Source organism: Paraburkholderia rhizosphaerae, assembly GCF_004366595.1.
GTDB lineage: Bacteria > Pseudomonadota > Gammaproteobacteria > Burkholderiales > Burkholderiaceae > Paraburkholderia > Paraburkholderia rhizosphaerae.
On sequence record NZ_SORE01000013.1, the window covers coordinates 1 to 57,671 of the forward strand.

Consider the following 57,671-nt stretch of genomic DNA (forward strand, 5'->3'; position numbering starts at 1 on the left):
GTCGCGACGCCCGCTTCCTTCAGCCGCACCGCTTCTTCCACCGCGATTTCGTCGAACGGGTTCATCGACATCTTTACGTTCGCAATGTCCACGCCCGTGTTGTCCGATTTCACGCGCACCTTCACGTTGTAATCGACCACCCTTTTGACTGGCACCAGAATTTTCATGCACACGCTCCAAAGTTACGAATACGTCAAGCTGACGGACATTATAACGACAGCCCCCACGCGACTCGCCGGCGCCTCCGGCAAGACCGCACCACACGCAGTGAAGTTCAAGGGAACCACGTTCACCGACAGCGTGACGACAATAGCGAACGATCGTACTATTTAATCTCAAAAATGGTCGGCGCGCCACCGTCGCGTTTGACTGGCGCCTCTAGCCTGCCCGTCGATGTCTCGACGGGGCCGCCGCCGCTCACTACCGCAGCACCGCATTGCGCGTCGTGTCGGATGAGTTGCCCGACCCACGCGACCGCTATTTATGGCTCAACCGCCACGCAAGCCAGTCGCCGAACGACTGCACGAGCTGCACGAAGACGATCAATATCACAACCACCGCCAGCATCACTTCGGGCAAAAACCGCCGATACCCGTAGCGAATGCCAAGAACGCCGAGCCCGCCGCCGCCGATCGCACCCGCCATCGCCGAGTAGCCGGCCAGCGACACGAGGGTGATCGTCAACCCCGCGGCGACGCCCGGCAGCGACTCAGGCAGCAGCACCTTGAGCACGATCTGACCGGTGGTCGCGCCCATCGTCCACGCGGCTTCGATCAGGCCGTGGTCGACTTCGCGCAGTGCGATTTCGACGAGTCGCGCGATAAACGGCGCGGTGGCAATCGCCAGCGGCAGTTCCTGCGCGATCACATCGCCGATCAACGCGCGCATCACGTCGTGATGCGGCTGAAGCAACACGTCGATCACCTTGCCCTGTTCGACGACGCGTCCGGCATCGAGCACCGCGACGCGATCGCACACCTGCTTGATCACGTCCATCTGATGCATGATCAGCACGACGGTCAGCCCGAGGTCGCATTGATGCGCTTAAGCAGATCGAGAATCGCGCCCGTGGTTTCCGGGTCGAGCGCCGACGTGGCCTCGTCGGACAGCAACACCTTCCGCTTGCTCGCAAGCGCGCGTGCAATGCCGACGCGCTGCTTGTGGCCGCGGCTGATCCGCGACGGGTAGCGGTCTATTGCGCACGAGCGTCGCGCGCTCCGGCAATCGCCCACGCGGCTCTTATTCGGATTTGGTCTGCAATGTTACTGGACGCGGGTCATGCGCTTTAATAATCGTTTTTGATTTTTTCATAACCGCATGGAATTAGCGCAGCGCTAGCGCGGCCAATCCGGCGGTCGCTTGTCGACAAATGCCTGCACGCCTTCAAGTGCGGATTCTTTCATCATGTTGCACGCCATCGTCTGGCCGGCGAGTTGATACGCAGCCTCGACGCCCATGTCGAGTTGACGATAGAACAGCGTCTTACCCGCGCTGACCGCGTCGCGCGGCTTCGCGCAAATGCTCGCGGCCAGTGCGGCGATTTCCGCATCGAGCCCATCCAGCGGCACCACGCGATTGACCAGCCCTTGATGCTTTGCGGCCAACGCGTCGATAAATTCTCCGGTCAGCAGCATTTCAAGCGCGGGCTTTGCCAACAGATTGCGCGACAGCGGCACCGACGGCGTCGAACAGAACAGACCAAGGTTGACGCCCGAGGTCGCAAAACGCGCGGTATCGGCAGCCACCGCGAGATCGCACATCGCGACCAGCTGACAGCCCGCCGCGGTTGCGACGCCATGCACGCGCGCGATCACCGGTTGCGGCAGCCGCCGGATCGTCAGCATCATCTTCGTGCAGCGCGCGAAAAGGGCCTGGTAGTAGTCAAGTGAAGGCGCGGCACGCATTTCCTTCAGATCATGTCCGGCGCAAAATGCGCGGCCCGCGCCCGCGAGCACGACGACGCGCGCATCGGACGTTTCGAGCGCGGCAAGTTCGGTATGGAGCGCATCGAGCAGCGCCTCGGACAGCGCATTGAACGCGGCGGGCCGGTTCAGCATCAAGCGCACGACGCCGGGCGTGCCGAATGCATCGTAGGTCACGTTGACGAGCGGGCCGGAATCGGGCGCGATCGCGCGTTCCGGGTGAGCATGCGATTGCGGTTGGAACGGCGCGCCCATGTCGGTCTCCGTGGTATGCGTGCGCCCGGATGCGCACGCATCCGCGGCTCACAGTCCGGCGAGCGCCTTCACATGCGCGACAACGCTGCGCCCCAATGCCGACAGGTTATACCCGCCTTCGAGACAACTGACGATCCGCCCCTTCGCGTACCGGTCCGCGATATGGCGAATCTGTTCGGTGAGCCACGTGTAGTCGTCCTCCACGAGCCCGAGATTGCCGAGGTCGTCTTCGCGGTGCGCATCGAACCCCGCCGACACGAACACCATTTGCGGTTTGAACTCGTGTAGCCGCGGCAGCCACAGCAGATCGACCGCTTCGCGCACCGCAATGCCTTTTGAGCGAGCCGGGATCGGCACGTTGACCATGTTCTTCGCCTGGTTCTCGGTGCCGCTGTACGGATAGAACGGATGTTGAAAGATGCTGCACATCAGCACGCGCGGGTCACCCGAAAAGGCGGCTTCGGTTCCGTTGCCGTGATGCACATCGAAGTCGACGACCGCGACGCGCTCGAGCCCATGCACGTCGAGTGCATGACGCGCGGCAATCGCGACGTTGTTGAAAAAGCAGAAGCCCATCGCGCGCGCCGGCTCCGCATGGTGTCCGGGCGGCCGCACGCTGCAGAACGCATTGTCGAACCGGCCGGCGATCACCGCGTCGGTAGCCGCGACCGCCGCGCCTGCCGCGCGCAACGCAGCCTGCAGCGAATGCGGGTTCATCGATGTGTCGGGGTCGATCGCCGCGTAGCCTTCGATTGGCGCGGTGCGGCGGATATGGTCGATATGCGCCTGCGTATGCACGCGCAGCAAGTCCGCTTCATCGACAAGCGGTGGCGACTCGCGCTCGATGAGCGCGTCGATGCGGCCGGCAATCAACTGATCTTCGATCGCCTGCAGACGCGCCGGACATTCGGGATGCCAGTGTCCCATCTCGTGCTTCAGACAGTCCGCATGGGTATAGAAACCGGTTGCCATCAGTCGTTGCCTTGTGTTGCCGTGGAATGCGCCGCGGCGCCACACGCGGCATATTGCCAACTTACCACAGCATGCGTTCTGGCCGCTTGTTGCAATGCTCTTGCATGATTTCGCCTGACCATCGTCGGGTATACTGCGCCGGATCGCTTTTGCACACATTCGTGCATCCACGCATGCTTCGTCACTGATCTGTCAAATCCGCATCGCACCTCACGACCTTATGACCGATAAGCCTGCCTTGCCCGCTCTGCCCGCACGATACCGGCTACGCACCGCATCTCTCGCTGCCGCACTATCCATCGTCGCATCGTGCATGTTCGCGGCAGCCGGCCCGGCCGAAGCGCAGACGCCCGCCGCAAGCCCGTTGCGGAAACCGCGCATCGTGATCGCGCAAGGTCAGCCGCAAGCGCCGGTGCAACAGGGCCAGACGTTCGAGGAAGAGATCATCCCGCAGCGCTACGCGAACAACGGCGACGTCGATGCGTTTATCGACGATATGGTCGCGCGCTTCGACTTCGACCCGGCGGTGCTGCACGACCTGTTTTCACGCGTCAGCTATTCGGCTACCGCGGTCAAGCTGGTAACGCCCGCACCGACGCCGGCGGTCAAGAACTGGCGCGCGTACCAGGGGCGCTTTCTCGACGCGGTGCGCATCAATGCGGGCGTCAAATTCTGGCGCAACAATCAGGCGACGCTGCAGCGCGCGTACGAGCAGTTCGGGGTGCCGCCGGAAGTAATCGTCGGGATCATCGGCGTCGAGACGATTTACGGCCGCTATATGGGCAACTTCCGCGTGCTCGATGCGCTGACCACGCTCACGTTCGACTACCCGAACACGCCGAATCGCGCGGAACGCGAAGCGACGTTTCGCAAGAACCTCGCAGACTTTCTCGTCTGGACGCGCGACTCGCAAGTCGACCCGACCTCGGTGCTCGGCTCGTACACCGGCGCGATCGGCATTCCGCAGTTCCTGCCGAGCAGCATCGTCCAGTATGCGGTCGACTACGATGGCGACGGCTCGATCGATCTGCGCACCAGCCAGGCCGACGCAATCGGCAGTGTCGCGAACTATCTGAAGCAGAACGGCTGGGAAACGGGACGGCCCGTGGTGTGGAATATCGCGACTGACGTCGGCAGCCTCGGTATCGCGCAGGCAGCGGCGAACGGCCAGCCCGAGCCGCATTGGTCGCTCGAGCAACTGCTGCGCGCCGGCATGCTGATGAACGAGCCGTCGCTCGATACCGCGGCCGAAGCGGGAACGCCGGTGACGGTGGTCGATCTGCCGTCGCCGGGACTGCCGACCCAGTATGTGCTGGGACTCAAGAACTTCTACGTGCTGACACGTTATAACCGCAGCTTTTTCTATGCGCTTGCGGTGTATCAGCTGGGTCAGCGGATCAAGTCGCAGCTTGCGGCGACCAGCGATCTGAATTCGAACGGCGTCGGCGCGTCAGCGCCTGCGCCTGCTCCAGGCGTTGCGCCGGCGCCCGCGATGCAGTGACGGTCGAACACGGCGCGCACGCACGCAACGGTTAGTGCCCGGATAACAAAAAGCGCAAAAGCGCCTGCAACGAGCTTCCGTTGCAGGCGCTTTTTGCTGATTTAAACCACGGACCCGAGTCAAAGACTCAAGTCAACGGATCAAGCGGGAAACACGCCGGTCGACAGATAACGGTCGCCGCGATCGCAGACGATAAATACGATCGTTGCGTTTTCAACCTGCCGCGCGATACGCAGCGCGACTTCACACGCGCCGCCTGACGAGATCCCGCAAAAGATACCTTCGACCGCCGCCATCCGGCGCGCGGTCGATTCAGACGCGGCCTGGCTCACGTTCTCAACGCGATCAACGCGGCTGCGATCGAATATTTTCGGCAGATAGGCTTCCGGCCATTTGCGGATACCCGGAATGCGCGAGCCCTCCTCAGGTTGCGCGCCGACAATTTCGATGTTCGGATTCTGTTCCTTCAGATACTGCGACACGCCCATGATCGTGCCTGTCGTACCCATCGCGGAGACGAAGTGCGTAATGCGCCCCTCGGTATCGCGCCAGATTTCCGGGCCGGTCGCTTCGTAGTGGGCGAGCGGATTGTCCGGGTTGCCGAACTGGTCGAGGATGATGCCCTTGCCTTCGCGCTGCATCTGTTCGGCGAGATCGCGTGCGTACTCCATGCCACCGGTCTGCGGTGTCAGCACAATTTTCGCGCCGTACGCGGCCATGCTTTGCCTGCGCTCGAGCGACAGGTCTTCCGGCATCACGAGCACCATCTTGTAGCCACGCATCGCCGCGGCCATCGCCAGCGCGATACCGGTGTTGCCGCTCGTTGCTTCGATCAGCGTGTCGCCCTGCTTGATGCGGCCGCGCGCTTCCGCTTTCTTGATCATCGATAGCGCCGGCCTGTCTTTCACCGAACCCGCCGGATTGTTGCCTTCGAGCTTGCCGAGCACGACATTGTTGCGGCCGCGGATCTCGTCGTCGACAAGGCGCACGAGTTGCACGAGCGGCGTGTTGCCGATCGTGTCTTCAATCGTTTTGTAAGTCATGTCGGTTGCGTACGGATGGTGCACGTAGGGTCTCTGATGCACCGATTCTAAACCACGCTGCGCGAGCCTGCCCGCGATGCGGTGCGTCGAAAGTTTCGCGGCTGGCTCTATCGATGTGGGAGGCGGCGCGAACGGTCGACGCAAAAAGCCCGCGACCAAAGCCGCGGGAGCCAGTCATCCGAAATGACAGCTGAAGGAGTCAACGTATCGGCTCCAGCCGGAATAAGCAGATTTGTTCAGGCAATCGGGCACGCGTGCGACTCAGACATACACGTGTGCCCGCACGGCTATTTCTTCACGACCACCGCCGTTTCGGCCTTTCCAACCGGCGCGGCCTTCGTGTTTGCAGAAGCCGCATTCTGCGCGCCAGAAGCAGCGACAGCCGGTGCGCTAGCGCCGATCGCGAGTCCCTCCGCCTGCAGGCGCTCGACCGTGTGGCCGCCCATGCCCTTGACGCGCTTCGCGAGATCCGGCCCATCCTTGAACGGCCCATGCGCTTCACGCTCATCGAGGATCGACTTGGCCTTCGCCGGGCCGATACCTTTGATCGTGCGCAGCGCTTCCTCATTCGCGGTGTTAACGTCGACCACCGCGTACGCTTGACCGAATGCGGCCAGCATCGCCGCGGTAACCAGAATTTTTCGAAGCATGTGAAACCTCCCTAACTCAACTTGCTCAACTGACGCAATCAACCTTAACCGCGCCGATTTCAACTGCGGGCCGGCGAAGATCACCGACCGCAGGAGCTAGTTTAGAGAGGTATGCGAACGATTTACACCTGGCCGAATAGCCAGCGCACGTAACGATCGACACCTTCCTGCACCGTCAGGAAAGGCGCGTCGTAGCCTGCCGCGCGCAGCTTCGTGAGGTCCGCCTGCGTGAAACACTGGTATTTGCCGCGCAACGCATCCGGAAACGGCACGTACTCAATTAGCCCACGCTGCACCAGTTCCGCGAGCGACACGGCCGGCTCATGATTGAGCGCACGCAGCGTATTGACCACCGTCGACGCGATATCGTTGAACGGCTGTGCACGGCCGGTGCCGAGGTTGAAGATGCCAGACTTTTCAGGGTGATCGAAGAAGAACAGATTCACTTTCGCGACGTCTTCGACCGAGACAAAGTCGCGCGTTTGCTGGCCGGCTGCATAGCCGTTGTACTCGCCGAACAGCTTGACCTTGCCCTCGGCACGGAACTGATTGAAGTTGTGGAACGCGACCGACGCCATCCGCTCCTTGTGCGATTCGCGCGGCCCGTACACGTTGAAATAGCGAAAGCCCGCAATCTGCGACTTCGCGGTGGGCAGCACGCGGCGGATTACCTGATCGAACAGGAATTTCGAGTAGCCGTACACGTTGAGCGGCCGCTCGAACTCGCGCTCTTCGACGAAACGGTCCGAGCCGCCGTAGGTCGCCGCCGACGATGCATACAGGAACTGCACACCCTGTGCGAGACACGCATCGAGCACCGCACGGCTGTAGCGGAAGTTGTTGTCCATCATGTAGCGGCCGTTGTGCTCCATCGTGTCGGAGCAAGCGCCTTCATGGAACACCGCGCGCACCTTGCCGAAATCGCCGCGCGCGAAGCGTTCGACGAACTCGGTCTTGTCAAGGTAATCGTCGATCTCACAGTCGATCAGATTCCTGAACTTGTCCGCGCGCGTCAGGTTATCGACCGCGATGATCCGGTGTTCGCCGCGTTCGTTGAGCGCCTTGACGAGATTGCTGCCGATAAAGCCGGCCGCGCCGGTGACGATGAGAGTCATGGTCGTCCCTGCCAGATGGGAGTAAATGGGCAAATATGATGAGCGGATCGGCGCCGCCGCGCGCCGCATCGTGTTCGACGCAGCGTCGCGGTTGGCGGCGCACGCGATCAATGTGGCTGAAAGAGTTCGTCGTAGTCGACCGTCGCGGTGCCGAGTTTGCCGACCACGATGCCCGCTGCGCGATTCGCAAGCGACACGGCTTCGACGAGCGGCAGGCCCGCGCCGAGCATCACCGCGAGCGTGGCAATCACGGTGTCGCCCGCGCCCGACACATCATACACTTCGCGTGCCACCGCCGAAGCGTGCAGCACGCCTTCATTCGCGAACAGCGTCATGCCCTCTTCGGAACGCGTGAGCAGCAACGCGGCGATATCGAGGTCAGCGCGCAGTTTCGTCACGCGTGCAAGCAGGTCCGCCTCCGATTTCCACTGACCGACCACCTCGCGCAGCTCCGCGCGGTTCGGTGTGATCAGCGTTGCACCGCGATAGCGTTCCCATTCGTCGCCCTTCGGGTCGACCAGCACCGGCTTGCCGACCGCGCGCGCTTTTTCCATCATCTTCGTCACGTGCGTCAAGCCGCCCTTCGCGTAATCGGACATCAGGATCACGTCGTGCGCGGGAAGCAGCGCATCGAAGCGCGCGAGACCCGCGAGCAGCGCTTCGTGCGCGGGCAGATTTTCAAAGTCGACTCGCAACAGCTGTTGCTGACGCGACAGCACACGCAGCTTGATCGTGGTCGGCAAAGCGGGATCGCGCTCGAGATACGGGTCCACGCCGCTATCGCCGAGCAGTTGCACGATCCGCTCGCCCGGCTCGTCGTGGCCGACCACACACAGCAGCCCCGCGTTCGCACCTAGCGCCGCGATATTGCGTGCGACGTTCGCGGCGCCGCCCAGCCGGTCTTCCTGCCGCTGCACATGCACGACCGGCACTGGCGCTTCCGGCGAAATCCGGTTGACATCGCCGAACCAGTAGCGATCGAGCATCACGTCGCCGACCACCAGCACGCGCGCGCGCGCGAGCTGTTCACGCGGCACCACGCCTGCTTCAGGCACCGGCGTCGCGGTATCGAGGATCGAATCACGCACGGCGGGCGCCGTCGGTTGTAACTTCGGTTGCTGCGACATAAGGGCGTCCAATCGAGTGGTAGTCGATGCCAAGCTCGGTCATCGCGTCCGGTTCATACAGATTGCGGCCATCGAAAATCAACGGTGACTTCAGCGCCGATTTCAGATGCACGAAGTCCGGGCTCTTGAACTCTTTCCACTCGGTCACGACGACGAGGGCGTCCGCGCCCGTCAGCGCATCGTCCTGCGTGCCGACGAATTGCAGACGCGCCGCTTGCGCGGGTGCGTGGTGCAGATCGATCGCGAACACGCGGCGCGCTTCGTCGAGCGCGACCGGATCGTATGCGCGCACCGTCGCGCCGCGCGCGAGCAGCGCCGCGATCAGCCGCCGGCTCGGCGCTTCGCGCATATCGTCGGTGTTCGGCTTGAATGCGAGCCCCCAGACCGCGAACGTGCGACCGGTCAGATCCTCGCCGAGGGTTTGCGTGATCTTGCGCACGAGCACTTCCTTCTGCTCGTGGTTCACTTCTTCGACCGCTTCGAGAATTCGCAGATTGTGGCCCGACTCGCTGCCGGTGCGGATCAACGCCTGCACGTCCTTCGGAAAGCACGAGCCGCCGTAGCCAACGCCCGCGTACAGAAAGTGATAGCCGATGCGCGGGTCGGAACCGATACCGCGCCGCACCGCATCGATATCGGCGCCGACCCGTTCCGCGAGATTCGCCATTTCGTTCATGAACGAGATGCGTGTCGCGAGCATCGCATTCGCCGCGTACTTCGTGAATTCCGCGGAGCGCACGTCCATGTACATCGTGCGCTCGTGGTTGCGGTTGAACGGTGCATAGAGGCGCTTCATCAGATCACGCGCCTTTTCGCCGGGCACGTCGTTGTCGATGCCGATCACGATCCGGTCGGGGCGCATGAAATCGTCGACGGCCGCGCCTTCCTTCAAAAATTCCGGGTTCGACACGATCGAGAACGCGTGCTGCAGACTCCCCGCGAGACCGCGCGCCGCCAGTTGCTCGCCGACCACCTCGCGCACGCGTGCCGCGGTGCCGACCGGCACCGTCGATTTGTCGACGATCACCTTGAAGCTGTCCATATAGCGGCCGATATTGCGCGCCGCTTCGAGCACGTATTGAAGATCGGCGGAACCGTCTTCGTCGGGCGGCGTGCCGACCGCGATGAACTGGATGTCGCCATGGCGCACGCTCGCTTCGATGTCGGTCGAAAACGTAATGCGCCCGGCCGCGCGGGTGCGCGCAATGATTTCCCGCAGACCCGGCTCGTGAATCGGCACGCCGCCGCCATTCAGGATGTCGATTTTGCGCGGATCGACGTCGAGGCAAAACACATCGTTGCCGACCTCCGCGAGACACGCGCCGGTGACAAGGCCGACATAACCCGTGCCGATGATGGTGACTTTCATACGCTTTCCGGTAGTAGGGTCCGGTGAAGGCATCCGGCGGCAAGCCGGAGCGTTATTTCATCAGTGATGCTACGGTGCTGATCCGCTCTTCTGTTTGCTCTGTTGGCTTTGTCGGCTTTGTTCGCTTCGTTCGCATTATGTGACGCTGGATTTCGATGAGCCTTTGGGCCTGTCATTGCACCCGGCGTCGCAACTGCGACGGCCGCCGCAACCGCGAGCGCGACCGATGTCAGCGCACTCAATTCGATGCGGTAATCGGTTCGACCCGGCGCGGCGCGTAAGTCTCCCAGCCGCTGCAACCCGGACACTGCCAGTAGAAAAGCCGAGCCCGGAAGCCGCAATTCTGGCACGTATACCGTGGCAGGTTTTTGGTGCGCTGCCGAATCAGCGTACGCATCAATTCGAGTTCGCTGCGGCGCGGCTCTTCGGCCTTTGCCTGCTGCGCTTCGAGCAGGCGCGTCATGCCGGCGAGATTCGGCGACTTCTGCATTTGCGTGCGCGCCAGCGCATGCGCGGCGTCAAGCCCGCGCAATGCCGCGACATACTGGTAACCGACGTCGAGCAGATCGTTCGACGGATAGTCGTCGACCCATTGCGTAAGCAGGTCCGCGCCCTCTTCCTGGCGGCCTAGCGCTTCGTACGCCTTCATCACCTTTTCGGCGACGAGCGGCAGGTACGCGGGGTTCTGCTCCTCGACACGACGCCATTGCGCGATCGCGTTTTCATACGCGCCAGCCGCCGCATCGACATCGCCGAACAGGATTGTCGCGCGCACATTCTGCGCGTTCGCATGTAGCGCGAGATCGAGTTGGTGCTGCGCTTCGTCCGGTTTCTTCTGCTGCAGCGCTTCCTGCGCGAGTTCGCAGTGGAACTGTGCGATCTCCTTGCCAAGCGGCTCGGCGCCCATCGCTTCGAGCCGCTGTGCGGTATCGATCGACTTGTGCCAGTCCTTTTCGATCTCGTAGATAGTCAGCAGCGCGCGCTGCGCGCCCAGCGCGCGGTCGCCCGTTTGCAGCATACGGAAGGTTTCTTCGGCGCGGTCGAGCAGACCCGCTTTCAAAAAATCCTGGCCGAGTTCGTAAAGCGCATGATCGCGCTCGGTCACCGGCAGATCCGACCGGCTCAGCAGATTTTGATGCACGCGGATCGCGCGGTCCGTCTCGCCGCGGCGCCGGAACAGGTTGCCCAGCGCGAAATGCAGTTCGATCGTTTCCGGGTCAAGTTTGACCACCTCAATAAACGCATCGATGGCCTGGTCCGGCTGTTCGTTCAACAGAAAATTCAGGCCGCGAAAATACGAACGCGGCAGATTCGCGCTTTCGGACAACAGCGCCTTGAGGTCGTAGCGCGCGGCAATCCAGCCGAACGCGAATGCGACGGGAATGACGAGCAGCCACCAGAAGTCCAGATCCATGCGAAATGAGCGGAAAAGCACAAAAAGCGTAGGCCGCGCGATGGGCGCGCGCGGTGCGTGAATGCCTAAATCAGCGGCGGCAGTGGCGGCTCTTCGACGACGACCGGCGTCTCGCGCGCGGTGCGCAACTCACGCTTGAGCCGACCGTTTTCGAGCCGCAACCGGAATACTCCTGGCATAGCCGACACGAGCCCCGCCAGCAGACCGACTACAAAGAACGCGAGCCCGATCAGAATCAACGGGGCTTGCCACGCATAACCGGCGAGGAAATTCAGCGTGGCGGGCTGCGTATTGGATAGTGCGAGTACCAGCAGCAGCACGAACACCAGCACGCGGATCAACCAGACGATAAATTTCATTTACGGATCTCTTGACGGCGGTTGCGGGAAGGACGCCGGCTTGATGACGCGTCGCGCCACGGTGTTTGCCCGCGCCGAAGTGACCCGTATTGTAAATGAAGCCCCGTCGATGGGCGCAAGCCGGCTTGCGCGGCGAATCGATTCTGTGCGCGTGCGTTGCGGCGATGCACCAGGACATCGAATGCCACTCCACGATGCGCGAAAAAAAAGCGCCCGAGGGCGCTTTCTGATGTTTGCTGTGCTTCTGGTCTTTGCCTTCCTACCTGGCCCGTACGCTGGACACTGGCTTGACGGCAAACGGTCTGAATGGTCCGACAGGCCTGACGCCGGTCGTACGCGCTTCGCGGCGCATACGAACCGCGCGTTACTGATCGTCGTCGGACCCGTCGGCCGCTTCGTCCTTCAACGGCTCGCCGGCACGCCGGTCGACCCGCTCACGCAGTTCCTTGCCGGGCTTGAAGTGCGGTACGTACTTTTCGGGCACCAGCACCTTTTCACCCGACTTCGGATTGCGCCCGACTCGCGACGGGCGACGATTCAGGCCAAAGCTGCCGAAGCCGCGAATCTCGATGCGATGACCATTGGCAAGCGCCTCCGACATCGCATCGAGCATCGTCTTCACCGCGAAATCCGCATCTTTCAATACAAGCTGCGGAAATCGCGTGGCCAGTTGGGCGACCAATTCCGATTTGGTCATTCTGCAGCAGACCTCTTAAGGCTTACTGGTTCTGGCCGTCGAGCTTGGCCTTCAGGAGCGCGCCGAGATTCGTCGTGCCGCTTGCCGCCGCGTTCGTGTCAGCCTGCAGACCGCGCATCGCTTCCTGCTGCTCGGCCGAGTCCTTCGCCTTGATCGACAGGTTGATGCCACGCGACTTGCGATCGATGTTGATGATCATCGCGTTGACCTTGTCGCCTTCCTTCAGCACGTTGCGTGCATCTTCGACGCGATCTTGCGCGATTTCCGAAGCACGCAGGTAGCCTTCGACGTCCACGCCGAGCGTCACAACCGCGCCCTTCGCATCCACCGACTTCACGACGCCGTCGACGATCGCACCCTTGTCGTTCATCGCAACGAAATTGCTGAACGGGTCGCCTTCGAGCTGCTTGATGCCCAGCGAAATACGTTCTTTCTCGACGTCGATGCCGAGCACGACCGCTTCCACTTCGTCGCCCTTCTTGTACTTGCGCACGGCCTCTTCGCCGCTCTCGCTCCACGACAGGTCCGACAGGTGAACCAGACCGTCGATGCCGCCCGGCAGACCGATGAATACGCCGAAGTCGGTGATCGACTTGATTGCGCCCTGGATCTTGTCGCCCTTCTTGAAGTTGCGGCTGAAGTCATCCCACGGATTCGGCTTGCACTGCTTCATGCCGAGGCTGATACGGCGGCGGTCTTCGTCGATCTCGAGCACCATGACTTCGACTTCGTCGCCCAGCTGGACAACCTTCGACGGCGCAACGTTCTTGTTGGTCCAGTCCATTTCCGACACGTGGACGAGGCCTTCGATGCCCGATTCGACTTCGACGAACGCGCCGTAGTCGGTGATGTTCGTGACCTTACCGAACAGACGCGTGCCCGACGGGTAACGGCGCGAGATGCCTTCCCACGGATCGTCGCCCAGTTGTTTGATACCGAGCGAAACGCGGTTCTTTTCCTGGTCGAACTTGAGGATCTTCGCGGTGACTTCCTGGCCAACCGACAGCACTTCGCTCGGGTGACGCACGCGACGCCATGCGATGTCGGTGATGTGCAGCAGGCCGTCGATACCGCCGAGGTCCACGAACGCGCCGTAATCCGTAATGTTCTTCACCACGCCTTCGACGATCGCGCCTTCCTTCAGCGTCTCGAGCAGCTTCGCGCGCTCTTCGCCTTGTGTCGCTTCGATGACCGCACGGCGCGACAGCACGACGTTGTTACGCTTGCGGTCGAGCTTGATCACGCGGAACTCGAGCGTCTTGCCTTCGTACGGCGTCGTGTCCTTGACCGGACGCGTGTCGACCAGCGAACCCGGCAGGAACGCGCGGATGCCGTTGACCATCACGGTCATGCCGCCCTTGACCTTGCCGGTGATCGTGCCGGTCACGAGTTCGTTGTTGTCCAGCGCCTTTTCCAGCGACAGCCACGAAGCGAGACGCTTCGCCTTGTCGCGCGACAGGATGGTGTCGCCGTAGCCATTTTCGAGCGCGTCGATCGCGACGGAAACGAAGTCGCCCGCCTGCACTTCTACCTCGCCCGCGTCATTCAGGAACTCTTCGAGCGGGATGTAGGCTTCGGACTTCAGACCAGCGTTGACGACCACGAAGTTGTGGTCCACACGCACGACTTCGGCGGAAATCACTTCGCCGGCGCGCATGTCTTGCTTGGTCAGCGACTCTTCGAACAGAGCCGCAAAGGATTCGGTATTCGGGGTAGAAGTTTGCAGGTCGGACATAAAAATCAGAATTGGTATGGCTTCCGCGTTACCAGGCCGGTCTTGCTAGCGAGACACGGCACGACGGAGTATTCGAACGCCACACGGGGTTAAGGGGTGGATACACGCTTCGCCACACTGGCGGAGCACCAACTACGTACTGCCTTGCTACGGTCTACTACGATCGTTCGACGCGGATTTTGAAACCCGGTAAAACCCGGCATTCACTCAGCCATTCCGGATTTCCCGAACTTCTGTTCGCCGTTCGTGTGCTTTTACGCTTTCACGCTGGCGTGATGCCACTGGACGACCTGGTCGACCGCTTCGTCAATCGACAGCGTGGACGTATCCAGCAGCTTTGCATCGGCTGCGGGCTTGAGCGGCGCGGCAGTGCGCTGACTGTCGCGCTCGTCGCGTTCGCGCAAATCCCGGAGCAAGTCATCCATATTAGCAGAAAATCCTTTTTGGATCAATTGCTTATGCCGGCGCGCCGCACGCGCCTCGACGCTTGCTGTCAGGAACACTTTTAGACCCGCATCGGGGAAGATCACCGTGCCCATGTCGCGGCCATCGGCGACCAGTCCGGGCACCTTGCGAAACGCGCGCTGCCGCGCGACCAGCGCGGCTCGCACCGGCGCGTGTATGGCGATCGCCGACGCCCGGTTGCCGATCTCCTCGGCGCGAATCTCAGTCGATACATCGACGCCGTCGAGCTGCGCGATGCCTTCGCGGAACGTGATGTGCAGATCGTCAATCAGTTTTGCAAGGGAATCGGCATCGTCGGGCGCAATGTCGTAGCGGATGCTGGCGAGCGCGGCAAGCCGGTACAGCGCGCCGCTATCGAGCAGGTGGAACCCGAGTTGGGCGGCGACCAGCGCGGCGACGGTGCCCTTGCCGGAGGCAGTCGGGCCGTCGATCGTGATGACGGGCGTCTGGTGAAAGGGACGGGTCGGTTTCATCTAATAGTGTGGTCAGTCGCGCGTCGGCTCGGTCGGGACGAAGTCCAGGAAATTATGGCTGCGCGAGCGCGATAAAGCGCTCGAAATAATCGGGGAACGTCTTCGCGACGCACTTCGGGTCGTTGATACGCACCGGCACCCGGCCGAGGCTCACCAGCGAAAAGCACATCGCCATACGATGATCGTCATACGTATCGATCGCCGCATTCGGCGTCAATTTCGCCGGCGGCACGACCACAAGATGATCTTCACCCTCGGTCACTTTCGCGCCCACCTTGCGCAGTTCGGTGGCCATCGCGGCCAGCCGATCGGTTTCCTTGACGCGCCAGCTCGCAATGTTGCGCAGTGTCGTCGCACCGTCGGCGAACAACGCCGCGACGGCGATCGTCATCGCGGCGTCCGGAATCAGGTTGAAATCCATGTCGATCGGTTCGAGCTTGCCGTCGTCCCGGCCGACGCCGCGCACCTCAATCCAGTCGTCACCCATCAACACGTTCCCGCCCATTCTGATCAGCGCGTCGGCAAAGCCGATGTCGCCCTGAATGCTCGCGCGGCCCACGCCTTCGACGCGCAGCGGCCCGCCGCCGAGCACGCCGGCAGCAAGGAAGTACGACGCCGACGACGCATCGCCCTCGACCATGATTCGCCCCGGCGACTGATAGCGCACCCCCGCCGGCACCGTGAAGCGATGCCAGCCGTCGCGCTCGACCTCGACGCCAAAGCGCGCCATCAGCTTCATCGTGATGTCGATATACGGTTTCGAGATCAGTTCGCCGTCCACCTCGAGCACCGTCGCGCCGTTGCCGTTGCGCACGAGCGGCAGCGTCATCAGCAGCGCGGTCAGGAACTGGCTCGACACGTCGCCACGCACGCGGATCGGCGCTTCGACGGTGATCTGCGCCGGGCGGATACGCAGCGGCGGATAACCTTCGTTCTGCTCGTATTCGATGTTCGCGCCGATCTGCCGCAGCCCGTCGACCAGATCGCCGATCGGCCGCTCGTGCATGCGCGGCACGCCGTGCACGCGGTAATTGCCGCCGTTCACCGCCAGCGCGGCCGTCAGCGGCCGGATCGCGGTGCCCGCGTTACCAAGGAACAGATCGGCGGTACGCGCGGTAAACGCACCGCGCGTACCGGTCACCACGCAGACGTCGCCGTCGCGCTTCAGCTTCACGCCGAGCGTTTCGAGCGCGGCGATCATCACGCGCGTATCGTCCGAATCGAGCAGATTCGTGATTGTCGTTTCGCCTTCGGCGAGCGCCGCGAGCAGCAGCACGCGATTCGAAATGCTCTTCGAACCGGGCAGGCGAATCGTGCCGGACACGCGGGAAAACGGTCCGAGGTCGAGAAAGTCCATGATGGGAGGTCCAGTTTTCTATTATTTCGACGGATCGCCGCCCGACGGATCGCCGTTGTACGCGCCAGATTGCGCCGCAGGCCGCGCGGCACGCAGTTGCCAGTCGGCACGCGCGGCGCGCGAGCGGGCAAACACCGCCTCCAGTGACGCACCATCGCCCGATTCGATCGCGGTACGCAATGCGACAAGAACCGCAGTGTAACTGTCGATCTCTTCGAGCAGCGCATCACGATTCGCGATGCAGATGTCGCGCCACATTTCCGGGCTCGACGCGGCGATTCGCGTGAAATCGCGAAAGCCGCCCGAAGCGAACGCAAACCGCAGCGCCGCGTCGCGCGATTGCAGAATCTGCTCGACGTAAGCAAAGGCCAGCACATGCGGCAGATGACTCACCGACGCCAGCACGCGGTCGTGCTGCGGCGGCGCCATCTCATGCACGGTCGCACCTGCTGCGCGCCACATGTCGGCGATGCGCGCGAGTGCCGCCGGCGTGTTCTCCGGTAGCGGGCACAGCACGACGTTACGGTCGACATAAAGATCGGGCAACGCCGCCTCGACACCGCTCGCTTCGCGTCCGGCGATCGGATGCCCCGGTACGAACTGCCCGATACGCGCGCCGAGCGCCGCGCGCGCGGCTTCGACGACATCCGCCTTGGTGCTGCCCGCATCGGTGATTACGGTCGCCGCGCCAAGAAACGGCGCGATGCGCTCGAGGAGCGAGCGCGTCTGCGCGACCGGCGCGGCCAGCAACACGATGTCCGCACCGTCGAGCGCGGCGGCCAGTGCACGATCGTCGTCGAGCGCGACCGCACTGTCGATCACGCCGAGCTCGCGCGCGCGAACCGTCGAAGCGGCACTGCGTCCGACGCCGACCACCTCGCGCGCGCCGCCCGTGTTGGCACGTTCGCGCAGCGCGCGCACGAGCGATCCGCCGATCAGTCCAACGCCGAAAACAACCAGTTTTTCAAAAGAGAACGCAGCCACTTGAGCTCGGATAAAAAGCGCGCCGGAAACCGTTGAGCGTCGGCGCGGGGATCGATGTGAAGCGCTCAGACCGCGGCAAGCGTCTTTTCGAGCGCCGCGAGAAACGCTTCGTTTTCTTCCGGAAGACCGACCGTCACGCGCAACCATTGCGGCAAGCCGTAGCTGCCAACCGGCCGCACAATCACGCCCTGTTTCAGCAGTTCGAGATTGACGCGATCGCCGGCACTGTCGTCGTGGCCGACGCGCACCAGCACGAAGTTGCCGTGCGACGGCACATACTCGAGGCCGAGTTTGTCGAAAGCCTCGGTGAAGCGCCGGTAACCCTGTGCGTTGAGCGCGGCGCTCTTCTCGAGAAACGGTTTGTCGTTGAGCGCGGCGACCGCGGCGGCCTGCGCGAGCGTATTCACGTTGAAAGGCTGGCGCAGCCGGTTCAGCAGATCGGTCAGTTCCGGCTGCGCAATCGCGAAGCCGACGCGCAGACCGGCAAGACCGAACGCCTTCGAAAAAGTACGCGACACGAGCAGGTTCGGATAGCGGCGCACCCATCCGATCGAGTCATAACGGTTGTCCGCCGACAGGTATTCCGTGTAGGCCTCGTCCAGCACAACGACCACATGACGCGGCACCTTCGCGAGAAACGCTTCGAGTTTCGGGCCCTCGACGAACGTGCCGGTCGGGTTGTTCGGGTTCGCGACGAACACGAGCCGTGTATCGTCGGCGATCGCAGCCGCCATTGCGTCGAGATCGTGGCCGTACTTCACCGCCGGCGCGACGATCGCACGCGCGCCGAGACCTTGCGTCGCGAGCGCGTAAATCGCGAACGAGTATTGCGAATACACCACCGACTGACTCTTCTCGACGAACGCATGCGCGGCCATCTCGAGAATATCGTTGCTGCCGTTGCCGAGTGTGATCCAGTCGGTCGGCACGCCGTAATGCGTGGACAGCGCCTCTTTCAGTTCGAACGCATTCGAATCCGGATAACGGCCGAGTTCGCCCGCCGCCCGGGCCATCGCGCGCTGCGCGGATTCCGGCATGCCAAGCGGGTTTTCATTCGACGCGAGTTTCACGATGCGCGCTTCGTCGAGACCGAACTGGCGGGCCACTTCCGAAATCGGCTTGCCGGCGACATAGGGCGCAATCGCGCGAACGTAGGAAGGGCCGTAGGACGTTGTCATATCTATCTCCGGGTCGACAAATCGACTATCTGTACTGATGGGTGCGGCGCAGCGCGCGTCGCCGGTCGATCGGCGTAGGCGGCCGCGCCCGCCGCGACGCAGACGCGCGTCAGCGTGCGCGCGGATACGAACCCAGAATCTTCAGGAACGCCGCTTTCTGATCGAGTTCAGTCAGGGCCGCCGAGACTGCCGGATCGTCGCGATGGCCCTCGAGGTCGATGTAGAAGTAGTACTCCCACGTTCCGACCCGCGCCGGGCGCGATTCGAATCGCGTCATCGACACGCCATGGCGCGCGAGCGGCTCGAGCAGCTTGAACATCGCGCCCGGCTCGTTGGCGACCGAAACGATCAGCGATGTCTTGTCGTATCCGCTCGGCCCCGACGGCTGCTTGCCGATCATCACGAAACGCGTGCGGTTGTGCGGGTCGTCCTGGATCAGCGAGTACGCGATCTGCAGCCCGTATTGCGACGCCGCGCGTTCGCCGGCGATCGCGGCGACGCTCGGGTCTTCCGCCGCGAGCCGCGCGCCTTCCGCATTGCTCGACACCGCTTGCCGCTCGAGATGCGGGGCATGCGTCGACAGCCAGCGCTGGCATTGCGCGAGCGCCTGCGGATGCGCGCACACGCGCTTGATACCGGTCAGCTCGCCGCTCACGGTCAGCAGATTGTGATGGATCGGCAGCGCGAGTTCGCCGCCGATCAGCAATTGCGTCTGCAACAGCAGATCGAGCGTGCGCGACACCGCGCCTTCAGTGGAATTCTCGATCGGTACGACGCCGAACTCGGCGCTTCCCGCTTCGGCTGAGCGAAACACTTCGTCGATCGACGGGCACGCAAGCCCTTCGATCGACTGACCGAAGTACTCGTGCATCGCCTGTTCGCTATACGTGCCGACCGGTCCGAGAAACGCGACCTGAATGTTCTTTTCTAGCGCGCGGCTCGCGGCCATGATCTCGCGCCAGATCGCGCTGATGTGCTCGTCGACCAGTGGCCCGTCACTGATGTCCTGCAGCCGCGCGATCACTTGCTGCTCGCGCTCCGGGCGGAACACCGGCGCGTTGAAATGTTTCTTGATTTCGCCTACTTCGAGCGCGACTGCGGCGCGCTGATTGAGCAAAGCGATCAGCTGCGCGTCGATCGCGTCGATGCGGTCGCGCAGCGGTTTGAGTCGTGAGTTAAGTTCGTCGTCCATGCTAGTGACTTGCCACGGCTGTATCGTCCCATGCGCGTGCTGAAACCGGACACCCGGTCATGCGCCGCGCCGTTCAAACTCTTTCATGTAGTCGACGAGCGCCTTCACGCCGTCGAGCGCCACCGCGTTGTAGATTGACGCCCGCATGCCGCCGACGGACTTGTGGCCCTTCAGCTGCACCAGCCCGCGCGCTTTAGCGCCGGCCAGGAAATCGTCGTTACGCGATTCGTCGGCGAGGAAGAACGGCACGTTCATCCGCGACCGCGCGCCCCGCTCCACTTTATTCAGATAGAAGCCGCTCGCGTCGATCGTGTCGTACAGCAGCTTCGCTTTTTCGACATTGCGCGCTTCGATCGCGCGCAAGCCGCCCTGCTTCTTCAACCACTTGAACACGAGCCCGGCGATGTAGATCGCGTAGGTCGGCGGCGTGTTGTACATCGAATTGTTCAGCGCGACCGTCTTCCACTCGAACGCCGATGGGCACACGGACATCGCGCGATCGAGCAGGTCCTCGCGCACGATCACAACCGTCACGCCGGCGATACCGATATTCTTCTGCGCGCCGCCGAACAGCACGCCATACTTCGCGACGTCCATCGGACGCGACAGCAGGTGCGACGACGCGTCGGCGACCAGCGGGATGTCGCCGAGATCCGGAATCTCGAACGTCTCGACGCCGTGAATGGTTTCGTTCGTGCACAGGTGCACGTAAGCCGGGTCCGCGGACAGTTGCCATTCGGCGCGCGCCGGCGCGCGGGTAAAACCGTCGGCGGTCTGACCGCTCGCGGCCAGGTGCACGGCGCCATATTTCTTCGCTTCGTTGAACGACTTTTGCGACCACGAACCGGTGATGACGAAGTCCGCGCGCGGCTTCGTGCCGAACAGGTTCATCGGCACAATCGCGTTTTCGCCAAGCCCGCCGCCCTGCAGAAACAGGATCTGATGACTCGACGGCACCGCGAGCAACTCACGCAGATCGACGAGCGCCTCCTCGTGGATCGACATGAATTCCTTGCCGCGATGGCTCATTTCCATCACGCTCATGCCGCTGCCATGCCAGTCGAGCATTTCGTCGGCCGCCTGGCGCAGCACTTCTTCGGGCAAAGCCGCCGGGCCAGCGGAGAAATTGAAGACGCGCATTGAGAGAATTCCGGAAACGGACGCGCGGTAGACAAAGACCGGATTCGCGCCCAAAAAGACAATGGCCGTCTGCGCGCTTGCGCAAACGGCCATTATCGCATCGACGCCGGGAACCCGCCATGCCGGCGGCCCACCGTCAACTCAAGCTGCAGCTTACTTGGCGCCCGGCTTGGCCGACGAGACCGAAGCGACTTCCTTGTCCGCCTGATCACGGGTTGCCTTGATCGATTGCGGCATGTACTTCTGCATCAGGCTGTTCACGACGTCGCGGCCCACCTGATCTTGCACCTGAATGAACTTGCGGCCGGTCGGGCTCTTGTAGAACGACGTCAGATCCTTGATTTCCTGCGTCGAGTAGTACTTCGCATACGCGTCGTACTGCGCTTGCATCGCATCCTGGCGGAAAGCGTCGGTCGCGAACACCTGGCCTGCGGAATCAACCAGCTTCGGCACCGCGTTCTTTTGCAGCGCCGGCACCGATGCCTGCTTCTGCTTGTCCGTCATCGTCTTGTTTTCCGACAGCGCGTCCGACAGGATGGCCGGGACGAGCTGCTTTGCCTGCATTTGTGCGCTGTTGCCGATTGCGCCGACCAGCTTCTGCGCATCGATCGCGTCGAGCAGGTCCTTGATCGCGGCCTGCTTGGCCGGATCGACCGGCGCGGCTGCCGGTGCTGCGGGTGCAGCCGCTGCCGGCGCGGCCGGCTGCTGGTTCTGCAGCGCCTGCGCCATCGCGAAGGTCGGCACGAAAGCGGCCAGCATCATCCACAGTTTGAATCGAGTTTGCATCACTACTCCCTAAAAGAAATTTGATTCACATGCCCGCCGCGCGGACCCGTGCATCGGCCTATCCGATGCACGGACTCACGCGCGTGCGGTTCGTACGGGTTACAAGGAAACCTTGGCGTGCGTCAGACCGGGGGATCAGGCCGACACGCCTCCGTCGCCGTCCGGACCGTTGTCGTCGTCGCCGCCGTGGTTGCCGTTCTCGGCTGAACCCTCGGCGTCGCCGTCCACATCGGCTTCCGCCTCGGCAATATGCTGCAGACCGGAAAGCTTGGTGCCTTCATCAAGGCTGATGAGTGTAACACCTTGCGTTGCACGGCCCATCTCACGGATCTCCGATACCCGCGTGCGAATCAGCACACCGGTGTCGGTAATCAGCATGATCTGCGCTTCCTGATCGACCAGTGTCGCGGCGACCACCTTGCCGTTACGTTCGGACGTCTGGATTGCGATCATTCCTTTGGTGCCACGGCCGTGGCGCGTGTACTCGGTGATCGGCGTGCGCTTGCCGTAACCGTTTTCGGTGGCGGTCAGCACCGACTGCTGCTCATCGCCGGCGACGAGCAGCGCTATGACCTGCTGCGCTTCGTCGAGCTGCATGCCGCGTACGCCACGCGCTTCGCGGCCCATCGGCCGGACATCGTTTTCGTCGAAGCGCACCGCCTTGCCCGAATCGGAGAACAGCATCACGTCATGCTCACCGTCCGTAATCGCCGCGCCGATCAGATAATCGCCGTCGTCGAGACCGACCGCAATGATGCCTTTACGCAGCGGCCGGCTGAACTGCTCGAGCGGCGTTTTCTTGACCGTGCCAAGCGCAGTCGCCATAAACACGTATTTGTCCGCCGAGAACTCCTTGACCGGCAGCACCACCGTGATCTTCTCGCCTTCCTGCAACGGGAACATATTGACGATCGGCCGGCCGCGCGAATTGCGCGAGCCTTGCGGCACTTCGTACACCTTTACCCAGTAGACACGCCCGCGGTTCGAGAAACACAGGATGTGATCGTGCGTGTTCGCGATGAACAGCGCGTCGATCCAGTCGTCTTCCTTCATCGACGTCGCCTGTTTGCCGCGACCTCCGCGCTTTTGGGCCCGATATTCGGACAACGGTTGCGATTTCACATAACCGGCGTGTGACATCGTGACAACCATGTCCTGCGGCGTAATCAGGTCTTCGGTGTTCAGCTCCGTCGCGTTCATCTCGATCTTTGAGCGACGTTCGTCACCAAATTCGCTCCTGATCGACGTGAGTTCGTCGACGATGATCGCGGCAATGCGTTCCGGCCGCGCGAGGATGTCGAGCAGATCGGCGATCTGCGCCATCACTTCGCGGTACTCGCCGATGATCTTGTCCTGCTCGAGGCCGGTGAGGCGCTGCAAGCGCATTTGCAGGATTTCCTGCGCCTGCGTATCGGACAGGCGATACAGCCCGTCGCCCTGCATGCCGAACGACGGATTCAAGCCTTCCGGACGATAGGCTTCGCGGCCGCCCGCTTCCGCGTTTTCCGCTTCCGCACGCTGCAGCATTTCGCGCACGAGCGACGAATCCCACGAGCGGGCCATCAGCTCCTGCTTCGCGATTGGCGGCGTCGGCGCGGCCTTGATGATATTGATGAACTCGTCGATGTTCGCCAGCGCGACCGCCAGACCTTCGAGCACGTGGCCGCGTTCGCGCGCCTTACGCAGTTCATAGATCGTGCGCCGCGTCAGCACCTCGCGGCGATGCGACAGGAAATGCGTGAGCATTTCCTTAAGATTCAGCAGCTTCGGCTGGCCGTCGACGAGCGCGACCATATTCATGCCGAACGTGTCCTGCAGCTGCGTCGCCTTGTACAGGTTGTTCAGAATGACTTCCGGCACTTCGCCGCGCTTCAGCTCGATCACGACGCGCATGCCGCTCTTGTCGGATTCGTCGCGGATGTCCGAGATGCCTTCCAGCTTCTTCTCGTTGACAAGCTCAGCGATGCGCTCGAGAAGCGAGCGCTTGTTCACCTGATACGGCAGCTCGTCGACGATGATCGCCATGCGTTGGCCGCGGTCGATTTCCTCGAAGTGCGTGAGCGCGCGCATCACCACGCGGCCACGACCAGTTCGGTAGCCGTCGCGCACACCGGAGACGCCGTAGATGATGCCGGCGGTCGGGAAGTCCGGCGCGGGCACGATCTCGATCAGTTCGTCGATGGTCGCTTCCGGGTTCTTCAGCAGATGCAGGCACGCATCGACGATCTCGTTCAGGTTATGCGGGGGGATATTGGTCGCCATACCGACCGCAATACCCGACGAGCCGTTGATCAGCAGGTTCGGAATGCGCGCGGGCAGAATGGCCGGCTCGTTTTCGCTACCGTCGTAGTTCGGCTGGAAATCGACGGTTTCCTTGTCGATGTCGGCGAGCAGCTCGTGACCGATCTTCGCCATGCGGATTTCGGTGTAGCGCATCGCCGCGGCATTGTCGCCGTCGACCGAACCGAAATTGCCCTGCCCGTCGACCAGCATGTAGCGCAGCGAAAAATCCTGCGCCATGCGGACAATCGTGTCATAGACCGCGGTATCGCCGTGCGGGTGATATTTACCGATGACGTCGCCGACAATACGCGCCGACTTCTTGTACGCGCGGTTCCAGTCGTTGTTCAACTCGTGCATCGCGAAAAGCACGCGGCGGTGCACCGGCTTCAGGCCGTCGCGGACATCGGGAAGTGCGCGCCCTACGATCACGCTCATCGCGTACTCGATGTACGAGCGGCGCATTTCCTCCTCTAGGGAGATTGGCAGAGTCTCTTTGGCGAATTGATCCATTGTCCGTGTCGTTTACGTGCGGCGACCACCAGCGCTTACGTGCAGTTACGCGCAGGTTACCTGCCGTTTCCACGTAGTTTTCGCGCAATTCCGGTCTGAAAGAAACCGTAAGATGGTGCCCCGCGGCGGCGCTGCGATCTCAGCGCATCACGCGATTCTACCATGCGGCGCAATCGCGCCCCCGGCCTGCGTATACCTATTAGCGGGGATGCGCAGGCACCGGAGCGACGCATCGCGGCATGCACCACATTTGCATCTGTTTTCCGCATCAATCGGCGGGCCCGGTTTCTGCTCCCTCCCGCGCTGCGCCAGGCTGGGCATGGCTTTTGTTGCGCATGCACCACATTCGATGGACGCTGGATATAGGGGAGGGATTTTTTTATCGTCGGAAGGGAACGATATGGCAAAATGCCAACGCACAAAGTTAGACACTGCTCGAAGTCTATACAGCGCGTCTTTTGTTCCGCACCAATGTTATACTTCGAGCAATGTATGACGTGTCTAAAGTCAACAAGCTCGCAGTAAACCTGCGGTAATCTCAATTTCGAGAGGAGAAATATGAATAAACTTTCAAAGCTCGCGTTCATTGCAGCTACCGCAGTGATGGCTGCATCGGCGTCGGCACAGTCGGTGCCGGCGTCGCGACAGGCAGTTAACGACAACTGGGTGAACGGCACCGGCGAATACGTGTGGATGAACGGCACGAACGAGCTTTGCTGGCGCGACGCGTTCTGGACGCCGGCAACGGCTAACGCAAAGTGCGACGGCGCACTTGTCGCACAGGCTCCGACCCCGCCGGCACCGGCGCCGGTCGCTCCGGCTATCACGAGCCAAAAGATTACCTATCAGGCTGACACGCTGTTCGACTTCGACAAGGCTGTCCTGAAGCCGGCTGGCAAGGAAAAACTGGATGAACTGGCAGCGAAGATCCAGGGCCTGAACCTCGAAGTGGTCGTCGCAACGGGCTACACCGACCGCATCGGTACGGTTGCGTACAACGACCGTCTGTCGCTGCGTCGTGCTCAAGCTGTGAAGGCATACCTCGTCAGCAAGGGCATCGACTCCAACCGTATCTACACGGAAGGCAAGGGCAAGCGCAACCCGGTTACGACGGGCTGCAACCAGAAGAACCGCAAGGCACTTATCGCCTGCCTCGCACCGGATCGCCGCGTGGAAGTCGAAGTGGTCGGTACCGCGAAGCAGTAAGCGTCAAGTTACCGCAGCATCAAAGCCCCGCCACGGCGGGGCTTTTTTTATCCAATGTGATGTTCACCGCCACGGGCGTCCGTCCGGCTGGCGAGCGTCCGGCCGGTGACGACCCACGGTCACGGACGCGTCGGGCGGGCTTTTTGCTGCGCCTGGCGGTGACCTATATACTCAGGGCTTGTCCTCGTTGCCCTGCTCATCCGCCTTCAAGGCCGTATGAACATGACCAATGCCGATCCCCACGAACTGCAGAAATTCAGCGATCTCGCGCACCGATGGTGGGACCCCAATGCCGAATTCAAACCGCTGCATGAACTGAACCCCGTACGGCTCGACTGGATCGACGGACATGCGCATCTCACCGGCAAGCGCGTGCTCGATATCGGATGCGGCGGTGGCATCCTGTCCGAGTCGATGGCGGGATTGGGCGCATCGGTCAAAGGCATCGACCTTTCCCGCGAAGCGCTTGGCGTGGCCGATCTGCACAGCCTCGAAAGCGGCATTACCGTCGAATACGAGGAAATCGCGGCCGAGGCGTTGGCCGCGCGCGACCCCGCGAGCTTCGACGTCGTTACCTGCATGGAAATGCTCGAGCACGTGCCCGATCCCGCGCAAATCGTCGCGGCCTGCAAGACGCTCGTCAAGCCTGGCGGCTGGGTGTTCTTCTCGACGCTGAACCGCAACCTGAAGTCCTACCTGTTCGCGGTGATCGGCGCCGAATACATCGCGCGGATGTTGCCGAGAGGCACGCACGACTACGCGCGCTTTATCCGCCCGTCCGAACTGGCCGGGTTCGTGCGCGCCGCCGAGCTGACCACGGTGGAGATCAAGGGCATCGTGTATCACCCTCTTGGCAAGCACTTCGCGCTGTCGTCCGACACGAGCGTCAACTATATGCTTGCCTGCCGTCGTGAAGCGTGATCGCGGCGCCTGACCAACCTCCGCACCGTACTCACATGAGCGATTCCACTCCTCTGCCGCAACGCGAAGACGACGACACATCGATCGGTCTTTGTCAGGGCATCCTTTTCGATCTCGACGGCACGCTTGCCGACACCGCACCCGACCTCGCCGCCGCGGTCAACAAGATGCGTCATGACCGCGGGCTCGACATGGTGCCACTCGAGCGGCTGCGGCCACTCGCATCGGCGGGCGCGCGTGGTCTGCTGGCAGGCGGTTTCGGCATCGGCCCGGAAGACCACGGGTTCGCGTCGATGCGAGAAGAGTTTCTCGCGAACTATGAAGCGGATCTCTGCATCGAAACCACCCTCTTTCCGGGCGTCGGCGAACTGCTGGACTACCTCGACGAGCGCGGCACGCGCTGGGGCATCGTGACCAACAAGGTCGCGCGACTGACCGAGCCGCTGGTCGCGCAACTCGGGCTCGACACGCGCGCGGGATGCGTCGTCAGCGGCGACACTACGCCGCATTCGAAGCCACATCCGGCGCCGCTGCTGCACGCGGCGAAGGAACTGGGTTTGCCGCCCGAACGGATCGTCTATGTCGGCGACGACCTGCGCGATGTTCAGGCGGGATTTGCAGCGGGTATGGTCACCGTTGCCGCCGCGTACGGGTATTGCGGCAGCAACGACCTGCCGCCTACGCAATGGCACGCGAAGCACGTGGTTCAATCGCCGGCGGATCTGCAACAGCTCTTGCGGGACATCTGCTAGCGGCCCGCACATCCGCCGCCGGACGCAACCGGACCTTTTCAGCGCGGCACGCCAGGCGGATCTCCATATGTCCGTGACGTGACACCCCCGCTATTGTAAAATCACCTTGGACCCACAGATGTGGGTCTTTCCTACTGTGGGGGCGACCTGGTTTCGACAGGGGTTGCGAAGCGGTCAGGGCATGTCGAGGACCCGTCACCTCGTTAATCAATGGGAAAAACGTAACTGCAAACGACGATACGTTCGCACTGGCAGCCTAACGGCCGCCGTCCTCTGCCTGGCTCACTGACGGGCTAGCGTCGCAAGACCGGTAGCAATACCGCCAGAGGTCATTTACGTCAGTTAAGCCCGGGTGGCGTCACGACGCCTGGGTCGAAAATCTAGTGAATCGCTGTAGCGCAGCGTGTTCGTCCGCGTCGCTCCGGTTAAATCAAAAGACAGGACTAAACATGTAGAACTGGTCGTAGAGCGCTACTGGACGCGGGTTCGATTCCCGCCGCCTCCACCACTCATTTTCACACCGCGCCTCACGTCGTGCGGACTGCATCAAAACGGGCACCTTACCCGCGCTCAAGTCGCGCTTTAGCAAACGGCCCCTTTCGGGGCCGCTTTCACATCTGCACGCGTTACGAGCTTGCCTTCGGGCAGGACGGGACGAGCGTCGGACCGTTGTTTAGCATCAGCACGGTGGTGGTGTTGCCCTTGTTGCCGCCGCCCGCGATAGTGGATTTCGACAGTTGGTTGCGATCGATTTTTTGCATTTAGACACCTTTAAAACAGTAGATTAAATTAAGGTCCGGTAATAACAGGAGCTGTATTTCCGAACCACGGTCATCATAGAGACCGCTTTAATCGCAAAAAATCGCGATTGACATCATTTAACCCGCTTGGTCCTTTCCCTGGGCGAATCGCCGAATTTTCCGACTATCGTAGAAGACGCGGCCGTCGCGCTCAGGTATCTGGCGTGAGTAACTGTTGTAATGTGCAACGATTGAACGCACACGGAATAATCACGTGTTGCCGCTCGTTTATTGCGCGCATGTTGCCGAAGCGCGGCTCATGCGCGAATTTCAATGCATACACTCCAGCACACAACGTTCATAACAGGAGCAGCATCATGCGCAAGACTCTTCTCTTCCTCGCCACCATCGCGCTCTCGCATACGGCGTTTGCAGAAATGCCGAAGGCAATGGGTGGACATTTCGTCGATGCCGAGGGCTACACGCTGTACACATTCGACAAGGACACAACACCTGGTCAGAGCGCTTGCAGCGGCGCCTGCTCGAAGAAATGGCCGGCTGCGCAAGCCAGCGCGAGCGACAAGGCATCGGGAGACTGGACGGTGATCAGCGGCGCTGACGGCGTCAGGCAATGGGCGTATAAGGGCCATCCGCTCTACCGCTTCGCCGATGACAAGAAGCCGGGCGACACCGCCGGCGACAACTTCCGCGATGTATGGCACATCGCCAAGCCGTAACGAAGAACGCGCCGCTGAAAAGCGGCGCGTGAATCAGGCGCGGCCGGTCCAGAACCATGCGCGGAAACGTTACGCTAACCAGCGATCAGTTTGCGAGTCTCACGAGCCGAACCCGTTCGTGACCGCGCTGCTCACTTCGGATCGTCCGGGCATTTCAGATTGCAGCCATCGGGGTCACCGTTGTCGCCGCGCTTGCGCAGCGCCGACGGCGCGCCGCGCTGATACTTCTTTGAAGGCGCCGACGCCGCAAACTGCATCTGTGGATGGTCCTGAAAGTGAAACTCGTCCGACAGAATGCCGCCCGGCACCCCCGGCGAATTTTGCGCGAACGCGACCGAAACGGTGGCGAGAAGTGCGCCGGCCGAAGCGGCGGCGACGATACCCTGAATAAGATATTTCATGTCGGATTCGGCGCGGTGCATAAACCGCGCGTCAAGCGTGAGACGAAGTTGTAAAGATTAGCGCAAAGTCCCGCCTGGCGCACCTTTCGCTCGCATCCGACCATTACACGTTTTTACGCGCAGCACCATACGTCGCACCTGACGCGCCACCGCCCCACGGGTTGCAGCAGACTCCTGATCGCTCCACGCAAACACTCAAGCAGACGTATCCATCGCCCGACTCGCCAAACCTTGCTCGAGCTCGACAAGCTTGCCGCAATCCTGCGGATCGTAACCATCGAGTTGGGCGACGCGCTGCCGGAACGACTCGCCGCGCAGCACCTCGAGCACGGCCGCGAGCGGCACGCGCTCGAGCCGCGCGCGCTCGCAGGCAAAGTAATAGTCTTCGTCGACGACCGGCACGAAGTCGAGCCCGAAGTGATGCGCAGCCGGTTCGACGCCAAAGCCGACGTCCGCCATGCCGCTCGCGACGAAGGCCGCGATCGCCGAATGCGTCAGTTCAGTCGACGCATAACCGTTCACCCGGTCCGGATCGACGCCGATCTGCCGCAGTGCGAGATCGAGCAGCATCCGCGTGCCGGACCCCGGTTGACGGTTGACAAAGCGGATATCGTCGCGCGCAAGATCGCTCAGGCCAGCGATCTTTTTCGGATTGCCCTTCGCAAGAAACAACCCCTGTTTGCGGCGCGTCAGATGCACGAGCACATGCCGTTGCGGATCGAGCCATTGCCGGTACTTGTCGCTGAAAGCCTCGCGAAACTCGCCGCGCGGCATATGGAAGCCAGCCAGATCGCACTCGCCGTGCGCAAGCGCGACGATCGCTTCCGCACTGTCGCGATACTTGATATCGAGCGACACGTCGTCCGCGACCAGCGCGGTCACAAGCGTCGCCACCGCATAACCATGCGACGCATGAATGCGCACATCGTCACGCGGCGGAGTCAGCCAGCGGTTCAACTCACTTGCGACTTCGCTTGCGAGCGCCTGCATATTGCCGTCGAGCCGCTCGCCGCAGAGCCGCTGCCCGCGCAGCACCGCGTGGCCGAGTTCGGACAGCACCGAGCCGCGGCCGCGCTCTTTCTCAATCAACGTGCCGCCGAGATGGGTTTCGATGCTGCGCAGCAAACCCCATGCGTGACGGTAGGACAAACCCTTAAGCGTCGCGGCTTGCGCGATGCTGCCGGTTTCGGCGACCAATGCTAAAAGTGGCACAACATCAGTCAGGCTGGTGCTCCGCCCTTCCTCGTCTCGCACGATCAGTTGTGCCTGACATTCAATTCGGATCATATATGGCGCGTTTGTTCCTATTGCGAAAGGCGGATCACACGCCTATCGTTCGCTGTATTCATACTGAACAAGCAAAGCATAGATGCACACTTTATGAAAGACAAGTGCATATGTGACTTTGGAGGAGCCCCCACTGTGGAACCATCCACCGCCATCGCGCCGGACGATCTCGTACAGCGACACGCGCGGCCGGGCATGTCGCTCGTTGCCGTGCTGCACGCGATTCAGGATGACGTCGGCTTCGTGCCACCCGCCACGGTCGCCCCGCTCGCGCGCGCAATGAATCTTTCACGCGCCGAAGTGCATGGCGTGATCACCTATTACCATCACTTCCGCCAGCAGCCGGCCGCGCCCGTCACGGTGCAGCTGTGCCGCGCGGAAGCGTGCCGCAGCATGGGCACCGAAGCGCTCGCGAAGCATATCGAATCGCGCACCGGCTGTCAGTTCGATGCGCACAAGCACGGCAATGGCAATGGCAATGGCAGCCACGAGCACGGCGCCGTCGGTCTCGAATCGGTGTACTGCCTCGGTCAATGCGCGCTGTCGCCGGCGATGATGATCAACGGCGAGTTGCACGCGAAAGTGACGCCGCAAAAGTTCGATATGCTGCTGGCCGCAGCGATGAAACAAGTGGAGCAGCCGGCATGACGCGCATCTATGTTCCCTGTGATTCCTCCGCACTCGCGCTCGGCGCCGACAAGCTCGCCGCCGCGATCGTCAATGAAGCCGCGCAGCGCGGCGTCGCGATCGAACTGGTCCGCAACGGCTCGCGCGGCCTGCTCTATCTCGAACCGCTCGTCGAAGTCGAAACGCCGGCGGGCCGCGTCGGCTACGCGAATGTCGACGCCAGCGACGTCGCATCGCTGTTCGACGCAGGCTTCGTCGAAGGCAACGCGCATCCGCGCGGCGTCGGCCTCGTCGAAGAGATTCCGTATCTGAAGAAGCAGCAGCGTCTGACCTTCGCACGCATTGGCATTACCGATCCGCTGTCGACCGACGACTACGTCGCGCATGGCGGCATCGAAGGCCTGAAGAACGCGCTGGCGATGGAGGGTGCGGCCGCCTGCGAAGCGCTGATCGAATCGGGCCTGCGCGGCCGCGGCGGCGCCGCATTCCCGGCCGGCATCAAGTGGCGCACCGTGCTGGGCGCGAAGGCCGATCAGAAGTACATCGTCTGCAATGCGGACGAAGGCGATTCGGGCACCTTCTCCGACCGCCTCGTGATGGAAAGCGACCCGTATGTGCTGATCGAAGGGATGATCATCGCGGGCATCGTAACCGGCGCGACGGTCGGTCATATCTACGTGCGCAGCGAGTACCCGCATTCGATCGCGACGCTCGAAACGGCAATCGGCAAAGCGCGCGCGGCCGGCTGGCTCGGCGACAGCGTGCTCGGCTCGAAGCACCGCTTCGAGCTGTTCGTCGCGAAGGGCGCGGGCGCCTATGTGTGCGGCGAAGAAACCGCGCTGCTCGAATCGCTCGAAGGCAAGCGCGGCATCGTGCGCGCGAAGCCGCCGCTGCCAGCGCTCGCCGGCCTGTTCGGCAAGCCGACCGTGATCAACAACGTGATTACGCTCGCCACGGTGCCGATCATCTTCGCGAAGGGCGCCGCGTTCTACAAGAACTTCGGCATGGGCCGTTCGCGCGGCACGCTGCCGTTCCAGATCGCCGGCAACGTAAAGCAAGGCGGTCTCGTCGAACTCGCGTTCGGCTGCACGCTGCGCGAACTGATGTATGACTACGGCGGCGGCACGGCGAGCGGCCGGCCGGCGCGCGCGGTGCAAGTCGGCGGCCCGCTCGGCACGTATCTGCCGGAAAGCCAGTGGGATATCCCGCTCGACTATGAGGAATACGCGAAGGTCGGCGCGGTCGTCGGCCACGGCGGCCTCGTGGTTCACGACGACACCGCGAACCTCGCGGATCTCGCGCAATACGCAATGCACTTCTGCGCGCTCGAATCGTGTGGCAAATGCACACCGTGCCGGATCGGCTCGACGCGCGGCGTCGAAGTGATCCAGCGCATCCGCAATGGCGACACGTCGACGAAACAGGTCCAACTGTTGCGCGATCTGTGCGATACGATGGTGTCCGGTTCGCTGTGCGCGATGGGCGGCATGACGCCGTATCCGGTGGTATCCGCGCTCGACCATTTCCCCGAAGACTTCGGTCTCGCGACCACTGCGCCGAAAGCGGCCGCCTAACTCACGAGCCACCAGGAGCCCAAACATGTCCGACGTGCTCAATCCTTCCGCTGGCGGCTGCGGCTCCGGCAATTGCGCCTGTAAATCGCAGGCAATGAAACAACGCTCGCCGTTCGACGACACCGACTACGGCACGCCGCTGCGTCACGCGGACGTCGACGTCACGCTCGAAATCGACGGCGAGTCGGTCACGGTGCCGGCCGGCACGTCGGTGATGCGCGCGGCGATCGAAGCCGGCGTCAACGTACCGAAGCTGTGCGCGACCGACTCGCTCGAGCCGTTTGGCTCGTGCCGTCTGTGCCTCGTCGAAATCGAAGGCCGGCGCGGCTACCCGGCATCGTGCACGACACCGGTCGAAGCCGGCATGAAGGTACGCACGCAAACCGATCGTCTGCAATCGCTGCGCCGCAATGTGATGGAGCTGTATATCTCCGATCACCCGCTCGACTGTCTGACCTGCCCCGCGAACGGCGATTGCGAACTGCAGGACATGGCCGGCGTCACCGGCCTGCGCGAAGTGCGCTATGGCTACGAGGGCGACAACCACCTGAAGGACAAAAAAGACGAGTCGAACCCGTACTTCACGTACGACCCGTCGAAGTGCATCGTCTGTAACCGCTGCGTGCGCGCGTGTGAAGAGACGCAAGGCACGTTCGCATTGACGATCGCCGGCCGCGGCTTCGAATCGCGCGTCGCGGCGAGCGAAAACCAGCCGTTCATGGACTCCGAATGCGTGTCCTGCGGCGCATGCGTCGCCGCGTGCCCGACCGCGACACTGCAGGAAAAGAGCGTCGTGATGCTGGGCCAGGCCGAGCACTCGGTCGTCACGACCTGCGCATACTGCGGCGTCGGCTGCTCGTTCAAGGCCGAGATGAAGGGCAATACGGTCGTGCGCATGGTGCCGAACAAGAACGGCGAAGCGAACGAAGGCCACGCCTGCGTGAAGGGCCGCTTTGCATGGGGCTACGCAACGCACAAGGACCGCATCACGAAGCCGATGATCCGCGAAAAGATCACCGACCCGTGGCGCGAAGTCAGCTGGGACGAAGCACTGAACTATGCGGCGTCGCAATTCCGCAAGATCCAGGACAAGTACGGCCGCGACTCGATCGGCGGCATCACGTCGTCGCGCTGCACGAACGAAGAGACGTACCTGGTTCAGAAGCTGGTGCGCGCCGCATTCGGCAACAACAACGTCGACACCTGCGCACGCGTGTGCCACTCGCCGACCGGTTACGGTCTGAAGACGACGCTCGGCGAATCGGCCGGCACGCAGACTTTCGCGTCGGTCGAGAAAGCGGACGTGATCGTCGTGATCGGTGCGAATCCGACCGACGGCCACCCGGTGTTCGGCTCGCGACTGAAGCGCCGCGTGCGCGAAGGCGCGAAGCTGATCGTCGTCGATCCGCGCCGCATCGATATTGTCGATACACCGCACGTGCAGGCGTCGTATCACCTGCAGCTGCGCCCGGGTACGAACGTCGCCATCGTTAATGCGCTCGCGCACGTGATCGTCACCGAGGGTCTGCTCGCCGAGGAATTCATCGCCGAGCGCTGCGAAACGCGTGCATTCCAGCAGTGGCGCGATTTCGTCTCGCTGCCGGAAAACGCGCCGGAAGCGACGGCCGACGTGACCGGCGTGCCGGCGGACCAGGTTCGTGCAGCCGCGCGCCTCTATGCGACCGGCGGCAACGCGGCGATCTACTACGGCCTCGGCGTGACTGAGCACGCACAAGGCTCGACGATGGTGATCGGTATCGCGAACCTCGCGATGGCGACCGGCAACATCGGCCGCGAAGGCGTCGGTGTGAATCCGCTGCGCGGCCAGAACAACGTGCAAGGTTCGTGCGATATGGGCTCGTTCCCGCACGAACTGCCGGGCTACCGCCATATCAGCGATCCGATTACCCGCGCGCTGTTCGAAGATGCGTGGAGCGTGCAGCTGCAACCGGAACCGGGCCTGCGCATTCCGAACATGTTCGATGCGGCACTGCACGGCACGTTCAAGGGCCTGTACTGCCAGGGCGAAGACATCGTCCAGTCCGACCCGAATACGCAGCACGTCGGTGCGGCGCTGGAGTCGATGGAATGTATCGTCGTGCAGGACATCTTCCTGAACGAAACCGCGAAGTATGCGCACGTGCTGCTGCCGGGCTCGACCTTCCTCGAGAAGGACGGCACGTTCACCAACGCGGAACGCCGGATCTCGCGCGTCCGAAAGGTGATGCCGCCGCTGGCCGGCTACTCGGACTGGGAAGTCACGATCCTGCTGTCGCGCGCGCTCGGCTACGAGATGGACTACAACCATCCGTCCGAAATCATGGACGAAATCGCACGCCTCACGCCGACGTTCCATGGCGTGTCGTTCGCGAAGATCGACCAGCAGGGCAGCATCCAGTGGCCGTGTAACGAGCAGGCGCCGAACGGCACGCCGACGATGCACATCGACGAGTTCGTGCGCGGCAAGGGCAAGTTCGTGATCACGAAGTTCGTCGCGTCGCCTGAAAAGGTCACGCAGAAGTACCCGCTGATCCTGACCACGGGCCGCATTTTGTCGCAGTACAACGTCGGCGCGCAGACCCGCCGTACTGAAAACTCGCGCTGGCACGAAGAGGACCGGCTCGAGATCCATCCGCACGACGCGGAGGAGCGCGGTATCAAAAACGACGACTGGGTCGGCATCGAATCGCGTTCGGGCCAGACCGTGCTGCGCGCGAAGGTCACCGAGCGGATGCAGCCGGGTGTCGTGTACACGACGTTCCACTTCCCTGAGTCCGGCGCGAACGTAATCACCACCGACAGCTCCGACTGGGCAACCAACTGTCCGGAATACAAGGTGACCGCGGTGCAGGTGATGCCGGTCGAACAGCCGTCGCAATGGCAGAAGGACTACTCGCGCTTCAATACCGAGCAGCTCGATCTGCTGAGAAAGCGCGAACTGGCCGCCACGTCCGGTAAATGAGGTGAACGATGGACGAAAATAACCTGATCGACATGGCGAACCGGATCGGCGACTTCTTCGAATCGATGCCGGATCACGAAGAAGCACTGGCCGGCGTCGCCGATCACATTCGCCGCTTCTGGGAGCCGCGCATGCGGCGGCAGTTCATCATCGCAATCGACGAAGGCCGTGCGGATGCGTTGACCGCGTTCACGCGGGAAGCCGTGACCCGCTATCGCGAGAAGTTGATGCCGGCGGCGCCTGCCGCGGTATAAGCGGGTTGTTGCGCGCGACCGGCTTGTCACGCGGTTGAGCTGTTTTGATCAGAAGGCCGCCCGAGCACCGGGCGGCCTTCTGCTTTCTGCTTCCCTGCATGCAGGACGAGCGCCATTCGCGGAAAGCGAAGTCTTTCAGGTCAGCGCGGTCGGCGGCTCCGGCACCGCGCCTTTCGCGAACCACGATTCGCAGTGGCGCAGCAGACCGTGCAGATCCGACGACACGCGCCCGCGCGCGCAGACATACCCGTCCGGCCTAACCAGATAGAACGACGGCCGCGTGCGCCCATACGACTCGGCCAGCAACGGTCCACGATCGCCTGACGCATCCGTCACACGCCAGGTACGCACCGCGCCCGGCAGCAGCGCTTCAACGTCGGCTACCAGCCGATCGATCTGTTCGGCGCGCACGGGCTTCAGGCGCAATGCGAGTTCGGGTTTGTCGAGCGGCACATCGTCGTCATCCACCGGCGCGACGAGCACGAACAGTGAGAAAAACGCCGGATCGTGCAGGTCGAACACACAGCCGGTACCCGGCGCACGGCCGAGCGGCCCGTCGACCACGTGAACCAGCGCATCGGGTGCCCGTTCGCCGGCACGCGGACCGCCATCGAGCACACGTTCGAGCGTCAACGGACTGCGCCGGTACTGGATCGCGAGTTCGCTGATCTGCGCGCGCGCCGCATCGCGCAGCGGCCCAAGCGACGCCAGCACCGGCATCACCCGATCGCGCAGCAGCTTGAGCGGACCATGGTCGGCCTCCGCCATATGCGTGATGAAGTTCGATTGCCGCAGCACTTCGCGCTCGATCGGATGGCGCTCGAGGTGGTACGTATCGAGCAGGCGATCCGGCGCGCCGCCGCTTAGCACGCGCGCCAGCTTCCAGCCGAGGTTGAAGGCTTCCTGTATGCCCGTGTTCATGCCCTGCGCGCCCGCGGGGCTATGCACGTGCGCCGCGTCGCCGGCGAGAAACACGCGCCCGACGCGTAACTGCTCGACGATCCGGCTATTCAGATGGAAGTAGCCGGACCATCTAAGGTCGGTCAATGCGAGCGGATGATGCACGCGCGCCGCGGCCAGCGTGCGGCATGCATCGAGCGTCGGCGCGCAGGCCGGGTCCGCCGCAGGGCGGGACGCGGCGAGAGACTCAGCGCTGGACGCAGGGTGCGGGTTACCGGACGCTTGCGGCGACACATGCGACAGTGTTCGCGCTGCGGCATGCGCGGATGCTTGCGCCGCTGTCTCTGCCGCCTTATGCGCGCCGTCGCCGTGACCGCCCGCAGCGGCCGCAGCGGCCGGCGCTGCGTTGCCATCCGCGGGACCCAGCGCCGGATGGTCGGCGATCAACCGGTAGCGGCCATTGCCCATCGGAAACAGCGCGGCCAAGCCGTCGCCGGACGCGAAGATATGGAACTCGTCGTCGGGCCAGTCGGTGTCACCCAGAAGATCGGCCAGCAGAAACGTCTGCTCGAAAGTCTTGCCCGCGAAATTCATCCCGAGCCGGTGACGGATGCTGCTATGCGCGCCGTCCGCCGCGATCATGTATGACGGATGCAGCGTCTCCGTGTGCCCATTCGAGCGCTGCAGCGTCGCATTGATGCCGGCCGAGCCCTGCGAAAACATCGCCAGCTCGATGCCGCGTTCGACTTCGACGCCGAGCGTTGCAAGATGCTCGGTCAACAGACGCTCGGTCACCGACTGGTCGAGAAACAGCAGATACGGGTAGCGGGTCTGCAGCGGGTCGAAGTCGAGGCGTGCGAGCCGCTGCCCGTTCGAATACAGATTCGCGGCGCGCGCGCGGTGCCCAAGTTCGAGAAAAGGTTCGATCAGCCGATGCTGTTCGAGTAGCTCGAGCGTGCGCGCCTGGATGCCGATCGCGCGCGAGTGCGGATCGGGGCGCGCCGCCTTGTCGATCAGCCGCACCGGGATGCGCGCGCGGGCGAGACTCATCGCCGCCGCGAGTCCGGTCGGACCCGCACCGACGATCAGCACAGGTGGCATGTCGAAGAAAGCGGCGGCCATGCAGACCTCCGGAAATCAACATGCCGCCTAGTGTACGCCGCTGGCCCCGCGCGCGACGCCCAACTGACGCCCTATGCGACGCGGATCGAAGCGCAAACAGCCGCGTCAATGCTGTGCGTGCAGCGGATGTCGGGCATGCAATCGCGCCCGGTGGCGCCGTCAACCGTCGCGTGATGATGATGCAAGCCGTGCGCATGACGGCACGTGATCGCTGTGACGGCCTGGTCACCACGCGTATCGCGCGAACCCTACGCTTCGTCATCCAAATGATTGCGTGCGGCGGAAAGTGGCCGACCAGCGGCTACGGTCGATCAGATCCGGCGCCGAATCATATAAACATAAATTTATATGTTACTTGCAACACTATCGTCCGCCAAATTTCGGGGCGCTTTCCGAGTGTGGGAGAATGCGCGTTTGCCTGTATAGCCCGTTTCACCCGTCATGCATCCAGTATTCGACCGCGCATTCGCGGCGCATCGTGACGGCCGCCTCGACGACGCCGAACGCGGCTATCGCGCGACGCTCGAAGTCGATCCAGTTCACGTGGACGCCCTGCATCTGCTCGGCGTGCTGCGCCACCAGCAGGGACAGCACGCGGAAGCCGCCGCGCTCGTCAAGCGCGCCGCCGACCTGCGCCCGCAAGATGCCGCGCTGCAACTCAATCTCGGCAACACGCTGAAGGCATTGGGCCAGCTCGACGATGCAATCGAGCGCTTTCGCAACGCGCTGACGCTCGCGCCCTCGTTTCCGATGGCGCACTACAACCTCGGCAACGCGTACGCAGCAGCCGGCCGCCACGAAGACGCGGCCGACGCGTTTCGCCGCTCGCTCGATCTGCAGCCGGAGGATGCGTCATCGCACAACAACCTCGGCAACGCATTGCACGCGCTCGGCCAGCATGAGGAAGCGATCGAATCGTTCCGGCGCGCGCTCGAACTGCGGCCGGGCCACGCCGGTGCGCACAACAATCTCGGCATGGCGTTCAACGCGCTCGACGAATCCGACCTCGCGATCGAGCAGTTTCGCGCAGCGCTCGCGGTCGAGCCGCGTTTTGCCGCCGCGCACTTCAATCTTGGCAATACGTTGCACGCGACCAACCGCTACGACGAAGCGGCAGCCGCCTTTCACGCAGTGCTCGCAATGCAGCCGCACCTGCCGCCGGCACTGTTCGGCCTCGGCAATGCACTGGCCGCGTTGGGACGGCATGCGGACGCACTGCCGCGTTTCGAACGCGCGATCGGTTTCGATCCGAAGTTCGCGCTGGCGTGGCTGGGCCTCGGCACCGCGCACCAGGCGCTCGGCGCGTACGCAGCCGCGCTGCGCGCGTTCGATGAGGCGCTGCGGCTGCGGCCCGACCTCGGTCTCGCGCATTTGCACCGCGCGGTTACGCATCTGACGCTCGGCAATTTCGAGCGAGGTCTGCCCGAGTACGAGTGGCGGCTCGAATCAGCGACCCAGCAGGGTGACCCGACGCTGCCGCGCTGGCGCGGCGAACCGGTCGACACGCGTACGCTATTCGTCTACGCGGAACAGGGCTTCGGCGACACACTGCAGTTCGTGCGCTTCGTGCCGCTGGCCGCGCAGCGCGCGGCGCGCGTCGTGCTCGAAGTGCAACCGCAACTCGTCCCGTTGATTGCACCCGCCGCGCAACAGTGGGACGTCGAACTGATCGCACAAGGCGCGCCGCGGCCGCGCGCCGATCTGCAAATTCCGCTATTGAGCCTGCCACTCGCGCTCGGCACCACGTTCGACACGATTCCCGCGCGCACGCCGTACCTCGCCGCGACGCCCGCCTATCGGCGCAAATGGCGCGGCTCACTGGGCGGCCATGCGAAGCGCAAGATCGGACTCGCGTGGTCCGGCCGCATTCAGAAGCAGGAGAATCGCGCGCTGCCGCTCGCGGCACTCGATCCTTTGTTCGCACTCGACGGCATCGACTGGATCGTGCTGCAGCCGGAATTGAGCGACAGCGAACGCGCGGCGATTGCGGCGCACCCGCGCGCGCAGTCAATCCATTACTTCGGCGCGCGGATCGGCGATTTCGCCGATACCGCGGCAGTCGTCGAGCGGCTCGACGCGGTTGTATCAGTCGATACGTCGATTGCCCATCTGACGGGCGCGCTGCGCAAGCCGCTGTGGCTGATGCTGCCGTTTTCGGCGGACTGGCGCTGGTTTACCGGCGACACGCGCAGCCCATGGTATCCGGGCGCGCGGCTCGTGCGGCAACCACGGCCCGGCGCGTGGGACGAGGTGGTCGCGGCCATCGCGCTCGCGCTGCGCGACGACGCGTAACGCGCGGCGACACACCCGCTCACCGACCGACTCGAGACTCGACCCTCCCGCCACGCGAAGCTGGCGGCGACGCAGCGCGGCCCATAGAATTCCGATATGCGGCGCATCGACGCGCCGCAGCCCTGTATTCGTCACGGACTTCCGCCCGATCCCGCGTTGATGCATTCCACCTCTTCACTTTCGCTGCGCACCGCGAGCGCAACCGACGCCGATCTGGTCGCATCGATTCACGCGGCGAGCTGGCAGGCGAGCTATCGCGGGCTGCTGCCGGAAGATTTCCTCGATAGCGAAGTCGTGCGCGAGCGCGCGACCTATTGGCACGCGCGCATGAACGCGCCCGGCGCGGACCGGCGCCTCGTGCTGATCGCCGAACGCCGCGCCGAGCCGATTGCGTTCGCGTGCGTCGAACGCCAGCCAGGCTCGCCGTGGGGCGCGCTGCTCGACAATCTGCATGCGCTGCCCGCCCATCAACGCAACGGCGCGGGGAGTTTGCTGTTGTACGCGGTGCAGAACTGGGCGCGCGAACAGGGCGAAACACAACTCTGCCTGTATGTGCTCGAAGCAAATGCCGCGGCGATCGCTTTCTACGAACGGCGTGGCTGGCGGCTGTCAGGCGCGGAGCCGGATCGCGTCGGCGGCGTCGATATCACGATGCTTCGTTATCTGTACCGTCTCGACGACGCGGCGCCGCACCGATAACTCCGTTTTCCAACGCAGCTGCCGCGCTTAAGCCGCACATGAGCCGCACACGAGCCGCAGGTAACCGGCGCGTAACGCGCACGCAACCTTCTCGCGACACCGTTTTCGGACTCGTCCGATCGTGCCAGCGCACGTGCCACGGCATCATCACGCACCCGCTGGCTATTTTATGAGACACCGTCGATCCCAAAGGCCGGCACGCGTGTCCAGCCAACGTTTCCGCATCCCGGCAAGGCCACGTATCTCTTATCAGATGGAGGTCTGCCGAGCGATGTCGACGAATATCCCTTTCATCCCGGTCGAAGGTGCCGTGGCGCTGCCTTCACTGCGCGCACTCGGTCCGATTTCTGAAACCTTCGGGCGCGAATGGGCGTTGCTGCCGCCTAACGTCAGCTTGCGCGTCGAATTGAAAGCGCTGTACGCGGCCATGTTACGCACGTTCTGCCTGTCGTCGAAGGCGTTTCGTTCGATGTGCAAGTGGCAACCGCAACACGCGCAGCCGACCGCTAGCGCGCGGGTTACCGCGGCCATCGATGCTGCATCGCAAGCCGGCCGCGTAGCGGCTGCGTCTGATCAAGCTGCGATTGGCATGCACAACGCGCAGTCCACCATGCGCGCGTCGCACGGTGCGTCGAATCTGCGCGTCGGCAGCGCCGTGGCGATCGGCGGTGCGGCGATGCTTGCGTGGATCGTGCTCGACCCTGCGCATCGGGGGCACGCGGGCGATCCCCTCACCGCGCCAGATATGCGTGCGTCGCAGCGCGACGCACGAATCGAAAAGCCGCGCGTGCCGGTCATCACGAGCGGCAACCCGGCCCATCATTCGATATCCGCCGACAATCGCGCGAACCACCGGTCGGTCAACCCGTCGATCAACGGCGGGAAATCGGATACCGGCCACGCCGACGTGGTCGATGCAACCACCGTCACCAGCTTGCACGCATTCGCGTCGGGACAATCCACAAAAGCTTCAGCACCACATCCGCTCACGGCTGCTCATATGCAAGCGGCCGGTTCGACTGCGCGACACACGGCCCAATCGGGCGCCGCGCGCAACGATGCGTCGCATGGCGCGGCCGCCTCGGTCACGGCAGCATCGGTCAAAGTCGCGCCGCACGATTCCGCACCGTTTCGCACACGGCACAGCAAAAACCCAACGTGGAGCGCTCGCGACGCGGCATTGTCGGCCCGGTCGGTCGCGAGCCGCTCCGCGACGGCGAGCCCGAAACCGTCAGTGGCGGGAGAGTACTCGTCCGCCGCCCCCCCCGTGATGACGGACAACGACTACGAATCCGTGACGATGTTTGCGCGCACCCACGGTGCAAACCCGGGTGCGCACGCCGCTGCGCCGCCGCGCGCGCAAGGCGACATGACCGCGAATGACACGTCGTGGATGAACCGCATGTCGCAGCGTCGCGTGACCGAGGTGCCGGATCTGTTCTCGCGATAACGGGAACCACCTCCCCTTCCGCAACACTGCGGTGCGCCAATCCATCCGCGCACACGCTCTTTTCGCCCCATCAGTAGACAGCCCGGTCGGTTCAGACCGGGCTTGTTCAGATATCCGTGTTTGCATCGATCCGATGCGCGTTACGCTACCGCGCCGCGGGCAACCCGGCTTCGCTTTGCTGCTGCAGTTGTTGCACCTGTTGCTGCAGCTGACGCAACTGCGATTGCGCCTTTTCCTTTTCATCGCGCAACACCAGCGCTTCATCGCGTGCCTGACGCTGATATTCGGCGACCTTCGCCTGCTGGTCGCGCGCGACGTTCAGATCCGCTTGCAAGCGCTGCGCGCGATCTTCGGACAGCCCGATCATCCGTTCGATATACGCGGTTTGTGCCTGCAGCTTCGCGCGGCGGATGTCGATGTCGGCGAGTTGTTCGGTCTGCTTCGCGAAGCTCGCATAGATTTCCTCCGCGCGCGCCTCGTCCTGCACCTTGATCACGCGCCAGAAATGTTTGTCTTGAAATAGCGCGACGTAGAAGGTCAGATCCTGCGCATAGAAAAACAGCGACGCGCCATATCCGCCGTTGTAAGTCGTGCGCAATTCATTGAGCGACGCGCTGTGAATCAGCCGCGTCAGTTCGGCGACGTCGCCCTGCGCGCCAGGGCCGGCGGGGCTCTTGTTGACCTCCGCGTGGGCGACGCCGGCAACGGCGCCGGCGGTCGCGAGCGAAGCGCCCGGCGTCAACACACGGGTCGCGCCGGCCGCGTCCGCGCCGTTGGCACCCTGCACGAAACCGCCATGCTGCAACATCGCGCAAGCGACGACGAACAGCATCGCGCGCCGAACCGATAACGGGGACTTCGTCACTGCATGCTCCATGCGATTCCGGAAAACAGCCGTGGATTATCGCGCGGATTGACAGTGAAAGAACGGCGTATCGCGGGACTTTAAATCGAGATGAGACGACGCATGACGGGCTTTCAGCGACCGCATCGGAAGGTCACGGCTGACTCACGCCAGTCGTAACCGTTCGTGCACCTACGCTTCAGAAACGCGTTTCGCGCGCAACTCGCAGGAAAGTATCGAGCAGCGGCGTGCAATCGAGCATTTCGGCGCCGCCCGCGCGATGAAACTCCGGGTGCCACTGCACGCCGACCACGAACGGCGCGCGCCGGTAGCGCACCGCCTCGATGATGCCGTCTTCGGCCGACACCGCCTCGATATTCAGATCGCGCCCAAGCACGTTCACCGCCTGATGGTGAATCGAGTTGACGATGGCTTCGCGCCGGCCGGGGAACATATTCGCGAGCGTCGATCCGTCCGGAAAGTGAATCGCGTGCCGATGCTGGTCGTATTGCTCGTTCACATGCACGCCGGCCGTCGGCACATCGGTCGCAATATCCTGATACAGCGTGCCGCCGAACGCGACGTTGATCAGCTGACAGCCGCGGCACACGCCGAGCACCGGCTTGCCCCTTTCGACGAACTCGTGCAGCAGCTCGAGTTCGTACATGTCGCGCACGCGGTCGCCGGGCCATTCGGAAGGCGACGAGCTTTCCGCATACGACTGCGGCGACACATCCGCGCCGCCTTGCAGCAGCAGTCCGTCGAGATTCCTCGCGTAGTCGCGCAAACGGATATTGCTCGGGTGCAGCATCCCTTGATGGCCGACCGTCGGAATCATGAACACGAGCACGTCGCGCGACATCACCCAGTGCGCAATCGATTCCTCAAGATATTGCAGCGTTTTCCCGCGCAGTCCCTTCGCGCCGGGTTCCGGGTGGAACAGCCGCGCCGACACGCCAATGCGCAATGTGCGCTGCGTGATGCGCTGACCCGCGCGATCGAAGATCTGGCGCGCCCGCGCAGCCAGCACGCGGCCGAAGACCGACCATGCCGAGTCGCTGCGCTTCAGATACGCGGGGTTTGGCGGAATCGAACCCGGCGGCGGCGGGTGATACGCACCGAAATCCGGCGCCGCGCCGAAACCAGGCGGCGGCGAACCGGCGGCGACGCGTTCTTCAGCCGCGCTGTTCGCAGCAGCCGCCGCGGCCTGTGCGCTCGATGCCGCCGCCGCGGCCTGCACGCTCGCGGCATCGGCGGCGGCCGCGGCAGCCGCCACGTCTTGCGCGGACTTCTGCGGTGTTAGCTGCGCGCCCGGCGGAACGCCCAACGGCGGTACGGGTGTTGTTTTCGCAGGCCGAGGCTCTTCGGCAACATGAGCCGACTGCTGTCCGCGCAGCGGAGCCGGACGCTCGACGCTCGCGCCGCTCGCCGCGGCACGGCCCTGATACATCTCGCCAGCTTGCGCGGTGTCGCGACGCGCGGCGCCGGCCGGGCGTTCCGGCGTCACGTTGGACGCGCTTTCGGGGGAATCGGTGGCTGCGGCTTCTTTGGCTGCCGCCGGGGTGGACGTAGCCGTTGCTGCTTCGGGCTTCGAACCGGACGGCGTGCCTGACGGTGAAGCGGTGGGTGAAGCCTGCTGTGACCCGGACCCCGGGGCCGACTGTGCAGCCGACGATGAAGCGTCCGGCGCGACGGTGTTGGATAGCGAACCGGACGGTCCGGCGTTATCGGGCTTGTTTTCGCTCATGACGATAGGTCACGCGCGCATCGGCGCGCGAACGAATGGACACCTGTCGATTATCCGCCAGCGCGCGATGACCGGCAAACCAGCACACATTTGGTCACATCCGGGCACACCGATCTTCACAACAGGTTACATCGCGTCACCGCGCAGCGACCCCGTGCGCCGTGAGAGCCGACCGCGCCAGGCGGACCAAAACCGGGAAGAAAACACCGCATCAAGGATCGGGCCGCTCATCGAGCGTCTCGCGCAGCGCGATCTGCATCGAGGCGTGAATGCGCACGAACCAGCGCCATAGCGCAGTCACCAGTAGCGCGGCGCACACGAGCACCGCGATCAGCAGGCCGGTCGGCGGCAGGATCGTGCCCGACAGCGCCGCGACCAGCAGAAATACGCCGACCATCGATGCGACCGGCACCAGATCCGAAATGGCGTAACGCAGCGCGCGCGTCAGAAACCCGGCCTTCGCCGGCTGCACGCTGACTTCGGCAAGCAATAACGCGAGCGATTTGGTCTTCCGGTAGACAGCGACCAGAAACGGCAACGACACGATCAGCGCCGCGCTCCACAGCACGACGCGCTGGATCGGCTCGGACGGCACCCAGCCGGCCAGCAGTGGGGCCGCAAGCGGCGCGCCGTACGACGCGCCGAGAAAGATCGCGACGACCAGCGCCAGATTCACCGCGATCTGCAGAATGATCCGCCGCGTCATGCTGAAAAGCGTCGGCTCACCGTTCGCCGGATGCAAGCTGCCGAGCCACTGCCCATACAGGCCGAACATATTGGACACCGAGCGCGGCATCGATTGCGCGAGGCGCTGGGTCAGCGGATCGGCCGCGCGGATCAGATACGGCGTGAACAGCGTCGTCAGCGCCGACACCGCAACCGCAATCGGATACAGAAAGGCGCTCGTCACCTTCAGTGTCAGCCCGAGCGACGCGATGATGAACGAGAACTCGCCGATCTGCGAGACGGTCATGCCGACCCGCATCGCCGTGCGGCCGTCCTTACCGGCGAGAAAGGTGCCCAGACCGCAGGACACGATCTTGCCGACGATCACCGCAACCGTGATAACCGCGACCGGCCACGCGTAGTCGACCAGCACCGCCGGGTTCAGCATCAGCCCGATGGTTACAAAAAAGATTGCGGAGAATGCGTCGCGCAGCGGCGCGATCAGATGTTCGATCCGGTGCAGCTGGCGCGACTCGGCCATGATCGCGCCGATCAGGAACGCGCCGAGTGCGATGCTGTAATCGAGCTTCATGACCAGCAGACAAAAACCGAAACAGAAGCCGAGCACCGACACGAGCAGCATTTCGTCGCTGCGCGAGCGCGCGACGTAGTTGAGCGCGCGCGGCACGACCAGAATGCCGACCACGAGCGATACCGTCATGAAAAGCAGCAGCTTGCCGAGCGTCCCGAGCGCGATGCCTGCGGAGAGTTCGCCGGTCTGCGCGATGCTCGACAGCAGCACGAGCATCGCGATGCCGAGAATATCCTCGACGATCAGAATGCCGAACACGGACTGCGCGAATCCTTCGCGTTTCAGGCCCAGTTCGGCGAGCGCCTTCACGATGATGGTGGTCGACGAGATCGCGAGAATCGCGCCGAGAAACAGCGAGTCCATCGAACTCCAGCCGAACGCGCTGCCGATCTCGTAGCCGATCCACACCATCAGCACGATCTCCGATAGCGCCGCGACGATTGCAGTCGCGCCGACGCGAAACAGCTTGCGCAGGCTGAACTCGAGCCCGAGCGAGAACATCAGGAACACGACGCCGAGTTCGCCGAGCGTCTGGATGGTCTGCTGATCGTGGATCAGCTGGAACGGCGGCGTATAGGGGCCGATGATCACGCCGGCCGCGATATAGCCGAGCACCACCGGCTGCCTCAGGCGATGGAACAGTACCGTGACGACGCCGGCTAACGCCATCACGACTGCCAGATCCTGAATGAAGCCGATACCATGGTGCATAGCCGAAATCCTTACAAAAAGTAAACTTCACGTCGCGATGGTATCGCACAAACCGGCGCTGTCGATATTCATGTCGAATCACATGAGCAGTTCGCTGCGGTCCCACTAATGGACAGGTCACAATAGGGGCCGTTCCGGCTTCCGCATCGCGACCACCTTCACACCATGACGACCGAATTCACACCCTTCCCGCCCCTCGCCCAACTCGCCGCCGATCTCGCGGCCGGCCGCACGACAAGCCGCGCGCTGATCGAAACCGCGCTCGAGCGGATCGCCGATCCGGCCGGCCAGGGGTCGACCGTGTTCATCGATGTCGACGCGACCGGCGCACGCGCCGCCGCCGACGCACACGACCGGCTGCGCGCGGCCGGCACTGTGCTGTCGCCGCTCGCCGGCATTCCGGTATCGATCAAGGACCTGTTCGACATCGCCGGCCAGCGCACGCGCGCCGGCTCGGTCGCACTCGCCGACGCGCCGCCCGCGCGCGATGACGCGGTGAGCGTTGCACGCCTGAAACGCGCGGGCGCGGTACTGATCGGCCGCACCAACATGAGCGAGTTCGCGTTCTCCGCGGTCGGCCTGAACCCGCACTACGGCAACCCGATGTCGCCGTACCGGCGCGATGTGAAAGGCGACGAACGGGTATCGGGCGGCTCGTCGTCGGGCGCGGCCGCGTCGGTTGCCGACGGCATGGCAGCGGTGGCGCTCGGCACCGACACCGGCGGCTCGATCCGCGTGCCCGCGTCGTTCTGCGGGCTGACCGGCTTCAAGCCGACCGCGGCGCGCATTCCGCGCGAAGGCGGCGTGCCGCTGTCGACCACGCTCGATTCGTTCGGCCCGATCGGCGTGACCGTCGGCTGCTGCGCGCTGGTCGACCGGATGCTTGCCGGGCTCGAACCGGTGATCCCGGCGGCGCGTCCGCTCGAAGGCGTGCGTCTTGGCGTGCTGACAAACTATGTGAACGAAGGCCTCGACCCCGAAGTGGAACAGGCGCTCGACACCGCGCTCAAGCATCTCGAGGCGGCCGGCGCGATCGTGTCGGACGTGCGCTTCGCCGCACTCGACCGGCTGCCCGAGATCAACCGGATCGGCTTTTCGTCGATCGAAGCGTACGCATGGCACCGGCCGCTGCTCGACGCGCACCGAGATCAATACGATCCGCACGTACTGTTGCGCGTGATGAAGGGCGAGCCCGCCAGCGCCGCCGACTATCTCGATCTGCTTGCCGAACGCGCGGCGATGATCGCCGAAGCGCGCCCGCTGTGGCAGCGCTTCGACGCGCTGGTCGCGCCGACCACGCCGATGGTGCCGCCACGCATCGCGGACGTGACGCGCGACGACGACAGCTTCTTCCGCATCAACGGCCGCATTCTGCGTAATCCGAGCGCGTTCAACTTCCTCGACGCGTGCGCGCTGTCGCTGCCGTGTCATCCGCGCGGCAGCGCGCCGGTCGGCCTGATGCTCGCCGGCGCGCCACATGGCGACGATGCGCTGCTCGGGCTCGGGCGCGCGGTCGAAGCGGTGCTGAACACGATTCGCTAGACGTCAGGCGAGGCACCGGGTGTTCGCGCTAGAATCGCGGCACCCGTCCGGGATCCCTGCAACGCTACCGACGACCATGTACAACGACAATGCCCTGCTGCGCCGCGAGCGCAACCTGTTGGTCCTGCTTGCCGTCATCTGCATCGCGCTGGTGGGCGGCGCGCTTTATCTGCAGTTCGTCGAGCACCAGGACCCTTGCCCGCTGTGCATCATCCAGCGCTACTTCTATCTGCTGATCGCGATCTTCGCGCTGCTCGGCTCGCGTTTTCACCGCTGGCCCGGCGTGCGGCTGCTCGAAGCGCTCGCGCTGCTGTCCGCCGCCGGCGGCATCGCAACCGCCGCGCGGCATGTGTATATCCAGGTGCATCCGAACTTCAGCTGCGGGTTCGACGAGTTGCAGCCGATTGTCGACGGATTGCCGCCCGCGCATTGGCTGCCGTCGGTGTTCAAGGTCGCGGGACTGTGCGAAACGCCGTATCCGCCGATTTTTGGCATCTTATTGCCGGGCTGGTCGCTGATCGGCTTCGTGGTCGCTTTCGTCGCGCTTGCAGCGACCCTATGGCGGCACCGGCACGCGCGCTGAGCGCGCGGCGCTCACTCGTCCGCGGTGTTCGGCGCGACCGGTTTGTCACGACAGCGGGTTTGTCACGACAGCGGGTTTGCCAGAATGAGCGTCCGTCCGCCGTCGCGTGCGTCAACCGTATGCGTACGCGGCACGCGTTGTGTGTTTTGTGCGCCCGCAACACAACATAGACCCTGCGCGGGCCGAACCTGCCGTCTTCACCCGTCGCCCAACGCTCCTTCCCGTGAACGCCGCTTCTTGTTCGCGTAAACACCTGGCGGTGCGCCTACGCCCCACCGTGCGCCGCCGGGCTTTCGCATACTGGTTGCAGCGCCTTGCCCGGCGCGGCTTTGCGCGATTTCCGCAGAAGCCGGTGAAATTCGAACCACCGGTTCAGCCAGTGCGCATGGCCGCGCCGGAATAGCCTTCATCATCGTCAAAGAATATTTTCGAGACGAGGTGGTGCTATCTTCGCAACAAGGATGGCGATCTACGTGCGCGAGCCCGGCCGATGCGGGCCCATGCGTAACGCGCGCCCGGTCCGCAATGTCTTCCGGATTTGCCATGACAAAGCACACCATCCGTTTCTATCGCCAGGGCGCCGTGCATGAAGTGCGCGACGTGCCCGCGACGCGCACGGTGCTCCAGTACCTGCGCGAAGATCTGCACTGCACCGGCACCAAGGAAGGCTGCGCGGAAGGCGATTGCGGCGCGTGCACGGTGGTGGTCGGCGAACTCGATGCACAAGGCGCGCTCGAGTTGAAGGCGGTCAACGCGTGCATCCAGTTCCTGCCGACGCTCGACGGCCGCGCGCTTTTCACCGTCGAAGATCTACGCGCGCGTGACGGCACACTGCATCCGGTACAGCAGGCGATGCTCGACAGCCATGGCTCGCAATGCGGCTTCTGCACGCCGGGCTTCGTGATGTCGATGTGGGCGCTCTATGAAAACCAGCCGCCCGACGCGGGCTTGCCGACCCGCGACGAAATCAACGCCGCGTTGTCCGGCAACCTGTGCCGCTGCACCGGCTACCGGCCGATCGTCGAAGCCGCGCAAACCATGTTCGACTATCCACGCGTCGCGCTCGACCGCGCCGCAGTCACCCACGCACTCGAATCGATCGAACGCACACAGACGTTCGAATACACCGGCCCCGACGCGCGCGGCGCCGCGTTCAGCACAGCAATTTTCCATGCGCCGCGCAGCGTCGACGCGTTTGCCGAACTGCGCGCGCGCTATCCGCACGCGCGCATCGTCGCGGGCAGCACCGATGTCGGCTTGTGGGTCACCAAACAGTTCCGCGATTTAGGCGACCTGCTGTTTATCGGCAACGTCGCCGAGCTGAAGACGATCGAACGGGACGCGCAAACGCTGACGATCGGCGCGGCCGCGTCGCTCGAAACCGCGTACGCGGCGCTCGCGGTCGACTACCCGGAACTCGCCGAACTGTGGACGCGCTTCGCGTCATTGCCGATCCGCAATGCGGGCACGCTCGGCGGCAACGTCGCGAATGGCTCGCCGATCGGCGACTCGATGCCCGCGCTGCTCGCACTCAATGCGCAAGTCGTGCTGCGGCGCGAATCGGCTATCCGCACGCTACCGCTCGACGCGTTCTACACCGGTTACCAGAAAACCGCGCTCGACGAACGCGAATTCGTGGCCGCGATTCGCGTACCGCGGCCCGATCCCCATCTGCGCTTTCGCACCTACAAGGTGTCGAAGCGCTACGACCAGGATATCTCGGCGGTATGCGGCGCATTCGCACTGCGCATCGTCGATGGCGCGATCGCCGATGCACGCATCGCGTTCGGCGGAATGGCCGCGACGCCGCAGTGCGCGCAGCAGGCGCAAGCCGCGCTGACCGGCGCCGCGTGGGACGAAACCGCCGCGCGCCGCGCGATGGACGCGCTAGCGACCGACTACCAGCCGCTCACCGATATGCGCGCATCGAGCGCATACCGGCTGAAGGTCGCGCGCAATCTGTTATGGCGCTTCTACCTGGAAACGCGCGACGAAGCGCCGCTGCCGCTTGTCGATGTCAGCGCGTTCGCGTACGAAGCGCGCCACCATGCGGTGTTGAAGGAGCGTGAGTGATGAAGCCGCAATCCAGTCCGTTCATCGCGCCGGCCACGCGGGCCGCGGCTGATTCGACTCCTGCCGTCGACCCCGACGCCGCTAACACCCCCGCAATCGGCGTGCCGCTGCCGCACGAATCCGCCGCGCTGCACGTGAGCGGCGCAGCGATCTATATCGACGACATCCCCGAGGTGCACGGCACGCTGCACGCCGCGCCCGGTTTATCGCGCCATGCGCACGCGCGGATCGTGTCGCTCGACCTCGCCGCAGTGGAGCGCGCACCCGGCGTGGTCGCGGTGCTCACCGCGGCCGATATTCCCGGCGAGAACAACTGCGGCCCGGTCGTTCACGACGACCCGATTCTCGCGGACGGCGAAGTGCTTTACCTCGGCCAGCCGGTGTTCGTCGTGATCGCCACCAGCCACGACCTTGCGCGCCGCGCCGCATCGCTCGCGGACAACGAAGACGTCGTGCGCTACGAACCGCTCGAAGCCGTACTCACCGCGCGCGACGCCAACGCGAACCGTCAATACGTCGTGCCGCCGCTGCATCTGACGCGCGGCACGCCCGCCGACAAGATCGCCGCCGCACCGCACCGGCTGGCGGGCACATTCGAAGTCGGCGGCCAGGAACAGTTCTACCTCGAAGGACAGATCGCGTACGCGCTGCCGAAGGAAATGGACGGCATGCACGTGTACAGCTCGACGCAGCATCCGACCGAGATGCAGCTGGTGGTCGCGCATATGCTCGGTTGGCCGGCGCACAACGTGGTCTGCGAATGCCGGCGGATGGGCGGCGGCTTCGGCGGCAAAGAATCGCAGTCGGCGATCTTCGCGTGCATCGCGGCGCTCGCCGCGCATAAGCTGCATCGCCCGATCAAGCTGCGCGCCGATCGCGACGACGACTTCATGATCACCGGCAAACGGCACGATGCGGCCTACGACTATGAAGTCGGCTTCGACGACCATGGCCGCATCCTTGGCGTGCGTGTCGAGATTGCGCTGCGCGCGGGCTTCTCCGCGGATCTGTCAGGTGCGGTCGCGACGCGTGCACTGTGCCATTTCGACAATGCGTACTATCTGTCCGACGTCGACATCCTGTCGCTGGCGTGCAAGACGAATACGCAATCGAACACCGCGTTCCGCGGCTTCGGCGGCCCGCAAGGCGCGCTCATGATCGAAGTGCTGATCGACGGCATTGCACGCGAGCTCGGGCTCGATCCGCTCGATGTCCGCCGCGCGAACTTCTACGGTATTGGCGAGCGCGATGAAACGCCGTATGGACAGCGCGTCGAAGACAATATTCTCGAGCCGCTGATCGACGAATTGCTCGTATCGAGCGACTATCGCGCCCGGCGCGCGGCGCTCGCCGAAGCGAATGCACGTAGCCCGGTGCTCAAACGTGGCATTGCGCTAACGCCCGTCAAGTTCGGCATTTCGTTTAACGTCCCATTCCTGAATCAGGCCGGCGCACTCGTTCACGTGTACAGGGACGGCTCGGTGCTCGTCAATCACGGCGGCACGGAAATGGGCCAAGGGCTCAATACAAAGGTCGCGCAAGTGGTCGCGAACGAGTTCGGCTTGCCGTTGTCACGCGTGCGGGTAAGCGCCGCCGATACATCGAAGGTGGCGAATACATCGGCGACCGCGGCCTCGACGGGCAGCGACCTGAACGGCAAGGCCGCCGAAGACGCAGCGCGCAAGATCCGCGAACGCCTCGCCGCGCTTGCGGCGAAGCTGCTCGGCGGCGACGCGCAACACGTTGTGTTTGCCGGCGGCACGGTGCAATCGAATGGCACCGCCTGGCCGTTCGCGCAACTCGTCAACGCCGCCTACCTCGCGCGCGTGCAACTGTGGTCCGACGGTTTCTACGCGACGCCGAAGGTGCACTGGGACTCGAAGACGCTGACTGGTCATCCGTTCTACTACTTCGCGTACGGTGCAGCGGTATCGGAAGTCGTGATCGACACGCTGACCGGCGAATGGAAACTGCTGCGCGCGGACCTGCTGCACGACGCGGGCCGCTCGATCAATCCGGCGATCGATCTCGGGCAAATCGAGGGCGGCTTTATCCAGGGCGTCGGCTGGCTGACGACCGAGGAGCTCTGGTGGAACGCCGACGGACGCCTGATGACGCATGCGCCGTCGACATACAAGATCCCGGCGGTCAGCGATACGCCCGCCGCGTTCAACGTACGGCTATATCGAAACGACAATGCGGAGCCGACCGTGTTCCGGTCGAAAGCGGTCGGCGAGCCACCGCTGCTGCTATCGTTTTCGGTGCTGCTCGCGATCCGCGATGCGATCGCCGCGGCGGTCCCCGGCACGCGCCGCGCGCCGCCGCTGCGCGCGCCCGCAACCCCCGAGGCCATTCTCGATGCGCTGGACGCAATGCGTGCGCACGCAACGATCTCGGCCGGCGGCAGTCCAACATCAGGCACAGACCAGGGTCCGGTCGCGGAAACAACGGTGACAGCGTGAATCACAACGCCAGCTGGAATCCGGGCACCAAAACCACGAAGCGCTCACCGCGCTGCCCGCCACAAGCATGCAGCGCCCCGATCAACCGCCCGCGCGCGCACACCCGCCGCGGCAATGCATGGAGAACAGCCGGATGCATGCGTGGCTAACCGACCTGCAACAACTGCTCGTGCACGGCGACGCTGTCGTGCTGGTAACGGTCGCGCGCGCCGAAGGTTCGGCGCCGCGTGAAGCCGGCACGAAGATGATCGTCACGCGCGAAGCGGCCCGCCATACGATTGGCGGCGGCCATCTCGAATGGAAGGCGATCGAAACCGCGCGTCAGGTGCTGCGCGACGGCATGCGCACGCCGCATATGCGCCGGCTCGAACGCTTCGCGCTCGGCCCAAGCCTTGGGCAATGCTGCGGCGGCGCCGTCGTGCTCGCGTTCGAACGGCTCGACGTCGGCGACCTCGGCTGGGTCACGTCGCTCGCCAAGCGCATTGCAGCGGGCCAGTCGACAGTGCGCAGCGTATCGTTCGGCGCCGCGCGGGATGCGGCGATGCTATCCGACCCGGAGCCCGGCGTCGAAAGTGCCGACTGCCTGCTGTGGGATGGCGCGGGCTTCGCCGACAGCGGCGCGCTACTCACCGAAACGATTGCGCCGCGCGACTTCGCTGTCGTGCTGTTCGGCGCCGGGCATGTCGGCGCGGCGTTGGTGCGCGTGCTCGGCACGCTGCCGTGCCAGGTGCGCTGGGTCGACGAACGCGATGCGCAGTTCCCGCCACTGGACACGGTGCAGGCCGATAACGTGATAATCGACGCGAACGACGCGCCCGACGAAGCCGTCGACCGCGCCGCGCCGAACACGTATTTCATCGTGATGACGCACGATCATCAACGCGATCTCGCGCTCGCCGAGCGTATTCTGCGGCGCGGCGACTTCGCGTTCTTCGGCATGATCGGCTCGCATACAAAGCGCAAGCAGTTCGAACACCGGCTCGCCGCGCGCGGCATCGATCCGGCGCGTATTGCGCGGATGCAATGCCCGCTCGGTGTTGAAGGCATCGAAGATAAATCTCCGGAAATCATTGCGATCTCGGCGGCCGCGCAGATCCTGCGCGCAGTCGAGGCCCGCGCACACGCCGCGCCGGCGCAAACCGTCTGACCCAATTCAAATCAACCATAAACGCACAAGGGCCGCCCGATGAATACGACGACAACCGCACGCTCGCCGCTCGCCGATAAGGTTGCGCGCGCACCGAAAGCCGAACTGCATATTCATATCGAAGGATCGCTCGAGCCTGAGCTGATTTTCCGGCTCGCCGAACGCAATGGTGTGAAGCTCGCCTATCAATCGATCGACGCTTTGCGCGCCGCGTATGCGTTCACTGATCTTCAGTCGTTTCTCGACATCTACTACGCCGGCGCCAGCGTGCTGCTGAAGGAGCAGGATTTCTACGACATGACGATGGCGTACGTCGAGCGTGCGCTCGCCGACCATGTGGTGCACGCGGAGATTTTCTTCGACCCGCAAACGCATACCGAACGCGGCGTGCCAATCGCGACCGTGGTCGCCGGCATCGAACGCGCGCTCGCCGACGCCGAGCGCCGCGGCCTGTCGAGCAAGCTTATTTTGTGCTTCCTGCGCCATCTGTCCGAAGCAGACGCGCTGGCAACCTTCGACGCCGCGCTACCGCTGTTCGACCAGTACCCGCACCGGCTGATCGGTGTCGGCCTCGATTCGTCCGAGCGCGGCCATCCGCCGTCGAAGTTCGAGCGGGTGTTCGCGAAGGCGCGCGCGAAAGGGCTCAAACTCGTCGCGCATGCAGGCGAGGAAGGGCCGCCGTCGTACATCTATGAAGCGCTGGACCTGCTGAACGTCGACCGTGTCGATCACGGTGTGCGCAGCATCGAAGACCCCGCGCTGGTCACGCGCCTCGCGGATACGCGCGTCGCACTGACTGTCTGCCCGCTGTCGAACCTCAAGCTGTGCGTGTTCGACGATCTGACGAAGCACACGTTAAAAGATCTGCTCGATCACGGCGTGGCGGTCACCGTCAATTCGGATGACCCGGCTTACTTCGGCGGCTACGTCAACGCGAACTATCTCGCGACGATCGATGCGCTAAAGCTCACCGACGCCGAGGTTTATACGATTATCCGTAACAGCTTCGATGCATCGTTCGTCACGCCGCGGGAGCGCGATGCGCTGATCGCGCAACTCGATGCGCACTGGCAGGCGGCGCCCGCGCAGTGAAGTGAAGCCGCGCAAATAACGCACATCCCCCTATCACGGAGACACGTTCTGTCATGACTCAATCGGCTTTCCGCGCACAACTGCTGACCTTCAACGGCGATCCCGCGCAATCGTCCAACGCGGCGATTTTCGATGAAGACGGCCTGCTGATCGTCGAAGACGGTCATGTGACCGCGGCCGGCGCCTATGCATCGACCGCGCCGCGACTCGCGCCCGGCACGCCGGTGCACGAGATGCGCGACAAGCTGATTGTGCCGGGCTTTATCGACACGCACATCCACTATCCGCAGACCGACATGATCGCGTCGCCGGCGCCGGGACTGCTGCCGTGGCTCGACACGTATACGTTCCCGACCGAGCGCGGTTTCGAAGACCCCGCGATCGCGCGCGACACCGCGCGCTTTTTCGTCGACGAACTGCTCGCGTGCGGCACCACGACCGCACTCGTCTACTGCACGGTGCACAAGGCGTCGGCCGACGCGCTCTTCAGCGAAAGCGCGTCGCGCAATTTGCGAATGGTCGCGGGCAAAATGCTGATGGACCGCCACTGCCCGGAGTTTCTGCGCGACACCGCGCAGTCCGGCTATGACGACAGCGCGGAGCTGATCGGCCGCTGGCACAACAACGGTAGGCAGATGGTCGCGCTGACGCCGCGCTTTGCGCCGACTTCGAGCGACGCGCAGATGCGCGCGTGCGGCGAACTCGCGCGCCAGTATCCGGACGTCTTTATCCAGAGCCATGTCGCGGAGAACAAGGACGAGATCAAATGGGTCGCCGAGCTGTTCCCCGGCCATCGCAGCTATCTGGACGTCTACGATCACTACGGACTGCTGCGCCGTCGTGCGGTGTACGGCCACTGCATCTATCTCGACGACACGGACCGTCGACGGATGGCGGAAACCGGCGCGATCGCGTCGCATTGCCCCACGTCGAATCTGTTTCTCGGCAGCGGCCTGTTCGATTTCGCGAAAGCAGATGAAACCGGCATGCCGGTTGCGCTTGCAACCGACGTCGGCGGCGGCACCTCGTTTTCAATGCTGCAGACGATGAACGAAGCGTATAAGGTCGCGAGCCTGACCGGCTATCACCTGAGCGCGACGCGCATGTTCTGGCTTGCGACCGCGGGCGCCGCGCAAGCGCTCGATCTGTCCGACCGCGTCGGCACCTTGAAGCCGCGCACCGAAGCGGACTTTATCGTGCTCGATCCACAAGCGACGCCGCTGCTCGCACGCCGCACATCGCGCAGCCACTCGCTCGAAGAACTGCTGTTCGCGTTCGCGCTGCTTGGCGACGATCGCGCGGTCTATGAAACGTACGCGGCCGGCCAGTGCGTCCATCGGCGCGCTGCGCAGCGGGAACGCGCGCCGCGCAAGACGACGCTCGCCGCTTGAGTGCCGCTTGAGTGCCGCTTGAGTGCCGCTTGAGCGCATCGTGATGCGGCCTCGCGTCGCGTAGACAGCGCGAACGCACGCCGCACCTTCGGTTACTTCACCTGGTCAGCGCGCCGCACGCGATCTCATGCAGCGCGTCGAGCCTGCGCGCCGGCTCCGCGACATACGGATTCGATTCGTCCCACGCGTAGCCAGCCAGCACCGCGCTCACCATCCGGCTGATCGACGGCGTCCGGTCCGGGTAGAAAATGATGTCCTGCAGTTGCCCGGTGTACCAGCGCTCGACAAACGCGCGAAACGTATCGATCCCTTTGCGCAGCGGCCGGTCATAGTCGGCGAGCCAGTCGACCGCTTCGCCATTCAACTGCCG

General features: G+C 63.7%; 46 protein-coding genes, 1 other RNA gene and 3 pseudogenes (1 of these 50 running past the window's edge). 20 read left to right on the forward strand and 30 right to left on the reverse strand.

All coding sequences use genetic code 11. The features are described from left to right. The 5 genes and pseudogenes from BX592_RS17895 to BX592_RS17915 form a co-directional block, all read right to left on the reverse strand. Window positions 1–167 (reverse strand): annotated as a pseudogene (locus BX592_RS17895) (electron transfer flavoprotein subunit beta/FixA family protein); the annotation flags it as partial. Between the two features lie 310 nt (window positions 168–477). Next, window positions 478–855 (reverse strand): annotated as a pseudogene (locus tag BX592_RS35195) (ABC transporter permease subunit); the annotation flags it as partial. Beyond that, window positions 838–1,193, reverse strand: a pseudogene (locus tag BX592_RS35200) (ATP-binding cassette domain-containing protein); the annotation flags it as partial. The pseudogenes BX592_RS35200 and BX592_RS35195, both read right to left, overlap by 18 nt. Before the next feature lie 141 nt (window positions 1,194–1,334). After that, entirely contained in the window at window positions 1,335–2,177 is an 843-nt protein-coding gene (locus BX592_RS17910; protein ID WP_134193156.1) for an enoyl-CoA hydratase, read from the reverse strand. A gap of 48 nt (window positions 2,178–2,225) precedes the next feature. Continuing rightward, window positions 2,226–3,149, reverse strand: coding sequence for a histone deacetylase family protein (locus BX592_RS17915; protein WP_134193157.1), 924 nt, complete (start codon window positions 3,147–3,149; stop codon window positions 2,226–2,228). 313 nt (window positions 3,150–3,462) lie between these two features. Here BX592_RS17915 and mltB point away from each other — a divergent pair, with 313 nt between their 5' ends. Then, entirely contained in the window at window positions 3,463–4,650 is a 1,188-nt protein-coding gene (gene mltB / locus BX592_RS17920; RefSeq protein WP_377681548.1) for a lytic murein transglycosylase B, read from the forward strand. Between the two features lie 140 nt (window positions 4,651–4,790). Here the strand turns inward: mltB and cysM are convergent, their stop codons facing one another. The 17 genes from cysM to gyrA form a co-directional block, all read right to left on the reverse strand. Then, window positions 4,791–5,693, reverse strand: a complete 903-nt coding sequence (gene cysM / locus BX592_RS17925) for a cysteine synthase CysM (RefSeq protein ID WP_134193159.1) — start codon at window positions 5,691–5,693, stop codon at window positions 4,791–4,793. Window positions 5,694–5,980: 287 nt separating this feature from the next. Continuing rightward, window positions 5,981–6,343, reverse strand: coding sequence for a ComEA family DNA-binding protein (locus BX592_RS17930; protein WP_134193160.1), 363 nt, complete (start codon window positions 6,341–6,343; stop codon window positions 5,981–5,983). Between the two features lie 122 nt (window positions 6,344–6,465). Then, window positions 6,466–7,458 carry an ADP-glyceromanno-heptose 6-epimerase gene (gene rfaD, locus BX592_RS17935; protein WP_134193161.1) on the reverse strand — a complete coding sequence of 331 codons (993 nt, stop codon included), beginning with the start codon at window positions 7,456–7,458 and terminating at the stop codon, window positions 6,466–6,468. A gap of 107 nt (window positions 7,459–7,565) precedes the next feature. After that, window positions 7,566–8,585: a D-glycero-beta-D-manno-heptose-7-phosphate kinase gene (gene rfaE1 / locus BX592_RS17940; RefSeq protein ID WP_134193162.1), complete on the reverse strand. Its 1,020-nt coding sequence runs from the start codon at window positions 8,583–8,585 to the stop codon at window positions 7,566–7,568. Further along, complete coding sequence (locus BX592_RS17945; RefSeq protein WP_134193163.1) at window positions 8,539–9,954, reverse strand: UDP-glucose dehydrogenase family protein; 1,416 nt, start codon at window positions 9,952–9,954, stop codon at window positions 8,539–8,541. The genes rfaE1 and BX592_RS17945 overlap by 47 nt, the downstream gene beginning before the upstream one ends. A 238-nt stretch (window positions 9,955–10,192) precedes the next feature. After that, on the reverse strand, window positions 10,193–11,368 hold the full coding sequence (gene lapB, locus BX592_RS17950; protein WP_134193164.1) for a lipopolysaccharide assembly protein LapB: 1,176 nt from the start codon (window positions 11,366–11,368) through the stop codon (window positions 10,193–10,195). A 65-nt stretch (window positions 11,369–11,433) separates the two neighbouring features. Continuing rightward, window positions 11,434–11,727: a LapA family protein gene (locus tag BX592_RS17955; RefSeq protein WP_134193165.1), complete on the reverse strand. Its 294-nt coding sequence runs from the start codon at window positions 11,725–11,727 to the stop codon at window positions 11,434–11,436. Between the two features lie 364 nt (window positions 11,728–12,091). Then, window positions 12,092–12,424 carry an integration host factor subunit beta gene (locus BX592_RS17960; protein WP_134193166.1) on the reverse strand — a complete coding sequence of 111 codons (333 nt, stop codon included), beginning with the start codon at window positions 12,422–12,424 and terminating at the stop codon, window positions 12,092–12,094. A gap of 22 nt (window positions 12,425–12,446) precedes the next feature. Next, window positions 12,447–14,159 (reverse strand): 30S ribosomal protein S1, encoded by a 1,713-nt coding sequence (gene rpsA / locus BX592_RS17965; RefSeq protein WP_134193167.1) that lies wholly within the window; start codon window positions 14,157–14,159, stop codon window positions 12,447–12,449. 254 nt (window positions 14,160–14,413) lie between these two features. Beyond that, a complete protein-coding gene (gene cmk, locus BX592_RS17970; protein ID WP_134193168.1) occupies window positions 14,414–15,097 on the reverse strand; it encodes a (d)CMP kinase in 684 nt (227 codons plus the stop codon). Window positions 15,098–15,149: 52 nt separating this feature from the next. Further along, window positions 15,150–16,454, reverse strand: a complete 1,305-nt coding sequence (gene aroA, locus BX592_RS34480; RefSeq protein ID WP_243849601.1) for a 3-phosphoshikimate 1-carboxyvinyltransferase — start codon at window positions 16,452–16,454, stop codon at window positions 15,150–15,152. A 21-nt stretch (window positions 16,455–16,475) separates the two neighbouring features. Continuing rightward, window positions 16,476–17,438: a prephenate dehydrogenase gene (locus BX592_RS34485; RefSeq protein ID WP_243849602.1), complete on the reverse strand. Its 963-nt coding sequence runs from the start codon at window positions 17,436–17,438 to the stop codon at window positions 16,476–16,478. A gap of 65 nt (window positions 17,439–17,503) precedes the next feature. Then, window positions 17,504–18,616: a histidinol-phosphate transaminase gene (gene hisC / locus BX592_RS17980; RefSeq protein ID WP_134193169.1), complete on the reverse strand. Its 1,113-nt coding sequence runs from the start codon at window positions 18,614–18,616 to the stop codon at window positions 17,504–17,506. A gap of 109 nt (window positions 18,617–18,725) precedes the next feature. Beyond that, window positions 18,726–19,808 (reverse strand): prephenate dehydratase, encoded by a 1,083-nt coding sequence (gene pheA, locus BX592_RS17985; protein WP_134193170.1) that lies wholly within the window; start codon window positions 19,806–19,808, stop codon window positions 18,726–18,728. A 57-nt stretch (window positions 19,809–19,865) separates the two neighbouring features. Next, window positions 19,866–20,948, reverse strand: coding sequence for a 3-phosphoserine/phosphohydroxythreonine transaminase (serC, locus tag BX592_RS17990; protein WP_134193171.1), 1,083 nt, complete (start codon window positions 20,946–20,948; stop codon window positions 19,866–19,868). A gap of 153 nt (window positions 20,949–21,101) precedes the next feature. Continuing rightward, entirely contained in the window at window positions 21,102–21,734 is a 633-nt protein-coding gene (locus BX592_RS17995) for a DUF2059 domain-containing protein (protein WP_134193172.1), read from the reverse strand. A 135-nt stretch (window positions 21,735–21,869) separates the two neighbouring features. Continuing rightward, window positions 21,870–24,527, reverse strand: a complete 2,658-nt coding sequence (gene gyrA / locus BX592_RS18000) for a DNA gyrase subunit A (protein ID WP_134193173.1) — start codon at window positions 24,525–24,527, stop codon at window positions 21,870–21,872. Between the two features lie 558 nt (window positions 24,528–25,085). On the opposite strand from gyrA, the gene ompA reads away from it, so the two are divergent. The 4 genes from ompA to ssrA all read left to right on the forward strand — a co-directional run bounded on the left by ompA (window position 25,086) and on the right by ssrA (window position 27,914). Further along, entirely contained in the window at window positions 25,086–25,733 is a 648-nt protein-coding gene (gene ompA / locus BX592_RS18005) for an outer membrane protein OmpA (protein WP_134193174.1), read from the forward strand. A 222-nt stretch (window positions 25,734–25,955) separates the two neighbouring features. Beyond that, a complete protein-coding gene (ubiG, locus tag BX592_RS18010) occupies window positions 25,956–26,654 on the forward strand; it encodes a bifunctional 2-polyprenyl-6-hydroxyphenol methylase/3-demethylubiquinol 3-O-methyltransferase UbiG (RefSeq protein WP_134193175.1) in 699 nt (232 codons plus the stop codon). Between the two features lie 35 nt (window positions 26,655–26,689). Then, window positions 26,690–27,406: an HAD family hydrolase gene (locus BX592_RS18015; RefSeq protein ID WP_134193176.1), complete on the forward strand. Its 717-nt coding sequence runs from the start codon at window positions 26,690–26,692 to the stop codon at window positions 27,404–27,406. Window positions 27,407–27,544: 138 nt separating this feature from the next. Beyond that, window positions 27,545–27,914, forward strand: a transfer-messenger RNA (tmRNA) gene (gene ssrA, locus BX592_RS18020). A 118-nt stretch (window positions 27,915–28,032) separates the two neighbouring features. On the opposite strand, the gene BX592_RS34865 is transcribed toward ssrA, so the two are convergent. Beyond that, window positions 28,033–28,167, reverse strand: a complete 135-nt coding sequence (locus BX592_RS34865; RefSeq protein ID WP_279589195.1) for a hypothetical protein — start codon at window positions 28,165–28,167, stop codon at window positions 28,033–28,035. Between the two features lie 356 nt (window positions 28,168–28,523). Between BX592_RS34865 and BX592_RS18025 the strand changes: the two genes are divergently transcribed. After that, window positions 28,524–28,883: a COG4315 family predicted lipoprotein gene (locus tag BX592_RS18025; RefSeq protein ID WP_134193177.1), complete on the forward strand. Its 360-nt coding sequence runs from the start codon at window positions 28,524–28,526 to the stop codon at window positions 28,881–28,883. A 131-nt stretch (window positions 28,884–29,014) separates the two neighbouring features. Here BX592_RS18025 and BX592_RS18030 read toward each other — a convergent pair whose 3' ends face one another. Further along, window positions 29,015–29,284 carry a hypothetical protein gene (locus BX592_RS18030; protein ID WP_134193178.1) on the reverse strand — a complete coding sequence of 90 codons (270 nt, stop codon included), beginning with the start codon at window positions 29,282–29,284 and terminating at the stop codon, window positions 29,015–29,017. 195 nt (window positions 29,285–29,479) lie between these two features. After that, window positions 29,480–30,571, reverse strand: coding sequence for a substrate-binding domain-containing protein (locus tag BX592_RS18035; RefSeq protein WP_134193179.1), 1,092 nt, complete (start codon window positions 30,569–30,571; stop codon window positions 29,480–29,482). Window positions 30,572–30,664: 93 nt separating this feature from the next. On the opposite strand from BX592_RS18035, the gene BX592_RS18040 reads away from it, so the two are divergent. Genes BX592_RS18040 through BX592_RS18055 form a run of 4 tightly spaced genes read left to right on the forward strand, consistent with a single transcriptional unit; the run spans window position 30,665 to window position 35,988 of the window. Beyond that, window positions 30,665–31,219: an NAD(P)H-dependent oxidoreductase subunit E gene (locus BX592_RS18040; RefSeq protein WP_377681545.1), complete on the forward strand. Its 555-nt coding sequence runs from the start codon at window positions 30,665–30,667 to the stop codon at window positions 31,217–31,219. Next, window positions 31,216–32,772, forward strand: coding sequence for a formate dehydrogenase beta subunit (locus tag BX592_RS18045; protein WP_134193181.1), 1,557 nt, complete (start codon window positions 31,216–31,218; stop codon window positions 32,770–32,772). The genes BX592_RS18040 and BX592_RS18045 overlap by 4 nt, the downstream gene beginning before the upstream one ends. A gap of 25 nt (window positions 32,773–32,797) precedes the next feature. Next, window positions 32,798–35,734, forward strand: coding sequence for a formate dehydrogenase subunit alpha (gene fdhF, locus BX592_RS18050; RefSeq protein ID WP_134193182.1), 2,937 nt, complete (start codon window positions 32,798–32,800; stop codon window positions 35,732–35,734). An 8-nt stretch (window positions 35,735–35,742) separates the two neighbouring features. Then, window positions 35,743–35,988, forward strand: coding sequence for a formate dehydrogenase subunit delta (locus BX592_RS18055; RefSeq protein WP_134193183.1), 246 nt, complete (start codon window positions 35,743–35,745; stop codon window positions 35,986–35,988). A 135-nt stretch (window positions 35,989–36,123) separates the two neighbouring features. Here the strand turns inward: BX592_RS18055 and BX592_RS18060 are convergent, their stop codons facing one another. Continuing rightward, on the reverse strand, window positions 36,124–38,010 hold the full coding sequence (locus BX592_RS18060) for an FAD-dependent monooxygenase (RefSeq protein ID WP_243849604.1): 1,887 nt from the start codon (window positions 38,008–38,010) through the stop codon (window positions 36,124–36,126). Window positions 38,011–38,451: 441 nt separating this feature from the next. Between BX592_RS18060 and BX592_RS18065 the strand changes: the two genes are divergently transcribed. The 3 genes from BX592_RS18065 to BX592_RS18075 all read left to right on the forward strand — a co-directional run bounded on the left by BX592_RS18065 (window position 38,452) and on the right by BX592_RS18075 (window position 42,451). Beyond that, window positions 38,452–40,302: a tetratricopeptide repeat protein gene (locus tag BX592_RS18065; RefSeq protein ID WP_134193184.1), complete on the forward strand. Its 1,851-nt coding sequence runs from the start codon at window positions 38,452–38,454 to the stop codon at window positions 40,300–40,302. 159 nt (window positions 40,303–40,461) lie between these two features. Next, entirely contained in the window at window positions 40,462–41,001 is a 540-nt protein-coding gene (locus BX592_RS18070) for a GNAT family N-acetyltransferase (RefSeq protein ID WP_134193185.1), read from the forward strand. A gap of 271 nt (window positions 41,002–41,272) precedes the next feature. Then, the gene (locus BX592_RS18075) at window positions 41,273–42,451 is read left to right on the forward strand and encodes a hypothetical protein (RefSeq protein WP_134193186.1); all 1,179 of its coding nucleotides are present in this window, start codon (window positions 41,273–41,275) and stop codon (window positions 42,449–42,451) included. A 145-nt stretch (window positions 42,452–42,596) separates the two neighbouring features. Here the strand turns inward: BX592_RS18075 and BX592_RS18080 are convergent, their stop codons facing one another. The 3 genes from BX592_RS18080 to BX592_RS18090 all read right to left on the reverse strand — a co-directional run bounded on the left by BX592_RS18080 (window position 42,597) and on the right by BX592_RS18090 (window position 47,011). Further along, complete coding sequence (locus BX592_RS18080) at window positions 42,597–43,283, reverse strand: DUF2968 domain-containing protein (RefSeq protein ID WP_134193318.1); 687 nt, start codon at window positions 43,281–43,283, stop codon at window positions 42,597–42,599. Between the two features lie 211 nt (window positions 43,284–43,494). Beyond that, window positions 43,495–45,042: a gamma-glutamyl-gamma-aminobutyrate hydrolase family protein gene (locus BX592_RS18085; RefSeq protein WP_134193187.1), complete on the reverse strand. Its 1,548-nt coding sequence runs from the start codon at window positions 45,040–45,042 to the stop codon at window positions 43,495–43,497. A gap of 211 nt (window positions 45,043–45,253) precedes the next feature. Next, entirely contained in the window at window positions 45,254–47,011 is a 1,758-nt protein-coding gene (locus BX592_RS18090; RefSeq protein WP_134193188.1) for a cation:proton antiporter, read from the reverse strand. Window positions 47,012–47,176: 165 nt separating this feature from the next. Here BX592_RS18090 and BX592_RS18095 point away from each other — a divergent pair, with 165 nt between their 5' ends. The 7 genes from BX592_RS18095 to guaD all read left to right on the forward strand — a co-directional run bounded on the left by BX592_RS18095 (window position 47,177) and on the right by guaD (window position 57,301). Beyond that, complete coding sequence (locus tag BX592_RS18095; RefSeq protein ID WP_134193189.1) at window positions 47,177–48,553, forward strand: amidase; 1,377 nt, start codon at window positions 47,177–47,179, stop codon at window positions 48,551–48,553. 76 nt (window positions 48,554–48,629) lie between these two features. Continuing rightward, window positions 48,630–49,136, forward strand: a complete 507-nt coding sequence (locus BX592_RS18100) for a disulfide bond formation protein B (RefSeq protein WP_134193190.1) — start codon at window positions 48,630–48,632, stop codon at window positions 49,134–49,136. A 543-nt stretch (window positions 49,137–49,679) separates the two neighbouring features. After that, a complete protein-coding gene (xdhA, locus tag BX592_RS18105; protein WP_134193191.1) occupies window positions 49,680–51,209 on the forward strand; it encodes a xanthine dehydrogenase small subunit in 1,530 nt (509 codons plus the stop codon). After that, window positions 51,209–53,671 (forward strand): xanthine dehydrogenase molybdopterin binding subunit, encoded by a 2,463-nt coding sequence (gene xdhB / locus BX592_RS18110; protein ID WP_134193192.1) that lies wholly within the window; start codon window positions 51,209–51,211, stop codon window positions 53,669–53,671. Before xdhA ends, xdhB begins: the two co-directional genes overlap by 1 nt. 133 nt (window positions 53,672–53,804) lie before the next feature. Further along, complete coding sequence (xdhC, locus tag BX592_RS18115; protein ID WP_134193193.1) at window positions 53,805–54,818, forward strand: xanthine dehydrogenase accessory protein XdhC; 1,014 nt, start codon at window positions 53,805–53,807, stop codon at window positions 54,816–54,818. 39 nt (window positions 54,819–54,857) lie between these two features. After that, a complete protein-coding gene (locus BX592_RS18120) occupies window positions 54,858–55,910 on the forward strand; it encodes an adenosine deaminase (RefSeq protein WP_134193194.1) in 1,053 nt (350 codons plus the stop codon). 53 nt (window positions 55,911–55,963) lie between these two features. Beyond that, window positions 55,964–57,301 (forward strand): guanine deaminase, encoded by a 1,338-nt coding sequence (gene guaD / locus BX592_RS18125; protein WP_134193195.1) that lies wholly within the window; start codon window positions 55,964–55,966, stop codon window positions 57,299–57,301. 97 nt (window positions 57,302–57,398) lie between these two features. Here guaD and BX592_RS18130 read toward each other — a convergent pair whose 3' ends face one another. Further along, window positions 57,399–57,671 carry the final stretch of an NAD(P)/FAD-dependent oxidoreductase gene (locus BX592_RS18130; protein ID WP_134193196.1) on the reverse strand. Its footprint extends 981 nt past the window's final position, so only the last 273 of its 1,254 coding nucleotides appear in the window; its start codon lies beyond the right edge, outside the window — the gene reads right to left on this strand; it ends in the stop codon at window positions 57,399–57,401.

What these genes read in the sequence shown, in the direction of transcription:
- BX592_RS18035 (WP_134193179.1), bottom strand. Translation starts at nt 30,571, where the DNA reads ATGATCCGAATTGAATGTCAGGCACAACTGATCGTGCGAGACGAGGAA.
- BX592_RS17960 (WP_134193166.1), bottom strand. Translation starts at nt 12,424, where the DNA reads ATGACCAAATCGGAATTGGTCGCCCAACTGGCCACGCGATTTCCGCAG.
- BX592_RS18120 (WP_134193194.1), top strand. Translation starts at nt 54,858, where the DNA reads ATGAATACGACGACAACCGCACGCTCGCCGCTCGCCGATAAGGTTGCG.
- serC (WP_134193171.1), bottom strand. Translation starts at nt 20,948, where the DNA reads ATGCGCGTCTTCAATTTCTCCGCTGGCCCGGCGGCTTTGCCCGAAGAA.
- BX592_RS18060 (WP_243849604.1), bottom strand. Translation starts at nt 38,010, where the DNA reads ATGGCCGCCGCTTTCTTCGACATGCCACCTGTGCTGATCGTCGGTGCG.
- BX592_RS17955 (WP_134193165.1), bottom strand. Translation starts at nt 11,727, where the DNA reads ATGAAATTTATCGTCTGGTTGATCCGCGTGCTGGTGTTCGTGCTGCTG.
- BX592_RS18045 (WP_134193181.1), top strand. Translation starts at nt 31,216, where the DNA reads ATGACGCGCATCTATGTTCCCTGTGATTCCTCCGCACTCGCGCTCGGC.
- cmk (WP_134193168.1), bottom strand. Translation starts at nt 15,097, where the DNA reads ATGAAACCGACCCGTCCCTTTCACCAGACGCCCGTCATCACGATCGAC.
- ompA (WP_134193174.1), top strand. Translation starts at nt 25,086, where the DNA reads ATGAATAAACTTTCAAAGCTCGCGTTCATTGCAGCTACCGCAGTGATG.
- BX592_RS18015 (WP_134193176.1), top strand. Translation starts at nt 26,690, where the DNA reads ATGAGCGATTCCACTCCTCTGCCGCAACGCGAAGACGACGACACATCG.
- BX592_RS17945 (WP_134193163.1), bottom strand. Translation starts at nt 9,954, where the DNA reads ATGAAAGTCACCATCATCGGCACGGGTTATGTCGGCCTTGTCACCGGC.
- BX592_RS17910 (WP_134193156.1), bottom strand. Translation starts at nt 2,177, where the DNA reads ATGGGCGCGCCGTTCCAACCGCAATCGCATGCTCACCCGGAACGCGCG.
- BX592_RS17995 (WP_134193172.1), bottom strand. Translation starts at nt 21,734, where the DNA reads ATGCAAACTCGATTCAAACTGTGGATGATGCTGGCCGCTTTCGTGCCG.
- BX592_RS18055 (WP_134193183.1), top strand. Translation starts at nt 35,743, where the DNA reads ATGGACGAAAATAACCTGATCGACATGGCGAACCGGATCGGCGACTTC.
- BX592_RS18095 (WP_134193189.1), top strand. Translation starts at nt 47,177, where the DNA reads ATGACGACCGAATTCACACCCTTCCCGCCCCTCGCCCAACTCGCCGCC.
- pheA (WP_134193170.1), bottom strand. Translation starts at nt 19,808, where the DNA reads ATGGACGACGAACTTAACTCACGACTCAAACCGCTGCGCGACCGCATC.
- hisC (WP_134193169.1), bottom strand. Translation starts at nt 18,616, where the DNA reads ATGACAACGTCCTACGGCCCTTCCTACGTTCGCGCGATTGCGCCCTAT.
- rfaD (WP_134193161.1), bottom strand. Translation starts at nt 7,458, where the DNA reads ATGACTCTCATCGTCACCGGCGCGGCCGGCTTTATCGGCAGCAATCTC.
- aroA (WP_243849601.1), bottom strand. Translation starts at nt 16,454, where the DNA reads ATGGACTTTCTCGACCTCGGACCGTTTTCCCGCGTGTCCGGCACGATT.
- BX592_RS18025 (WP_134193177.1), top strand. Translation starts at nt 28,524, where the DNA reads ATGCGCAAGACTCTTCTCTTCCTCGCCACCATCGCGCTCTCGCATACG.
- BX592_RS18065 (WP_134193184.1), top strand. Translation starts at nt 38,452, where the DNA reads ATGCATCCAGTATTCGACCGCGCATTCGCGGCGCATCGTGACGGCCGC.
- BX592_RS18040 (WP_377681545.1), top strand. Translation starts at nt 30,665, where the DNA reads ATGAAAGACAAGTGCATATGTGACTTTGGAGGAGCCCCCACTGTGGAA.
- BX592_RS17930 (WP_134193160.1), bottom strand. Translation starts at nt 6,343, where the DNA reads ATGCTTCGAAAAATTCTGGTTACCGCGGCGATGCTGGCCGCATTCGGT.
- guaD (WP_134193195.1), top strand. Translation starts at nt 55,964, where the DNA reads ATGACTCAATCGGCTTTCCGCGCACAACTGCTGACCTTCAACGGCGAT.
- rpsA (WP_134193167.1), bottom strand. Translation starts at nt 14,159, where the DNA reads ATGTCCGACCTGCAAACTTCTACCCCGAATACCGAATCCTTTGCGGCT.
- lapB (WP_134193164.1), bottom strand. Translation starts at nt 11,368, where the DNA reads ATGGATCTGGACTTCTGGTGGCTGCTCGTCATTCCCGTCGCATTCGCG.
- BX592_RS18070 (WP_134193185.1), top strand. Translation starts at nt 40,462, where the DNA reads ATGCATTCCACCTCTTCACTTTCGCTGCGCACCGCGAGCGCAACCGAC.
- BX592_RS18090 (WP_134193188.1), bottom strand. Translation starts at nt 47,011, where the DNA reads ATGCACCATGGTATCGGCTTCATTCAGGATCTGGCAGTCGTGATGGCG.
- xdhC (WP_134193193.1), top strand. Translation starts at nt 53,805, where the DNA reads ATGCATGCGTGGCTAACCGACCTGCAACAACTGCTCGTGCACGGCGAC.
- xdhA (WP_134193191.1), top strand. Translation starts at nt 49,680, where the DNA reads ATGACAAAGCACACCATCCGTTTCTATCGCCAGGGCGCCGTGCATGAA.
- BX592_RS18080 (WP_134193318.1), bottom strand. Translation starts at nt 43,283, where the DNA reads ATGCTGTTCGTCGTCGCTTGCGCGATGTTGCAGCATGGCGGTTTCGTG.
- mltB (WP_377681548.1), top strand. Translation starts at nt 3,463, where the DNA reads ATGTTCGCGGCAGCCGGCCCGGCCGAAGCGCAGACGCCCGCCGCAAGC.
- rfaE1 (WP_134193162.1), bottom strand. Translation starts at nt 8,585, where the DNA reads ATGTCGCAGCAACCGAAGTTACAACCGACGGCGCCCGCCGTGCGTGAT.
- BX592_RS18085 (WP_134193187.1), bottom strand. Translation starts at nt 45,042, where the DNA reads ATGAGCGAAAACAAGCCCGATAACGCCGGACCGTCCGGTTCGCTATCC.
- ubiG (WP_134193175.1), top strand. Translation starts at nt 25,956, where the DNA reads ATGACCAATGCCGATCCCCACGAACTGCAGAAATTCAGCGATCTCGCG.
- xdhB (WP_134193192.1), top strand. Translation starts at nt 51,209, where the DNA reads ATGAAGCCGCAATCCAGTCCGTTCATCGCGCCGGCCACGCGGGCCGCG.
- cysM (WP_134193159.1), bottom strand. Translation starts at nt 5,693, where the DNA reads ATGACTTACAAAACGATTGAAGACACGATCGGCAACACGCCGCTCGTG.
- BX592_RS18100 (WP_134193190.1), top strand. Translation starts at nt 48,630, where the DNA reads ATGTACAACGACAATGCCCTGCTGCGCCGCGAGCGCAACCTGTTGGTC.
- BX592_RS34865 (WP_279589195.1), bottom strand. Translation starts at nt 28,167, where the DNA reads ATGCAAAAAATCGATCGCAACCAACTGTCGAAATCCACTATCGCGGGC.
- BX592_RS17915 (WP_134193157.1), bottom strand. Translation starts at nt 3,149, where the DNA reads ATGGCAACCGGTTTCTATACCCATGCGGACTGTCTGAAGCACGAGATG.
- BX592_RS18030 (WP_134193178.1), bottom strand. Translation starts at nt 29,284, where the DNA reads ATGAAATATCTTATTCAGGGTATCGTCGCCGCCGCTTCGGCCGGCGCA.
- BX592_RS18075 (WP_134193186.1), top strand. Translation starts at nt 41,273, where the DNA reads ATGTCGACGAATATCCCTTTCATCCCGGTCGAAGGTGCCGTGGCGCTG.
- gyrA (WP_134193173.1), bottom strand. Translation starts at nt 24,527, where the DNA reads ATGGATCAATTCGCCAAAGAGACTCTGCCAATCTCCCTAGAGGAGGAA.
- fdhF (WP_134193182.1), top strand. Translation starts at nt 32,798, where the DNA reads ATGTCCGACGTGCTCAATCCTTCCGCTGGCGGCTGCGGCTCCGGCAAT.